At 45.0% G+C, this 41,247-nt stretch carries 38 protein-coding genes; 18 read left to right on the top strand and 20 right to left on the bottom strand.

The window, feature by feature from the left end; genetic code table 11:
* Window positions 1-520: 520 nt before the first annotated feature.
* From Q4519_RS17150 to Q4519_RS17140, 3 genes are read right to left on the bottom strand one after another with little or no spacing between them, the layout of a single operon-like run.
* Window positions 521-1,111: an ACP phosphodiesterase gene (locus tag Q4519_RS17150; RefSeq protein ID WP_303514368.1), complete on the bottom strand. Its 591-nt coding sequence runs from the start codon at window positions 1,109-1,111 to the stop codon at window positions 521-523.
* Window positions 1,108-1,368 carry a hypothetical protein gene (locus Q4519_RS17145; protein WP_303514365.1) on the bottom strand — a complete coding sequence of 87 codons (261 nt, stop codon included), beginning with the start codon at window positions 1,366-1,368 and terminating at the stop codon, window positions 1,108-1,110. Before Q4519_RS17145 ends, Q4519_RS17150 begins: the two co-directional genes overlap by 4 nt.
* Before the next feature lie 3 nt (window positions 1,369-1,371).
* Complete coding sequence (locus Q4519_RS17140; RefSeq protein ID WP_303514362.1) at window positions 1,372-1,581, bottom strand: hypothetical protein; 210 nt, start codon at window positions 1,579-1,581, stop codon at window positions 1,372-1,374.
* Window positions 1,582-1,881: 300 nt separating this feature from the next.
* On the opposite strand from Q4519_RS17140, the gene Q4519_RS17135 reads away from it, so the two are divergent.
* Genes Q4519_RS17135 through Q4519_RS17120 form a run of 4 tightly spaced genes read left to right on the top strand, consistent with a single transcriptional unit; the run spans window position 1,882 to window position 8,084 of the window.
* Window positions 1,882-2,760 (top strand): ABC transporter six-transmembrane domain-containing protein, encoded by an 879-nt coding sequence (locus tag Q4519_RS17135; RefSeq protein WP_303514360.1) that lies wholly within the window; start codon window positions 1,882-1,884, stop codon window positions 2,758-2,760.
* A complete protein-coding gene (locus tag Q4519_RS17130) occupies window positions 2,757-3,932 on the top strand; it encodes an efflux RND transporter periplasmic adaptor subunit (protein ID WP_303514358.1) in 1,176 nt (391 codons plus the stop codon). Before Q4519_RS17135 ends, Q4519_RS17130 begins: the two co-directional genes overlap by 4 nt.
* Window positions 3,929-7,033, top strand: a complete 3,105-nt coding sequence (locus Q4519_RS17125; protein ID WP_303514355.1) for an efflux RND transporter permease subunit — start codon at window positions 3,929-3,931, stop codon at window positions 7,031-7,033. Before Q4519_RS17130 ends, Q4519_RS17125 begins: the two co-directional genes overlap by 4 nt.
* Window position 7,034: 1 nt before the next feature.
* Window positions 7,035-8,084, top strand: a complete 1,050-nt coding sequence (locus tag Q4519_RS17120) for an AraC family transcriptional regulator (RefSeq protein ID WP_303514352.1) — start codon at window positions 7,035-7,037, stop codon at window positions 8,082-8,084.
* 53 nt (window positions 8,085-8,137) lie between these two features.
* On the opposite strand, the gene Q4519_RS17115 is transcribed toward Q4519_RS17120, so the two are convergent.
* Window positions 8,138-10,309 carry an exonuclease domain-containing protein gene (locus tag Q4519_RS17115; protein WP_303514350.1) on the bottom strand — a complete coding sequence of 724 codons (2,172 nt, stop codon included), beginning with the start codon at window positions 10,307-10,309 and terminating at the stop codon, window positions 8,138-8,140.
* 175 nt (window positions 10,310-10,484) lie between these two features.
* Here Q4519_RS17115 and Q4519_RS17110 point away from each other — a divergent pair, with 175 nt between their 5' ends.
* From Q4519_RS17110 to Q4519_RS17065, 10 genes are all read left to right on the top strand, one after another.
* On the top strand, window positions 10,485-10,694 hold the full coding sequence (locus tag Q4519_RS17110) for a hypothetical protein (RefSeq protein ID WP_232803764.1): 210 nt from the start codon (window positions 10,485-10,487) through the stop codon (window positions 10,692-10,694).
* Window positions 10,695-10,884: 190 nt separating this feature from the next.
* Window positions 10,885-12,270 carry an esterase-like activity of phytase family protein gene (locus tag Q4519_RS17105; RefSeq protein WP_303514346.1) on the top strand — a complete coding sequence of 462 codons (1,386 nt, stop codon included), beginning with the start codon at window positions 10,885-10,887 and terminating at the stop codon, window positions 12,268-12,270.
* Window positions 12,271-12,531: 261 nt separating this feature from the next.
* Window positions 12,532-13,887 (top strand): DEAD/DEAH box helicase, encoded by a 1,356-nt coding sequence (locus Q4519_RS17100; RefSeq protein ID WP_303514344.1) that lies wholly within the window; start codon window positions 12,532-12,534, stop codon window positions 13,885-13,887.
* 12 nt (window positions 13,888-13,899) lie between these two features.
* Window positions 13,900-14,403: a peptidylprolyl isomerase gene (locus tag Q4519_RS17095; protein WP_303514343.1), complete on the top strand. Its 504-nt coding sequence runs from the start codon at window positions 13,900-13,902 to the stop codon at window positions 14,401-14,403.
* 247 nt (window positions 14,404-14,650) lie between these two features.
* Window positions 14,651-15,316: a cupin domain-containing protein gene (locus Q4519_RS17090; RefSeq protein ID WP_303514341.1), complete on the top strand. Its 666-nt coding sequence runs from the start codon at window positions 14,651-14,653 to the stop codon at window positions 15,314-15,316.
* A gap of 238 nt (window positions 15,317-15,554) precedes the next feature.
* On the top strand, window positions 15,555-17,111 hold the full coding sequence (locus tag Q4519_RS17085; RefSeq protein WP_303514338.1) for an SWIM zinc finger domain-containing protein: 1,557 nt from the start codon (window positions 15,555-15,557) through the stop codon (window positions 17,109-17,111).
* Entirely contained in the window at window positions 17,102-18,637 is a 1,536-nt protein-coding gene (locus Q4519_RS17080; RefSeq protein ID WP_303514336.1) for a DUF5691 domain-containing protein, read from the top strand. The genes Q4519_RS17085 and Q4519_RS17080 overlap by 10 nt, the downstream gene beginning before the upstream one ends.
* A complete protein-coding gene (locus Q4519_RS17075) occupies window positions 18,634-19,713 on the top strand; it encodes an AAA family ATPase (RefSeq protein WP_232803770.1) in 1,080 nt (359 codons plus the stop codon). The genes Q4519_RS17080 and Q4519_RS17075 overlap by 4 nt, the downstream gene beginning before the upstream one ends.
* A gap of 9 nt (window positions 19,714-19,722) precedes the next feature.
* Complete coding sequence (locus Q4519_RS17070) at window positions 19,723-22,041, top strand: DUF5682 family protein (RefSeq protein WP_303514333.1); 2,319 nt, start codon at window positions 19,723-19,725, stop codon at window positions 22,039-22,041.
* Window positions 22,038-23,261: a VWA domain-containing protein gene (locus Q4519_RS17065; RefSeq protein ID WP_232803772.1), complete on the top strand. Its 1,224-nt coding sequence runs from the start codon at window positions 22,038-22,040 to the stop codon at window positions 23,259-23,261. The genes Q4519_RS17070 and Q4519_RS17065 overlap by 4 nt, the downstream gene beginning before the upstream one ends.
* 65 nt (window positions 23,262-23,326) lie before the next feature.
* Here Q4519_RS17065 and Q4519_RS17060 read toward each other — a convergent pair whose 3' ends face one another.
* Window positions 23,327-23,521, bottom strand: coding sequence for a YwbE family protein (locus Q4519_RS17060; protein WP_303514328.1), 195 nt, complete (start codon window positions 23,519-23,521; stop codon window positions 23,327-23,329).
* A gap of 229 nt (window positions 23,522-23,750) precedes the next feature.
* Between Q4519_RS17060 and Q4519_RS17055 the strand changes: the two genes are divergently transcribed.
* The 3 genes from Q4519_RS17055 to Q4519_RS17045 all read left to right on the top strand — a co-directional run bounded on the left by Q4519_RS17055 (window position 23,751) and on the right by Q4519_RS17045 (window position 25,173).
* Window positions 23,751-24,026, top strand: coding sequence for a PepSY domain-containing protein (locus tag Q4519_RS17055; protein WP_232803774.1), 276 nt, complete (start codon window positions 23,751-23,753; stop codon window positions 24,024-24,026).
* Entirely contained in the window at window positions 24,026-24,544 is a 519-nt protein-coding gene (locus tag Q4519_RS17050) for a cytochrome b/b6 domain-containing protein (protein ID WP_303514326.1), read from the top strand. The genes Q4519_RS17055 and Q4519_RS17050 overlap by 1 nt, the downstream gene beginning before the upstream one ends.
* A 215-nt stretch (window positions 24,545-24,759) precedes the next feature.
* The gene (locus Q4519_RS17045) at window positions 24,760-25,173 is read left to right on the top strand and encodes a BLUF domain-containing protein (protein ID WP_303514325.1); all 414 of its coding nucleotides are present in this window, start codon (window positions 24,760-24,762) and stop codon (window positions 25,171-25,173) included.
* 21 nt (window positions 25,174-25,194) lie between these two features.
* On the opposite strand, the gene Q4519_RS17040 is transcribed toward Q4519_RS17045, so the two are convergent.
* From Q4519_RS17040 to Q4519_RS17025, 4 genes are all read right to left on the bottom strand, one after another.
* Window positions 25,195-25,806 (bottom strand): fumarylacetoacetate hydrolase family protein, encoded by a 612-nt coding sequence (locus Q4519_RS17040; protein ID WP_303514322.1) that lies wholly within the window; start codon window positions 25,804-25,806, stop codon window positions 25,195-25,197.
* A 220-nt stretch (window positions 25,807-26,026) separates the two neighbouring features.
* Window positions 26,027-28,207 carry a catalase/peroxidase HPI gene (gene katG, locus Q4519_RS17035; protein ID WP_303514319.1) on the bottom strand — a complete coding sequence of 727 codons (2,181 nt, stop codon included), beginning with the start codon at window positions 28,205-28,207 and terminating at the stop codon, window positions 26,027-26,029.
* Between the two features lie 189 nt (window positions 28,208-28,396).
* Window positions 28,397-28,987 (bottom strand): alpha/beta hydrolase, encoded by a 591-nt coding sequence (locus Q4519_RS17030; RefSeq protein ID WP_232803779.1) that lies wholly within the window; start codon window positions 28,985-28,987, stop codon window positions 28,397-28,399.
* A 122-nt stretch (window positions 28,988-29,109) separates the two neighbouring features.
* Window positions 29,110-30,639, bottom strand: coding sequence for a bifunctional GNAT family N-acetyltransferase/carbon-nitrogen hydrolase family protein (locus Q4519_RS17025; RefSeq protein WP_232803780.1), 1,530 nt, complete (start codon window positions 30,637-30,639; stop codon window positions 29,110-29,112).
* A gap of 194 nt (window positions 30,640-30,833) precedes the next feature.
* Here Q4519_RS17025 and Q4519_RS17020 point away from each other — a divergent pair, with 194 nt between their 5' ends.
* Window positions 30,834-31,700, top strand: a complete 867-nt coding sequence (locus Q4519_RS17020) for a mechanosensitive ion channel family protein (RefSeq protein WP_232803781.1) — start codon at window positions 30,834-30,836, stop codon at window positions 31,698-31,700.
* A gap of 67 nt (window positions 31,701-31,767) precedes the next feature.
* Here the strand turns inward: Q4519_RS17020 and Q4519_RS17015 are convergent, their stop codons facing one another.
* The 11 genes from Q4519_RS17015 to Q4519_RS16965 all read right to left on the bottom strand — a co-directional run bounded on the left by Q4519_RS17015 (window position 31,768) and on the right by Q4519_RS16965 (window position 41,041).
* The gene (locus tag Q4519_RS17015; RefSeq protein WP_232803782.1) at window positions 31,768-32,799 is read right to left on the bottom strand and encodes an extracellular solute-binding protein; all 1,032 of its coding nucleotides are present in this window, start codon (window positions 32,797-32,799) and stop codon (window positions 31,768-31,770) included.
* 50 nt (window positions 32,800-32,849) lie between these two features.
* Complete coding sequence (potC, locus tag Q4519_RS17010) at window positions 32,850-33,620, bottom strand: spermidine/putrescine ABC transporter permease PotC (RefSeq protein ID WP_303514313.1); 771 nt, start codon at window positions 33,618-33,620, stop codon at window positions 32,850-32,852.
* Entirely contained in the window at window positions 33,604-34,476 is an 873-nt protein-coding gene (gene potB, locus Q4519_RS17005; RefSeq protein WP_232803784.1) for a spermidine/putrescine ABC transporter permease PotB, read from the bottom strand. The genes potC and potB overlap by 17 nt, the downstream gene beginning before the upstream one ends.
* Complete coding sequence (gene potA / locus Q4519_RS17000; RefSeq protein ID WP_303514311.1) at window positions 34,460-35,566, bottom strand: spermidine/putrescine ABC transporter ATP-binding protein PotA; 1,107 nt, start codon at window positions 35,564-35,566, stop codon at window positions 34,460-34,462. The genes potB and potA overlap by 17 nt, the downstream gene beginning before the upstream one ends.
* A gap of 847 nt (window positions 35,567-36,413) precedes the next feature.
* Window positions 36,414-37,154 (bottom strand): Mor transcription activator family protein, encoded by a 741-nt coding sequence (locus tag Q4519_RS16995; RefSeq protein WP_303514308.1) that lies wholly within the window; start codon window positions 37,152-37,154, stop codon window positions 36,414-36,416.
* Complete coding sequence (locus Q4519_RS16990) at window positions 37,154-37,714, bottom strand: hypothetical protein (protein WP_303514306.1); 561 nt, start codon at window positions 37,712-37,714, stop codon at window positions 37,154-37,156. The genes Q4519_RS16995 and Q4519_RS16990 overlap by 1 nt, the downstream gene beginning before the upstream one ends.
* On the bottom strand, window positions 37,701-37,844 hold the full coding sequence (locus tag Q4519_RS16985; protein WP_303514304.1) for a hypothetical protein: 144 nt from the start codon (window positions 37,842-37,844) through the stop codon (window positions 37,701-37,703). Before Q4519_RS16985 ends, Q4519_RS16990 begins: the two co-directional genes overlap by 14 nt.
* Window positions 37,834-37,968, bottom strand: coding sequence for a hypothetical protein (locus Q4519_RS16980; protein WP_303514302.1), 135 nt, complete (start codon window positions 37,966-37,968; stop codon window positions 37,834-37,836). The genes Q4519_RS16985 and Q4519_RS16980 overlap by 11 nt, the downstream gene beginning before the upstream one ends.
* A 78-nt stretch (window positions 37,969-38,046) precedes the next feature.
* On the bottom strand, window positions 38,047-38,955 hold the full coding sequence (locus Q4519_RS16975; RefSeq protein WP_303514300.1) for a Mu-like prophage major head subunit gpT family protein: 909 nt from the start codon (window positions 38,953-38,955) through the stop codon (window positions 38,047-38,049).
* A 630-nt stretch (window positions 38,956-39,585) separates the two neighbouring features.
* Window positions 39,586-39,930 (bottom strand): hypothetical protein, encoded by a 345-nt coding sequence (locus Q4519_RS16970; RefSeq protein WP_303514298.1) that lies wholly within the window; start codon window positions 39,928-39,930, stop codon window positions 39,586-39,588.
* Window positions 39,931-40,039: 109 nt separating this feature from the next.
* Window positions 40,040-41,041, bottom strand: coding sequence for a hypothetical protein (locus tag Q4519_RS16965; RefSeq protein ID WP_303514296.1), 1,002 nt, complete (start codon window positions 41,039-41,041; stop codon window positions 40,040-40,042).
* Window positions 41,042-41,247: the final 206 nt, after the last annotated feature.

The raw sequence follows: 41,247 nt of genomic DNA, 5'->3' as shown, positions 1-41,247 counted from the left end.
GCCAGATATCGATGCGCTCCTGCCTTGGAACTTCAAACATTAGCAACATCAGCCCGTGGGATCATGGGGCGTTTACGTTATTGACAGCAATCCACGAGCTAGAAACCTGTATGAATCAAAAGGGTTTATCGCATTGAAGGATGAAAGTTTCATTCATGTAAAGTGGTTAGTGGGTTTTTCAAGTGCTACAACGATGGTATTGGATCTAACAAAAATTTCTTAAGAATGATGGCGTTAGGGAAGCCCTCAGCTCGGACGGCAAGCAGCACGATCAGGGTCAGGTCCGAATCACTAGAACCACTAGGGTCAGGTCTTGCGTTTTGCTACTATGCGACTAACTCGGGAAAAAACTAGACATCTCTGGGCAATAGAGCAAAAAGCAAGGCCTGGCCCCTTTGTTTTGTAAAAACAACAGAAAGAGGACACATTGGCCTTGTTAAAACCGAGGTGACCATATATGTCCTATTATTCCTGCTCTAGCCTAAAGCGGCTAATTGTGGCAACTACCTGAAAAGCACCGCTATTGATTAATTAATATTCTCTTTTGATCAACGGCATAAATAGATAAGTCACTATAAAAAGGAACAAATGAACTTTTTAATTCTTCATCAGAATGCATCGAATTCAGAAGATGCTCTAAACCCACATCTCTTCCTAAGCGTTTTTCTATACGTTGAACAGCAGAGCATATACCATCGATGGATGAATAAGAACTTAACCAATCATCCTCGACTAGAGTGTTCAATATTAACTGATATTTATCAGGTACCCGCCAGCTGTGCTCTAAAATACCCCGATATAATTTGGCAATAAAGCCATCAACACTTTCATCACAAAATGAGCCCCAGTTCTGTATCAGTAAATAATCACAATAAATATCTAATACGATTCCACAATAACGACGATATCTCTTATCAACACGGCCTTTATAACTCACTACAAAATCATGTTGATCAGTATATACATCTATTAATCGATGATGCTTCACTCCAGAGCCGAATAACAAAGGTAAATTGGAGGTAGCGCTACCCTTAACGTACTCACCAACAACGCTACCAACTGTGAATTCTTTAGGCCCACCCGCAAGGTGGGCATGGGCTAAAAAATTCAACCTAAATCTTCCTCGTCGAATCCCATATCAGCTCGTAACTTCAAATAGCTAGGGGGTAAATATTTGTCATCAGGCTCCATATCCATAGGCAAACAGTCATCCCACCCCGTTGAAATTAAATAATCTATTAGTCCTGAGTATTCACATCCGGCAGCTGCTTCAGCTGAAACATCCTTATTTTCTTCTGCGACGATCCTTCTTTGATGAATTCTACACAAAGCTGAATAAATACTGATGAGCTCATTATTTTCTAACATTCTTTATCTCCCCATACTTTCAACAAGCATTGACACAGATCCTGATTGATTCAAGCTTGGAATCTCACAAACTGCATACTGAGCGCAGTTAAACATATTTAACTCTTTCATATCAAAAGAAGAGTTTTGTTCAGGAAAACGATAACGAAGATTTTGAGTTCCTGTACCATTTAAAACCGCCCCCTTTAAGCGTTCTAAAGCTCCTTGAGACACCTTATACCTCCCACTAACTAAGTTTAACGACCGATTAGTATCGTTATACATACCAGTCGGCCAAACTGAACCGACCCCATACAATTTCAGGCGTGCGTTTCTTTTTAAAAGATAAGACTGCATCAATCCATGTGGGCCTTCAGTTATACTTTCACGCGTGTAATTTACCACGAAACTGGCAATAAACACTCTCTATAGGTGATGCCGCTAAGCTTAAACATACAGCAATTTGGGACACTTTTTCTCGTTGCAATCCTGTCACCATGCTCTGAATTCGCTAATTATTAATAAGCAAACCTGATGCATGAAGTTAAACCTTTTACGATTAAAGCATTACTTGGCGCTAATAAGCTTTTAATAGGCTTCACTTGGGCTTTGGTGTTACTCGAAAATGCGTTGATCGTGTTGATCCCCTTGTTCATCGGCTACGCCATCGATGGCTTATTACAAGGCGACTTTCATGACTTTTATGTTCTGAGCGCCATCTTGGTACTGATTGTCGCGTTGGTGGTAGCCAGGCGTATTTACGATACCCGAGCCTTTGGCACGATCCGCGTTAATCTTGGTTTGTCCGTTGCCGAAAAATTAGCACACTTGCCCATTAGTACTCGCAATGCACGACTTGATATGTCACGAGAGTTAGTGGATTTTTTAGAAAACGATATCCCACCGCTGATGACCGCAATTATCCAACTGGTCGCCGCATTCGTTATCTTAACGAGCGCTCATGTTGACTTAGGGCTTTCTGCCATCGTTGCAGGCGTATTAATCATTGCCGTTTACAGCGCCGCCCATAGCCAATTTGTTACCACAAATGCGGCGCTCAATAATTGCAAAGAGCAACAAGTTGATGTGCTAGAGCAAGGGGTCAGTCGCTCTATTCACGCTTATTTGCAAAAGATAAATCTGAAAGAGATCAAACTATCTGATACTGAAGCCATCGTATTTGGTTTGATTTTCTTACTGCTCTTTATCTTTGTCTTGTTCAACCTTTGGCTCGCTACTCACAGCCTAACCCTGACGCCGGGCAGTATTTTCACCATTGTGAGCTACTCGCTGGAGTTCCTAGATGCCGCGATTTTGCTGCCCATTACCTTACAAACTTGGTCGCGCTTAAGCGAAATAATACAACGCCTTAACACCCCTGCCCCAATCAAAGTAAACGGAGAGATACAATGAAAAAAAGCAAACTAATGCCCTTGATTGGATCTGTGCTGCTGTTGTGTGCTGCTATCTCAGCCGTCGTATTGCTTGAACCGGTCTCGGCTGAGTCTCGCGCCAGTGTTGAGTCAGATTTACCAGTCTCGGTGATCCAAGTAACGCCGACACCTCACCAGCCCAAACTCTCATTAACTGGTCATACTTCGGCGCGCTGGCAAACCCAATTAAAAACGCAAACCAGTGCGCAAGTAATACGCTTAGATGCCGCTCTTGAGCCTGGTACATTAGTCAAAAAAGGGCAAATTCTGGCTGAGCTTGACACCTTGCAACTTGAGTCTGAACGCGCCAATGCCCTAAGTGAAATCAAACAAGCTGAGTTACTGCTGCAACAACAGCAACATGAACAAACTGTTGCGCTGAAAATGCTAGCCGGTAAACGCAGCTCTGAGTTTGCCCGAAAAATACCGCAAATTGCCGCGGCCAAAGCTCAATTAACGCAGGCGAAACAACTTCTTAATACAATTGAAAAAAAAATACGTGACAGCCAAATTCGCGCCCCTTTTGATGCCATCATCCTGCATCGATTTATTAGTCCAAAGCAGTTTGTAGAAATGGGGGAGCCGTTATTTGAACTCGCCGCCAGTGATAGCTTAGATGTTGTGTTGCCCGTGGCCGAGCAACATTGGCAACTAATTCATGCCAGTTTAGAGCAACCTAAAATTGAGGTGTTCGACCGTCAGAATCAACAGTGGCCAGCCAAAGTACGATTTATCGCGCCACAAGTTGACCAAACCACCAAGCAGCGGCAAGTGGTATTAGCGATTAATAAACCTTTTCAGCAATCATCGCGTTTACTGCCAAATCAACCTGTCACCATTGAAGTTACCTTACCTGCTTTCCCGCTGGCTACCAAGCTACCTATCAGTGCGCTGACACCAGATGGATTGATCTGGCAGATTAATAAACACAATACTTTACAACAAACTGACGTGCGAATTTTGGAAACAACCCCTGATCATGTTTGGGTAACTTTTCCGTCAAATGACCAACAGCAAAATGCGAAAATGATCGCCGTATACCCACTTACGTCAATGCTAGAGGGGGTAAAAGTAAAGCCTATTCCTTTTGCTGAGCCAACAACAACCGCCGCTAAAGTTCATTTTCTGACAACACTGGGAGCACAACGATGAAATGGTTAACCCATTGGTTTATTCACAACCCTGTTGCGGCAAATTTACTGATGCTAGCCATGATCGCCAGCGGATTGCTCAGCTTATCGCAACTGCGGGTGGAATCCTTTCCACAAATCGCGCCCTCAAGTTTAACCATTACCATTGCCTACCCCGGCGGCACCGCACAACAGATTGATGCCAGTGTAACCCAGCGAATTGAAGACGCCCTTGGCGATGTAGCAGGGATCAAACGATTAGTTAGCCAATCTTCAGCGGGTATGGCGCAAATTCGCGTGCAAAAAAAATCCAACGCTGACTTAGGGAAGTTACTTGAGGATGTACGTAACCGCGTTAACAGCATTGTCGGATTGCCCACTCAGGCCGAACGACCTCAGATAACACGTGAAGACTTCACCAATTTAGCCGCCTTTGTCATTATTTCATCCAAGCAAACCGCTCAAAATTTGCAACCCATTGCACGCCAAGTGGCTCTGGCATTGAAACAACATCCCGACATTACCAAGGTGACTAATTTAGGTGAGCGTGCTCCGCTAATCGTCATTGAGCCCAATATTACGCAGCTTCAAATGGTGGGCCTTAACATTGAATCTTTAGCCCAGCGCATTGAGCAAATGTCTATCGAAACCCGCAGTGGTGAGTTAAAAAGTGCGCAAGGCCGGATCACCTTACGGGGCGACGGCTACGCCGATAATCTCACCCTATTAAAGCAACTTGATATTATCGCGGAGCCTTCAGGCATCATCAAACTAGATGATATCGCCACTATCTACCGCGACTATGAAGCGACCGGAGCCATCGTACGCAATAATGGCGAAAGTGCCATTGCGCTGCAAATTAATACCAGTCAAAACGATAACTTACTTCACATTAGTCAAGCCATCAGTTCTGTGCTCAAAGAGCAACAAGCCTTGTTACCCGCTGATATTTCCCTAGCGGTAATGGCGGATATGGCACCTTATATTGAAGACCAACTCAACCGACTAACGAACAATGCTTGGCAGGGGCTATTAATAGTATTGGTGATTTTAGGCCTGTTTTTACGCCTTAGATTGGCCATGTGGGTAGCTTTAGGGATCCCAATTGCCCTTTGTGGCACCTTAGGAATGATGAACGTACTTAACTACAGCATTAACGACATCACTTTATTTGGCATTATTTTAGTGTTGGGTATTTTGGTCGACGATGCCGTGGTAGTTGGCGAAAGCATTCATGAAACCCGTTTAACCAACCCCGATCCAAAACAAGCAGCATTTAAGGGGGTGGAATCAGTAGCGGTCGCCACTGTGTTCGGAGTGCTCACCACCGTGGCCGCCTTTTCTCCAATGCTCTGGATCAATAATGAGTTAGCCAAATTATTGGCCAGCTTTTCAGCGGTGGTGATTATCGCACTGTTATTTTCACTCATTGAAAGTAAATTTATCCTGCCATCACATCTTGCCGCCATGCCCGCTCAAAGTAAGCCATGGCCAATTGTGGCTAAGCTACAAGCATCGGCGCAATCTGCCCTGCAGCGCTTTAACAATCAATGTTATGCACCCTTACTGCGCTATGCTATCCGCCATAAAGCCGCTTGTTTAATCAGCTTTTTTGCTTGCGTGCTGCTAGCGTATGGTCTGTGGTCGACCGGCTTTATTCGCAGCTCTGCGTTTCCCGAGATCCCCGGCCGCTATCTCAGCGCAACCGTCACACTAACGCCCGGCGCGCCACTGCCATTGCAGCAACAAGCCCAAATGCAATTAGAACAAGGGGCCAATAGACTCAATCAACAGCTGCAACATGACTACCCATTGAGTGCTCCACCCATCACTAACTTATTGGTATGGTCAACCGGTTATGGCGAAATAGACGCCACGGTTGAACTCACTAACGAAGCCTTAACCGTGTTGCCCAACAACCTGGCACTGAATCAATGGCAACAATACAGCGGCCAATTTGAAGGTGCATATGCGGTCTCATTTTCGGCAGCTGACGCCCCTGCGGGCGGCACTTTTATCAGTATTTCTTCAGCAGATCATGCCCTTGCGATGCAAGCAAGCAACCAACTGGCCAAACATTTAAGCACTTTATCCGGTGTACATGATGTGTATGATGACGGCCAAGGCGGCCAACAACAAATACGCATTACCCTTAATGAATTTGGTCATCAACTGGGATTAACACAACAGCAAATTGCGCTGATGATTGGCGGCGCTTATGGTGAACGTGAAATTCATCGCTTATTGCAACAGGGCCAAGAAACCAAAGTGATATTACGCTATCAGGCCAAGCAGAAAGCCACTCAACAACAACTACTGCAAACCCCTATCTTCTTATCTAGCGGCAAGACGGTAATGCTAGGAGATGTGGCTAATTTAAGCTTCGAGCAAAAGCCAGAGGTAATTTATCGACGCGACCGCCAGCAAGTGGTGAACTTATACTGGCGACAAGATCGCACGGTGCAATCGCCAGAACAAACGCTGCAACAGCTCAAGCCGCTGATGGAAGATCTAGCCACGCGCTACCCCGGCGTTCAGATTCAATCAGGGGGTGAGTTTGAAGAATTAGGCGAAATTCAAGCAGGATTTAAAACAGCGATGCTCTTAACCTTATTGCTTATCTACGCCTTGCTTGCTGTGCCGCTCAAATCTTACTGGCAGCCGTTAATTATTATGGCAGTGATCCCTTTTGGTTTTGCTGGGGCTATTTTTGGTCATGGCATAATGGGCTTACCTGTCAGCATTTTATCTCTGTTCGGCATGATGGCAATGACAGGTATCGTCATCAACGACTCGCTGGTACTGATGACACGGTTTAACCAATTTTATCGCGCCGGCATGCCATTGAATAAAGCCTTAATAAAAGCAGGGACGAGCCGTCTTAGGGCTATCTTTTTAACCACCATGACCACGGTATGTGGTTTATTGCCGCTGTTATTTGAAAGCGCGGAGCAAGCGCAATATTTAAAGCCTGCAGCCGTATCCTTGGTATTTGGCGAACTATTTGCCACCAGTATTACCTTGATTATTATTCCTGTGTTGCTCGGCCTTTTTACATCTTCAAAGCAGCCTGCAATAGCAACTGAATCGATGAATCTCTTACTTAAACAAGTAGATAGTTAAAATGCAAATAACATCAGCTATGATTGAACCATGGCAATCGACAAAATTAAACCTGATGACAACTGACTTGAATAATACCGCGCGCCCGGAATCTGTGGCTAGCAAGCCTTTTATTCTTGTGCCTGAAATGGCGCTATTAGAGCAGCTTCCTCCTCATTTACAGGCGCGGTTTGAAAAAGCCTTACAACTAATGCATCACGCCTTGAGTGAAGGGCTAACCTGGCAACAAGTGGCCGAACGGTGCGCCATTTCCCCTTCACATTTTCATCGCCAATTCACCCAAATTTGGCATGAAACACCGGGGCAATACCTTAACCGTATTCGGCTGCAAATAGCCGTGTACGAACTATTTGAATTACACCAGTACAGCATTACTGACATCGCCCATCGCTGTGGTTTTTCCTCTTCGCAAGCACTGGCTAAAGCCCTAAAACGAGAACTTAATATGAGCGCCAAGGCGCTGCGAGAAATGGCGCGTAGCGCAACGCCTGAACAAACGGCTCAGATGTTGGAAAAAATTGCCCATCCCACTTGTCCCGAGACTAATACCAAGCATGCAGCGAGTATCCAACTCATTTCTCAAGCCAATCATGCGCAAAAAGGCAACAGTAAAAACCTAGAGCAGCACCTTGCACGTAACTTACCTTGCCAACTTATTTGGTATCCCGACCGCTGGCTTAATGCAAGCCTGCAAGATAACTTCAGTTGGGATCGAGAGTTTGTTACTAAAGGAAAGCAAACCAAAGGCTTATTCGCGCTATCGCCAGTCAACCAACTAACACGGCCATGGCATGAAATGGATGTTTGGCTCGGCACTGAAAATACGAATAGCGAAGCCAACCTATTGCTGCCTGCAGGTAATTATTTATGCACTGAGGTTTACCTGGTGTCGGATATTGGCTACATTGCCGCTTGGCAAGGATTGCTCGATTATGCAGAGCGCCATCAGCATCAAATCGACCAGACAGGCTACAGTGTCGAGCAAATACGTGATCTGGAGCTAACATTAACCGGCGGCGCAACGTTCGCGATGCAGGTTCCAATACTGTGACTGGCTCCCAAGCTTATCAAGTGGAGCAATATTCCCCCTACTGACTTCTTATGCTATTGCGCCGAGTGCGCTAAACGCAAAGCATTAATCTTGATAAACAGCTCTGCCGTGGCGTTAGCATCATTTAATGCACGGTGATGGCCATTAAGGGTGATGCCTACATCTGCGCAAAGTTTACCTAATGAATAAGAGTCGTGACCAGGCAGCCACTTTCTGGCTAACACAACGGTACACAACTTAGCGCGGCGATAACTTAAGCCACAACGCGCAAATTCAGCCTTGATCATGCCCATATCAAAATTCACATTATGGGCGACAAAAATAGCGCCTTGGCTAAAAGCATCAATCTTTTCGGCTAGCTGCGCAAAAACAGGCGCATCGCGCACCATTTGATTATTAATGCCCGTTAGCGCGGTAATTTGCCTTGAAATATGTTTATTCGGGTTCACTAAACTCGACCACTGATCCACCACCTCTCCTGCCACGACTTTAACCAAGGCAATCTCGGTGATCCTGTCATATTCTTTTTGCCCGCCAGTAGTCTCTACATCAACAATTACATACGGCTGGGCGGGATCAAGCTGCCACGCCACTTGCTGAATAGACACATCAAATCCTGCGCTTAGCAACTGATTCATGGTCACCATTTGATTGCGGCGCAAGCTGTCACCGGGCGCTTTAACCTCAACGCAAAACAACTTGCCATCGCGCACGCCAATCAAGTCAGGATAACCATCTTTTAAGCCGCGATAATTTTTACTCATGGCGCGCAGATGCTTGCGCAGCGCATCCATTGGGCTATGGCGAACCAGTAAACTAAGCTGCTCATAGAGATTGTCATACCACGCCATAAAGCAGTTTGGCTCGCCATAATGGGCGGTTATTTGCTGCAACAGCCACGCTAGCATCGCCTGCGCATCAGTAAAGTGTTGCAGCCGCGTTTCTACTTCAGGCGCAAAGGTGTCGTAAAAATTATTTTCTTTAATGGATTTCGGGCGCAGCGCAAATTCGTTACTGAGTTGGTTTTTGTCACTTTGATAAAGCTCAGGCCAAAAGCTCAAACAAAACAGCGCGCGCCAAATGCCATTTTCACTGTGGATAGCCGTGATACCATGGCGCTGGTAATAATCAATCAAACCTTGCTCTGGCGCGCCAACAAACGCTTCGTCCAGTGGAATAGCAGTCCCTGAGTTACGTAGCATCTCGGTCAGTAATGACGTGCGCTGGGAGCCAAACTTTAAACGCGAAAAATCCTGCGCAAACAGCAATAAAGATTCATCTGCCGAAGCCTCAAGAATGGCGTTTAATTTGGCTTGGAAAAGGGTCAATTCGCCCTCGCCGTACAAGGCGCGAATATGCTTTTCCTGCGCTTTAGGGTGATCGCTTTGTGCTAGCAACGTCATTGCTATATCGGGCGCATGGGTCAAGCAGTGATGCGCCAATTTGTAGCTTAATAAGTTATATTTTTCTTGGCCGTATCGCCCAATCGGCTCGACCTTTGCTGATGTTAATAGCGCTTGTGCGAGGGCGGTTTTTTCCTCATCACTCATCACCTTTAACTGGTGCAGCCACTGGCTGTAGTAAAACGCAGTTTGCGCTTCTTCTAATTCATCAAAGTGCGCATTTAATTGGCTAGCGGCTGCGCGGCTACTGTTGCCATTGGTTTTTAATATGCCGAGATCGCGCATCGAAAATTGCGCTAAGGTGCCGCCAAGGTGGGCAAAATACAGATATAAAAAATAGTCAAAGGTGTCTTTAAAAACAGACTGTATATAGGCCTGATAAGTGGGATCGCTAGTAGGTTTAATGGCGCAACTTTGCTTAAGCGCACAGTCAATCCACGCCTGTTTTTTGGCTGAGTTCGCCGGCATATCTACCACGCCCGCTTGAGCGCATACCTCTTGCAGCTGCGCTTTGGTCAGCTCAGGCAATAACTGCTTGGCGGGTAATTGCGCCGCCGACGTGATCAACTGATGTTGCTCAAGCTCCGCCAATGCGGCAGTGATATCCAAAATTTCAGCGTAGTTAAATCGCGCCGGCGCAACAAAGGTACTTTTTCGATTTACAATGCGGATCAACAAGCATAACGCAGCCTCACTCAAGCCCTGCACAAGCGCATACTGGCGCTGCTGCTCTGCGTTAAGTAAGTGCAAGCTAGTGGCATCAATAAACGCCACCAGCTCATAAAAATGGGCTAAATAATACTTTTCTGGAAGTGTTTTCATTACGCTTAAGTACTGTATATAGATACAACCTATAGTATGGCAAGCGAACGTTAGTGTCTAGTGTCTGGAAAGTTCGGCACTTTTTCCTTTGTCACACAGCTAGCTTTATAGATTGTTTTATATTTACAAATCGACTATTTTCTACTTTGCCCCTTGATTAAGTGATTTGCAAAACATGACTTGGATTAATCTGCTCATTACTCAACTTAAAAAGCACGCTTTTCTGTTTATGCTAATGCTCTCCAGCGCGCTGGTTTATATCGAAGTGACAGCGTCTCAAGAACAAATACCAACTAAATTGAGCTACCTCGTTGGCATTAGCGCAGCTTGGATTATCGCGTCTTTACTCTCTACTTTTAGCTGCGACAAGCAAAACAATGATTAGGTATTAGACATACAACAACTTCCTCTATTCAAACCCAGCACCATCCCTTACTGAAGACAAGCCGCTATTCCACATAAACTGGCATAAAACCATCATATAACTGAAACAAAATTAACATCTTGCCGCTATACCCTTTGCCGCTCTCAGACTTCCATTTTGAATCAATTTATAACAAATAAAGGCAATAAAAATGATCGTAAAAAAAGGGCTCCCTACCTTAGCCATGGCGCTATTGTTTAATACTGGTTTAACCTGCGCCGAAGCGCTCAACGTCAGTCATGTTGATTCACAAAATGGCGCGCCGTTGCCCTATCAAGTATTAAGAAACGATATTACTGATCATGCTAAACCCGAACATATGCTGGAGATCCGCAACGGCGGTTTCGGTTCAGATATGACCGCCCATCCAACCAACAAAAATCAGTTCTACGCATTAACCGATCGCGGCCCCAATGCCACTTATAAACAAGGTGAACACGGCAAAGGGAAGATTTTTCCCACCCCAGACTACACCCCTCGTATTGGCTTATTTGAAGTCAATGCCACTGGCAAAGTGACACTGGTTCGCACCATTTTATTAAAGCAACCCGATGGCACACCTATCACGGGGCTGCCAAATCGCTCTGGCTTGGGCGGCACCGGCGAAACGCCCTACGACACAAAGGGCCAGCCTATTACGGTAAATGCTGACAAACCTTTTGATGCGAAAACCAACCCACTCAAGTTGGATGACTTTGGTCTCGACGGCGAAGGACTCGTCGCCTTAAAAGACGGCACTTTTTGGGTTAGCGATGAATACGGCCCACATATAGTGCATTTTGACAGTGATGGCGTTGAGCTTAGCCGTATCAACCCCTTCGCCAAAGACAAACGCACGACTCTCAACCTGCCTGCCGAGTTTGCTAATCGCCGCCCTAACCGCGGTATGGAAGGCTTAGCCATTACGCCCGATGAGTCCACCTTGGTCGGTATTATGCAATCAACCATGCATAACCCAGACAAAAAAGTAAAAGACTTGAACTTAGTTCGGTTGGTCACGGTCAACTTGAAAACAGGCGAGATTGGCCAGTATCTTTACCAACAAGAGAAGGCGCAAAATGCCAACTCAGGTATTGTTGCGCTCTCGGCTAACGAATTTTTAGTGATTGAGCGAGACGGCGCTTTTTTACGTGACGACCCTAACGCCATGAAACATATCTATCGCATCAACCTTGCTAAAGCCACCAACCTAGAAGCCATTAAAAGCGGCGATACATTAGTACAAGATGAAAAACTGGGGTTAACCATAGCAGGAAAAACCCTTGAGCAAGTGGCCATGGCACAAGGTTGGGATGCGCTAGCATCACACCAGATAACACCGGTCAGTAAGTCTCTAGTGGCAGATTTAGTAAAAGAAGTGAAATATCCTCACGATAAATTAGAGGGCATGTGGCTAATCAACCCCACCACCCTTGGCGTGCTCAACGACGATGATTTTGCGACTTGGTCAAGTGACGGCAAGCTAGAGCAAAAATACCTTGATAAAGATAACAAAGTGATTGATGCCAGCACCCTTTACATCATTGATTTAAAATAAATGATTTAACAACTTCGCTGACGAGGTGGAATTCTTTGTCAGCGGGTTTAATCTAACCTTCGCCTACTATTTGAACGCACCTCTGAATGGCTACCAAAGCAACTGAACTAGCACGAGCGTAACGCAAGACTATCTATCCGATTTGCATAAACTGTGGCATGGCTCACTTTTCTGATATACTGCCGCCCTGCTCTGTTGCACCCTGTTCATCAAAAATATCGGCTGCGCAGTTTGCCCCTTTTTATTTATCTGAGACACCCCATGCCATTTTCAACACTTGGATTAAGCGATCCAATCTTAAAAGCCATTAGCGAGCTTGAATACAGCGCGCCTACGCCGATCCAAAAACAGGCTATTCCTGAAATATTGCGTGGCAATGATCTGCTTGCCGCCGCGCAAACCGGTACCGGTAAAACCGCCAGTTTTGTATTACCATTACTGCAACGGTTTCAAGATTTACCCAAAATTCGCCCTAAGCGCATTCGCGCCCTGATCTTAACGCCCACCCGTGAGCTAGCCGTACAAGTGGCCGATAACATTGCTAAATACAGCAAATATTTACCACTGACCTCCATGGCCATGTATGGCGGCGTTGATATTGCGCCGCAAAAGCAGCGCTTAATTGAAGGGATAGATATTCTGGTCGCCACGCCGGGGCGTTTATTGGATATGCACAGCCAGCGCGCGCTGCATTTTGATGAATTGTCGGTATTGGTGCTCGATGAAGCCGACCGCATGCTCGACATGGGCTTTATCGAAGACATTAATAAAATTATTGAACGCCTGCCTACCGAGCGCCAAAATTTATTGTTCTCGGCCACCTTATCAAAACAAGTGCGCTTTTTGGCAAAAACGGCGATTGAAGATCCCGTTGAGATTGAAATTGTTAAAGACAATGCCAGTTCGCCGCAAATTGAGCAGTGGCTAACCACGGTTGATAAAGACAAAAAGTCGGCCTTGATTAGTCATTTGATCACCGAACAAAACTGGCAACAAGCGCTGATTTTTATTCAAACCAAAAAAGGCGCGGCTAAGTTAGTCAGCCAACTAGAAAAACGCGGCATTGCTGCTGAGGCCATTCACAGCGGCCGCAGCCAAGCGATACGTGAACAACTATTGGTTGACTTTAAATTAGGTAAAATTCGCTTTTTAGTCGCCACCGGCATTGCCTCGCGCGGTATCGACATTGACGATCTTGAGCGCGTAGTGAACTACGACTTGCCCGATGAAGCCGATGATTACATTCACCGCATTGGTCGTACTGGCCGTGCTGGCGCCTGTGGTGAGGCGATTTCGTTTGTTTCTAAGGATGACTTTAGAAACCTGTGCGCCATTGAAAGTCGTTTGGGCCAGTTAATTGTGCGCAAAGAAGTTGAAGGCTTTGCGCCAATCAAAGAAGTGCCGATATCTATTTTGAACTTTAAGCCAAAATTTAATCCTGCTGCTAAACCTAAGCAGCGTAAAGAGAATACTGGCCAAGACAAAAAGCGCAGCGCATCCGCAGGCACAGTGAAACCACGTCACGACAAAAGTGGCAGACCAGCAAGTGACAAACCCGCGCAACCAGCGAAAAGCGGCGAGCGTGAAAACCCATGGACCAGCGGCAAGTACCGTTAATAAGGCGATATGATGATTACTTTTACCACCAACGTGGGCGACATTGAGATTGAACTGGATTTTGAAAATGCGCCGCTGAGTGCAAAAAACTTTTTACGTTACTGTGAAGAAGGTTTTTACGATTACACCATTTTTCATCGCACCATCAAGGGCTTTATGATCCAAGGCGGTGGCATGACGGCAAAAATGAAAGAAAAACCAGCCCATGCCCCTATTCGCAATGAAGCCGACAATGGGTTAAAAAACACCTTAGGCACCTTGGCTATGGCGCGCACCGACGAGCCACATTCTGCCACCAGCGAATTTTTTATTAACGTGGCCGATAACGACTTTTTAGATCACACTGGCCGCTCTGCTGATGGCTGGGGTTACGCCGTGTTTGGCAAGGTAACCGCAGGCATGGAGGTGGTGAAAAAAATCGCCCGCGCTAAAACCACCACCGTGGCGGGTTATGATGACGTGCCCGTGGCAACCATTACCATCGAAAAAGTGGTCATCAACCTCAGTTCTGTTTAAGCCTATCGCAGCAAGATAAAGTATGTTTTACGGCAAAATTTCGTTTTCAGGGATGAAAACGCCAAGCGTATAGGGAAATATTTACAGCGTTTTTGCAGTAAAGCATACTATTGTGCTTATCCAAGGTTCAGGTTAATCAATACAGCGCAGTAAATACCATGAGGCAGGCGCAAAGATAAACCGCCTGCGTTCAAGCAACGTAAGGTAGAATACCCACTTCATTACCAACGTAGTTTGAGCAATAACTATGGTGCATATTAATTTAGATTTTACGCAAAAAGTGGTTATCGATACCGCGCAGCAGCCTTGGGTCGACAGCCCACTGGCCGGCGTTACCCGCAAAATATTATCCCGCGAAGGCGCTGAAAGTGGCCACGCAACCAGCATAGTACGATACGCCGCTAACTCCTATTTCAAACCTCATCACCATCCCATGGGCGAAGAAATTTTTGTACTTGAAGGCGTATTCTCCGATGAACATGGCGACTATCCCGCCGGCACCTATCTGCGTAACCCGCCCGGCAGCTCACATCAGCCTTTTAGTAAAGAAGGTTGCGTGATTTTTGTAAAACTAAACCAATTTTTAGCCGACGATTTAACCAGCGTGCGCGTGAATAGCAATGAAACACCTTGGTTAGCTGGGCAAGGTGGCTTGCAAGTAATGCCACTACATCAACACGATGTGGAGCACACCGCGTTAGTAAAATGGCCAGCGGGTGAGCAGTTTGTGCCTCATCGTCACTTTGGCGGCGAAGAGATATTGGTGCTTAGCGGCGAGTTTTGTGATGAATACGCGCGATACCCAAGCGGCACGTGGCTGCGTAGTCCACATATGAGTGAGCATCATCCCTATGTTGAGCAAGAAACCGTTATTTTGGTGAAGATCGAGCATTTGGGCACTGCTACTCAATAACAAAGATTAAGCGCTGTAATATACCCATGCAACCTCCAGATGCTTATCCAGCAAGTATTGCTTTTTGGATAAACCCTATTAAGGCGATCACAATTTAAGTCCCTTTCGAGCTAAATCAGCCTAATCCTCTTTCTAAATGCCAGTAGCTTATTGTATTTAAAATCATTATGCATACACTGGCTAGCATCTTGTTTCATCAAAATAATCTCTTTGCATAAATCAGAGTAGGCTCTATCACGTGGAAGTATCTGAATCTCTCGTACAAGAATTGGCGCCGGATCAAGCCTCAATTAATGCCGCAAAAAAATTACTTAAGCCCGGTAAGTGGCCGGCTTTAGGTCAAGCCGCAGATGTGAATACTATTTGGGGTGAGTGCCAAGGCTCAGGCTCAACGCCTTATTACACCATGGCTGATGTGTCTGATCACGGCTACAAATGCACTTGCCCGTCTCGTAAGTTTCCTTGTAAGCATGTATTAGCTTTGTTTTGGCAGTTTTCTGATTTACCCGACAACTTTACTAAAACCACGCCACCAGAATGGGTGAATGATTGGTTAGGCCGCCGTCGACGCAGTAGCGCTAAAGTGAGTGAGAGTGACGCCGCTGCAAAAAGCAATCACTCAACTGCCGCGACGAACGAGAAAAAATCAACCGCTCAAGTATCACTTAACCAAACAGTAACCGAACCGCCATTAAGTGAAGCAGCACAGGCTAAGCGCGAAGCAGATAAAGTCATGCGCGCGATGAAAAATCGCGAAAAAACGCGTGCCAGCGTGCAACAAGGTTTGGCTGAACTGCAACAATGGATTAATGACCAGCTAAGTAACGGCATTATTCGATTTTTAAAAGACAGCCAAGGTAAATGTCGACAAATTGCCGCACGCTTAGTGGACGCAAAAGCCGCGAATTTGGCCGCGCGCGTTGACGAACTCCCCGCCAGAATACTGGCTCGCCCACTGCAACAACAACCTAATGCAGTATTACAAGAATTGGCTAAGTTGGCGTTGCTCACTGAAGCTTGGCTAACCAACCCTGATGATATTGATGTGCATCGCGCGGTGGTAGCCAGTGAAAGCCGCGAGCAGTTAATCAATGCATTGAGCAATGAAACAAGCGATGAACCTAGCCATGAAGTAAACAGCATTAGTGACGCTGTAACTGGCTTGTTGCCACAAAAAGTAACCGGCACTTGGCAAGTCATCGGCGAAAAGTCTGAAATGCGTCGCAATGGTTTGCTAGCATCCCTGCGTTGGATTGTACGTTTGCCTGAGGAGGCAGAGGGATATCATGTTTCTCAGCCTGAGAATCTTACTTTAGCGTTACTATTAGATTACTTACCCGTATCCAGTGGCAGCAGTCAAATCAAAACTGCCATGGGCAAGCAAATCAAGGGGGATGTGATTTTTTACCCCAGCCGAGTCCCCTATCGTGCCATTTTGGGTGAGCATCAATATCTAACGATCAGTGACACCCCTTTAACAACCGACAATGGCGAGTCTCATCAAAATAAACCAGCCCTTAGCTGGCGCGATCACTTTTTAAGCCAACATCAACAGCAGCCTTGGACGCATGAAGTGCCCTTTATGGCGGCTTCGGGCCGTGTTAGCCAAGACGACACTGGCCAATACTGGTGGCATAGTGATGTCAGTAATGAATCTGTGCTATTGATAAACCCAGATCTTGAACCTTTGGTGTTAGGTAGCCAGCTACGCTCAGCTTTGATGTTACTTGATGGACAATTCGCTGAGCTGATAAGTGTGGACACTGAAAAATGGGGAATGATTGCATGTCTGTAGTAAACAGTAGCGCCTCGCACAACACGAACGAAATAGAGCAAGCACTCCACCAAGGCGAGCAATTAGCAAAAAAATGGTTAGTGGGTCATGGCCAAATTCAGTTAGACGATTTGCCAAGCAGCTGGCATGGGCAATTAGCACAACTAGAGCCAGCACAACTCAATTTGCATGGCTTGATTTTAACCCAGCAGCAGCAATTGGTAATGCAATATCAACAACCGCCCAAGGGCCTAATCGCTGCGCCAGACTTACCCGAACTTGATTTCCCCTGTATTGCCCCTTCATTGCGGCCATTGTTTAAGCGAGTCTTAGCTCAATGTAAGCAGCAGTTAAATGCTGGTCATTTACCAGTATTAAACTTACTTTCTAGTCGGCAAGTGTGCGCGCACCCCAACGACTGGATGCCAACCAAACACTCTAACACCACACCAAGCCTTTATATGCCTTGGTTATATTGGTCTAATAAACAAATCAACAAATGGCAAGAGCAACCCACTAGTGAGCTAGACCCACAGGCTTGGGCCGAGCTATTCCCCGCAGAGAAACGAGAGCGGCTAACGCAACTGCGCCATAGCGACCCCATGTTAGCAGGTCAATTAATTCAGCAAATAGCGCAAACTGAGTTAGCGGAAAAACGCCTGCAACTCTATCAAATACTGAGCGTCAATCTCAGCGCTCATGACCAACCTATTTTGCAAGCTTGCTTAACGGATAAATCAAAAAAAGTAGTGACACTCGCTAAGCAATTACTGGCTCGATTAGGTTGCTACATTGAAGACGAACAAATGCAGCAACAGGCTCAAGAATTAGCGCAGTGGTACCAGATAAAATCCAAAGGCTTGCTAAAGCACACTACCCTAGTGGAGCCTGTGCCATTAAAGAACAAAAAGCAACAGGCCCTACGCACCGAGTTTATTGCTGAAGTATCCTTACCCGCTTTGGCCAGCGCGCTTAACATTTCGTTAGCACAATTGTGCCAGGGTTGGCAATTTGACCAACAACGCGAACAAGACAATCTTGGTTTTATCCGCAACGTATTTGATTCACTGCCCGAGCCCGAGCTGGACATATTTATCACCCGTTGCTGTGATGAGCTAAGTGCCGACGGTGTATTTTGGCATGTGTTAAACGCCATTCAATTACGGTGTTCAACGCACGCCGCTGCCGCCGTGTTATATCAGCTACTCGACAAACGCACCCTGCAGTTAAGCTTTGCCAGCTGGCTTTCGTTAATCGATGCCCCTTTAGCAAAGCTGAACTGGCTACAATTTAGCAGCTGCCATGCATGGGCTGAGCTGCAACAAGAAATCAAACAAGAGCTTAAGGAAAAACATTACCTTGAGCACTATCACAACGAGGCAGAGTTACGTGCTCTTGGATTAGTTTTACCGCCAGAGGTCGCACAGCGTGTCTATGATGAGCTGATCGCGCTGGGCATGATGGCTGCCGATCCTATGTTAGACGCACTTAAACTCAATATTGGGCTTGGCTTAGCACAAACCCAAAATTCAAGGAATTTATCATGAGTGACACCCTTCGCTTACCCGTTGAGCAAACCTACCAACACGAACTTGACGCTTTAAAAGCCGAAGATACAGGCAACAAGCCTTATAACTGGGCATTATCCCCACAAGCAGTGGTGACCTATTTAGTGGGCGGTGAAACGCCATCAGGTGTCGAAATTTCGGCAAAATATATTGGCCAACGCCGCATCATTGAAACTGCTGTTGCTACCTTAGCCACCGATCGCGCTTTGTTACTATTAGGGGTTCCGGGCACTGCAAAGTCGTGGGTGTCGGAGCATTTAAGCGCCGCGATCTGTGGTTGCAGCACACAAGTGATCCAATGTACTGCAGGCACCGATGAAAATCAGATCCGCTACGGCTGGAACTACGCGCAACTGTTAGCTCATGGTCCAAGTAAAGCAGCGCTAGTCGCCACACCACTGTTTCGCGCTATGCAAGCAGGTAACTTATGCCGTTTAGAAGAACTAACCCGAATGGGCTCGGATGTACAAGATACCTTGATCACCGTGTTGTCAGAAAAAATGCTGCCTATTCCTGAGCTTAATGATGCCATCTTCGCGCAACGGGGCTTTAATATTATCGCCACAGCCAACAACCGCGATAAGGGAGTCAATGAGCTTTCATCAGCATTAAAGCGTCGCTTTAACGTGGTTGTGCTGCCCTTACCTGACTCTGTAGAACAAGAAGTCGCCATTATTAACAAACGCGTTGCCGAAATGGGTAAATCCCTTGATTTACCTGTACCGAAAAACACCGCCGCCGAAATAGAAAAAGTCGTCGCTATTTTCCGCGAGCTAAGAGGGGGAGAAACCCTTGATGGTAAACTTACCTTAAAAACCACTTCCGGTAATTTATCGACCGCGGAAGCCATTGCCGTGATGGTCGGCGGGCTTAGTCAAGCAAACTGGTTTAACCAAGGCCAATTAAGTGCGGCAGAGATCAGCCAAAATTTACTCGGCGCGATTGTAAAAGATCCGGTACAAGATCGCGCCGTGTTAGAAGAATACCTTGAAACCGTGCTGAAAAAACGCAAAGGGTTTGAAGACTATTACCATCACTTAAATCAGGTGTTATAAGGTTAGCTGATGGCACTTTCTGATATTCACTATTTTGGTATTCGCCACCATGGCCCAGGCTCAAGTAAACGGTTGTTGGCCGCCTTAGATCAATTGCAACCCACGCGTTTGCTTATTGAAGGGCCAGCGGACTGTGGCCAACTACTTCCTTTGCTTGCCCACCAGCAAATGAAGCCACCGGTAGCATTACTTAGCTACGTGGTAGAGCAAGCCGAAAGCAGTATTTTTTACCCCTTCGCTGAGTATTCTCCTGAATATCAAGCTTGTTTATGGGCGCGGCAACATCAAGTGCCCGTTGAGTTTATTGACTTGCCGATTGCGGTGCGCCTAGCGCAGATGCAAGTTGAGTTAGCGCCACTTCAAGCAGATGAAGCCCTAGGCGAAGCAAACGACAGCACTGATCAACCTGAGCCAAATTCCGAACTCGATGAAGATTTATCGGCTTTGCTGCGCGATCCCATTGCCGCACTCGCCCACATAGGCGGATACCAAGATGCGGAGGCTTGGTGGAACGACTTAATTGAACAAAACCGTGATGACAACTTGGCTATTTTTGCACAAGTCGAACTCGCAATGACGGCACTCCGTGACCCCATTTCCCAAGACTCGCCCGCGCTTGTGCAAGACCATTTGCGTGAAGCATTTATGCGTTTAGAGATCGCCAAAGCAGCAAAAACAGAAGATGGCCAGATAGCAGTCATTTGTGGTGCTTGGCATGTACCCGCTCTAAAAGCCAAACACGCGGCAAAAGATGATCGCGCTTTGGTTAAAACCTTACCCAAAAAACTCGCCGCCAGTAAATATAAATCAACTTGGATCCCATGGACCTCATCTCGATTAGCCAGCCAAACAGGTTATGGTGCGGGCGTGAGTGCGCCGATGTGGTATCAACACCTTTGGCAACATCGCGACAATGAAGATCATATAGCACCTTGGCTGGTGGCCATTGCCGAGCAGTTACGTAAGCAAGGCGCCATCATTTCAACTGCGTCAGTAATTGAGGCGCAGCGACTATGTCTGAGCTTAGCCGCCGTGCGCGAACGACCTCAAGCCAGTTTTGAAGAAATTATCGATGCAGTGATCAGTTGCCTATGTTTCGGCGAGCAGGCTCAGTGGCAACAAGTCAGCGATAGCGTATTACTGGGGCATCAAGTTGGCCAGATCCCTGATGATACTGAGCTGGCGCCGCTGCTGGAAGACTTACAAAGATTACAAAAAAAATACAAACTCAAGCCGGAAGCGCTTGGACGAGAGCATGCCTTAGATTTACGTAGCGAGATTGGCCAGAATAAATCGGTATTACTGCACCGGTTGCAACTGCTTGAAGTACCTTGGGGCAAACTGCTCAGCGCAGGGAGCAGTCGCGGCACCTTTAGGGAAAAGTGGTTATTAGTTTGGCAACCCGAATACGCCATCAAGCTAGTTGAAAATATTGTTCACGGCAGCACCATTGAACAAGCGGCGAATAATAAGGTGATGGCCACTCTCGCCCAAGAGTCTCACTTAGCCAAGCTGGCACAATTAGTACATGGTTGTTTAACGGCAGAGTTAACCACTGCTACAGCGTTTGGTTTAAATCAGTTAACCTTACGCGCAGGCCATGTCAGTGATTGTCACGATTTACTCACCAGTATTGCCCCACTTATCGACATCAGCCGCTACGGTACTGCTCGGACCATGTCACTGGCACAAATTGATGATCTAACAGAACGCTTAGCCGTTCAAGCGGCGCTGGCATTGCCTTATGCTTGTCGTAATTTAAACGATGAAGAAACTTTGCACTATCGCGATAACATCAGTCAGGCTCATCGCGCATTAGTGCTGCATTTAGAGGCTGGGGATACACTCGCACTATGGTGGAAAGCCATTGAAACTATTGTACATAGTGACCAATCAAGCTTGTTATTAGTGGGGTTGTGCGCACGCTTATTGTATCAAGCTGAAAAGTTAAATCGTGAACAACTCAGTTTAATGCTTAATAGAATGCTCTCGCCTGCTTTACCTCCTGCTCAAGCGGCGCGATTTTTCGATGGTTTTTTTAGCGATGCCGTCGATCAACTCTTATATGACTCTGTGTTACTCAACGCAATAAACACTTGGCTACTACAACTGGAGGAAACGAATTTTATTGAGTTTTTACCTTTGTTCCGCCGTGTTTTTTCAAGCCTAGATACGATGGAGCGAAAACGGCTATTCGACACGCTATTTAATTATCGATTGCAAGGTGAAACCCTGCAAACGTTAGACATGACGCAACTCGATCGTTGGCAACATCAGCTACTGCAATTGACGAAACTCGCCCGCCGCGATAAGGATTGGCTTGCATGAACGATAATACAAATACGCCCCATCCAGACGAGTCTGGTAAGCAGCAAATAATTGAGCAGCCTGATGAAAAATCGCGCCGTTGGCGCTTAGCTTTAGGCGTCGATGATGAGCAACAACAGGCGCTGAGTGAACGCGACCAACGCCTGTCTGGCGCATTGTCTGCCTTGTACGGTGAAGACCCGCAAAAAAGTAGTGGCCGAGGTAGCTTAGGACGTTCAGCGCCGAAAGTATCAAAATGGTTAGGCGATATTCGCGAATTCTTCCCTGCACCAGTGGTTCAGGTAGTACAACGGGATGCCTTTGAGCGCTTAGGCCTAAAAGAAATGTTGATGGAGCCTGAGTTTCTTGCCGCCATTGAAGCAGATGTTCACTTGATTGCGGACTTAATCAGCTTACGCTCGGTGATGCCTGAAAAAACCATCGACACTGCGCGCCAAGTGATTGAAAAAGTGGTCAATGAATTGCTGGCTAAATTAGAGCAAAAGACCAGCGAAGCGATTCGAGGCGCGGTCAATAAGTCAAAACGCAGCTTTCGACCTCGCTTTAATGATATCGACTGGCACCGCACCATTCATGCTAATCTGCGCCATTATCAGCGTGAATATAACACTGTAGTACCAGAAAAATTGATTGGATTTATGCGCCAACAGCGTCGTCTCGCCGATTTAGATGAGGTTATTTTGTGCGTTGACCAATCAGGCTCGATGGCAACGTCTGTGGTTTATAGCTCAATTTTTGCCGCGGTAATGGCATCAATACCGGCGGTCAAAACCAAATTGATTTGTTTTGACACCAGCATTGTTGATTTAACCGAAGAGTTAGCCGATCCGGTGAGTGTATTATTTGGCGTACAATTAGGTGGTGGCACCGACATTAACCAAGCCATTGCCTATTGTGAAAATCAGATTGAACAGCCAAGTAAAACCCATTTGCTACTGATCTCCGATTTATATGAAGGCGGCAATGAAACAGAGTTAAAGCAACGTATTGCACAGTTAATAAAGCAAGATGTTAACGTGATAACCCTGCTAGCACTGAGTGACGACGGTCGCCCTGCATACGATGCTGAAATGGCCAGCGAGTTTGCAACATTAGGCAGTCCGGTGTTTGCCTGCACTCCTGATCAGTTTCCTGATTTAATGGCCACAGCCTTAAAGCGTGAAGATGTGCTGGCTTGGGCTGCTGATCAAGATATTAAAGCCATTAGACCGACTGAATAAAAGTGATGATGGATAGCGGTGCGACAGCCAACGTGCCGCTATTGTTAACCAGTTAAGCTTAAGTATTAATCATTGATCTTTTTAACTCGCCCAACATCACCACTTTCTAATCGTACCTTTATGCCCTGAGGGTGATTCGCTGAGTTAGTCAAAATATCTTTAACCACTCCATCGGTCTGCTTGCCGCTGCGTTGATCTTGTTTTAGCACTATCGACACGGACAAATCTTTTTTAATATCAGACCGATTAGTTCCATTCATTTCTTTTTATTCCCATTGTGTATTTTGAAGCGGCAGTGTGCCTGAAGCCCACTACCTGGGTCAACAATGCTGCAAGTCAGTGACAATGCCCCCTTGAGACTATTTGGCGTTTTTAAAAGAGAGGAGAATTTCCCTTTCGGCTTAAGAAATCGTTAAGAAAACAGGGGAATACTAATCTGGCTCAAACCGCTAATGTTTATTTATTAGTTACTTTTATTAGGAGTTACCCATGTTAACGAGATTTAAAAACATCCCCTTTATTGCCCTTGCGTTCGTCGCCAGCGCCAGTTATGCCGATCCACAATGTAGTCAAGCACCAGAATCTGATTGGATCCCATTTGATACCGCCAAACAACAGTTAGTTGACGAAGGTTATACGATCAAAAAATTCAAAAAAACCGATACTGGCTGTTATGAACTTTACGGTAAAGACAGCCAAGGTGAGCGCGTTGAAATTTATTTCGATCCAACCAACATGCAAGTGATTAAAGAGGAGCGTGGCTAATGGAAAATAGTCCTTCACAACCTATTTGGGATATGGTCGTCAGACTCACTCACTGGGGGGTAGCAGGGTTATTTTTTGCTAACTTTTTCTTCACCGAAGAAGGCAGCGACATCCATGAATGGGTTGGTTATAGTTTAGTCGCCTTGGTTGTGGTACGGTTGTGCTGGGGACTCATTACCGACTCTCCGGCTCGTTTATCACGCTTTTTTCCCTCTGTCACAGCAGCCATTGAGCACTTAAAAGAGGTTAAACAAACCAAGCAGGATACCCATCAAGGACATAATCCAGCTGGCGCGCTAATGGTTTGGTTTATTTGGCTCAATCTATTGCTGATAGGCTTATCTGGTTGGGCCATGGGAACAGATGCGTTTTGGGGTGAAGACTGGGTGAAAGAAGTTCATGAATTTTTCGTCAATCTGACTATGCTAGCTGTTTGTGGCCACGTTTTTGCCGTGTTTGCCATGACCAAAATAACCAAAAATAATTACCTTAAAGGGATAATTAAAGGTCATCGCTAACTCATTATCCGCCGCCTGCAGGTAGCAATTTGCTCAGGCGGTGCATCATATTCTCCTATCATCACACAACTAACTTAGGTCGCCTCATTTATCACTTATTGGTCAATGAAATTATTTTTTCCTGCTATGCTCTTTATTATCTTTATAGTATTACGTTTTGTGCATTTAGCTGTCGCGCAACAATTGCAATCCATTAACATAGTTAGGAATTAATTATGAATTTGTATCGTATCGTGTACGCCAGCACCCTCTCTGAATCGTTTAACAGTCAAGATATTGAACATATTCTAGCGTCTTCTCGGCGCAACAATAAAAAGCAGGATGTGTCGGGTATGCTTTTATTTAGCCATCGTTATTTTCTGCAATGTTTAGAAGGATCGAGAGATAACATCAATCAAACATATCAGCGTATTTTAAGTGACGAACGCCATTGTCGAGTAACTATTGTCAGCTATGAAAATGTTACACAGCGTGAGTTTTGCGCTTGGTCAATGGGCTATGTGCCTGAATCTCATTTAACAAGAGAGCTGCTGTTTAAGTTCTCGGCTTCAGCAACCTTTGACCCTTATACTCTATCTAACGTCAGCGCATTGGCGTTATTAAAAAGTTTACATGGAACCGTTATTTAGAATAAAACTTGGCAGTATCGATTAAGTAACCTGCCAAGAATGTTCAACAAGCAAGGTTTTTTGCTGAAAAATTTTACCCACAAACTGGTCGCCTACATTAAGTTTACCTACCCCTTTTGGTGTGCCTGTCATCAATAAATCGCTATCATTAAGGGTCATAAAACTGCTTACTTCTGCGACTATGTCTGCAGGCTTGTGGATCATTAAATCATAAGTGGCTAACTGAATCAGTTGCTCGTTAATATATAGCTCCATACGTAGCTCACTCACATCACCTTTAAACGGGACAAACTGGCTGAATACCGCTGATTTATCAAACGCTTTGGCTCGCTCCCAAGGGAGTCCTTTGGCTTTTAAGGCCGACTGCAGTGCCCTTTTGGTTAGATCTAAACCAAAGCCCACTGCGTTTAATTGCCCCGACTGCACCACAAACGTCATTTCCGCTTCGTAGTGCACCTCATCATGGGCGCAGGTGCATAACACCTTTGCAATCGCTGAGTTAGGCTTAACAAAAATAACTGGTTGCTCTGGCGTTTCATTGCCCAACTCTTGGATATGTGCGACATAATTACGGCCAATACAAACGACTTTCGACGGATAAACTGTTTCGCCATCTACTAATACTCCATTCATGAACAACTCCTATGCTGATATAACTTATACCCAATCAACCTGGAGATGCTTGGGTATAATCGATAAGCTCGCAAGATATCACCTTAAATCGATAACAACAATGTCAAGCTTTAAGAGAATTGAGCACTAAAAACTCAACCTGTCTCAAGCCAGTCTGTAGGAAAAAAGCCCTGCAATCAGTAATGAAAGCAGGGCTATTGAATACTAACATTTAAAACGATTAGGCTAAGTCAAACCGATCGAGATCCATTACTTTAGTCCAGGCTGCGACAAAGTCTTCAACAAAGCGAAGATGTGAATCACTGCAGGCATAGACTTCGGCAATCGCGCGTAGTTGAGAGTTTGAGCCAAACACCAGATCAACTCGGCTACCTTGCCACACTACTTGACCACTATTACGATCATATCCCGTAAAGGTGTTTTCAGCCGCATCCACAGGTTTCCACTCAATGTTCATATCCAGTAAGTTGAGGAAAAAGTCATTACTTAACATGTCTTGCTGATGAGTAAAAACGCCAAGGGACGATTGCTCGGTATTAATATTTAGTACGCGTAAGCCCCCCACTAACACTGTCATTTCTGGTGCCGTTAAGGTAAGGAGCTGGGCCTTGTCAAGTAACAGCTTTTCAGCAGGTACCGAATAGGCTTGTTTTAAATAATTTCTAAAACCATCTGCAATCGGCTCAAGCACAGCAAATGATTCAACATCGGTTTGCTGCTGTGACGCATCGGTACGTCCAGGTGTAAAAGGAACCGTGATGTCAACACCCGCGTTTTTAGCTGCTTGCTCAATGGCAACCGCGCCGCCAAGTACAATTAAATCCGCTAGGGAAACTTGTTTAGCGCTGGTTTGCTTTTGATTAAAGTCAGTTTGTATTGCTGTGAGCGCGGTGAGCACTTTAGTTAATTGCTGAGGTTGATTAACAGGCCAATCTTTTTGTGGCGCAAGACGAATGCGCGCACCGTTGGCACCACCACGCATATCTGATCCGCGAAAGGTTGATGCCGAGGCCCACGCAGTGGTAACAAGCTCAGAAATTGATAATCCAGACGCCAGTATTTTTTTACTCAGTTGCGTAATGTCTTGATCATTAACCAGCGCATAAGTTTGCTCAGGGATCGGGTCTTGCCAGAGCATGGTTTCATCTGGTACTAAAGGCCCTAAAGCGCGAGATTTTGGCCCCATATCACGATGAGTCAGCTTATACCATGCGCGCGCAAATGCATCGGCAAGTTGCTCTGGGTGCTGGTGAAAACGTTTTGATATTTCTCTATAAATCGGGTCTTCGCGCAACGCAATGTCAGACGTTGCCATCATTGGGGCATGACGACGAGTAGGATCGTGAGCATCAGGTACACTACCCGCGCCCGCGCCATCTTTCGGGGCCCATTGCACCGCACCCGCTGGGCTTTTTACTTTTTCCCACTCATAACCGAATAACGTATCAAAATAACCATTATCCCAGACTATTGGATTGGGCGTCCAAGCGCCTTCAAGACCACTGGTTATAGTGTCAACCCCCTTACCCGTGCCTTGACTATTTTTCCATCCAAAGCCTTGCTCGGCTAATCCTGCAGCTTCAGGCTCTGGACCTACTTGTGCAGGATCACCCGCGCCATGGGTTTTACCAAAAGTATGGCCACCAGCGATTAAGGCAACGGTCTCTTCATCATTCATTGCCATGCGAGCAAATGTGTCGCGAATATCACGCGCTGAGCCAAGGGGATCAGGCTCACCATTTGGACCTTCTGGATTAACGTAGATAAGTCCCATTTGTACCGCTGCTAATGGATTTTCTAGCTCACGATCACCGTGATAACGTTTGTCATCTAACCAAGTGCCTTCGGTGCCCCAATAGATATCTTGCTCTGGCTCCCAAACATCTACTCGGCCACCAGCAAAACCAAATGTTTTAAAACCCATGGACTCTAAAGCGCAGTTACCGGCAAAAATCATTAGGTCGGCCCACGAAATTTTATTGCCATATTTTTGCTTAATGGGCCATAGCAAGCGTCGCGCTTTATCTAAATTGCCATTATCTGGCCAGCTGTTTAACGGCGCAAAACGTTGTGAGCCAGAGCCCGCACCGCCACGACCATCTGCCGTGCGATAAGTGCCCGCACTGTGCCAGGCCATACGAATAAAGAATGGGCCATAATGGCCATAATCAGCAGGCCACCATGCTTGGGAATCGGTCATTAATGCATAAAGATCGGCTCGAAGTGCTTCGATATCTAAACTGTTAAATGCTTTGGCATAGTCAAATTTAGGATCCATCGGATTGGATAAAGAAGAATGCTGATGAAGAATGTTGAGATTAAGCTGGTTTGGCCACCAATCTTTATTTTGCGTACCGCCACCCGCGGCATGATTAAATGGACATTTACCTGATTCTGTCATTTACTGTCTCCCTATCATAATATTGATTGTTCAGTCAGTTGCTTCGGTCTTCGTCGCATTTTACGTTGCGATAACAGCACCACATGCTAACGATGCAGTCTTCAACCAATTTCAAGTTAAGTACATGCTACGCTTACAAGTTTAGAATAGATCATTAATTATCTTTTAGTATTAAGCTGGCCGTCTCTGCTATCTCGGGATCAGCACATCAGCTCCTGCCAGCTTATTTATCATGGCCTCACCCGCAAGCCATTCTCCAAAACCTGCTTCAGTATGAAAATGACTGGCGCCTTTAAATAACACGCCCTGACTACCCCACTGGTCAACCATCCATAAGCTGCGCTCAAGTGCCGTATGATCGTCATTGTCGCTGTAGGCTAAAATAGTCGAAAATGGTAGCTGTTCTTTCGGCAACGGACGCTGTACTTGAATAGGCTTAATGGCAGAGTCTGCGTCAATATCCGCTGGCGCAACCAGTAAAGCGCCAATCACCTTACTGCCGTTTACATTGCTACCTTCATAAACGTTCGTTTTCGCATATTGTAAAGCCCATTGGGCGATGGCAACCGCACCGCAACTGTGCCCTACCAGAATGACATTACCTTCTATCTGGCTGACGGTGTTATTGACTCCCATGATCCATTGCTCTCGGACGGGGTTTTCCCAATTGTCTTGCTGCACCCGCACCACATTGCGGTATTTGTTTTCGATGATGGTTTGCCAATGTTGCGGCCCAGCATTGGTGTAGCCAGGTACATTTACAATAGTGGTTGTTGTCATTTTTTATTCAACTCAAGTGGTTTCCTTAATAATCTATTGCACCATGCCACGGCTTACTAAGTAAACAAGCCAGCCAAAAAAGACTGGCTGCAAGTAACACAAGACTAAATGCCTTAAATAAATTAGGTTACTTTTTTGTTTAAGGTCAGTGAATACAAATCATGACGGCGATCTTTCATGGTGGTTACGCTGCCATGACTGTGTAAGGCTTTAAGCAAATCGAGATTGACATCCACAATGACGCTCATTTCTGAATTGGGTGTCGCTTCGGCTTTGATCCCGGTATTTGGGAACGCAAAGTCCGATGGTGTAAACAAAGCAGATTGTGCATATTGAATATCCATGTTGTTAACCTTAGCCAAGTTACCCACCGCACCAGCAATAGCCACATAACACTCATTTTCAATCGCCCTAGCCATCGCGCAATGTCGCACACGGGTATAGCCATTTTGCGTGTCAGTCAAAAAGGGCACGAATAATATATTCATACCCTGATCTGCCAGTAGCCTTGCGTACTCTGGAAATTCAACATCGTAACAAATCATGATGCCAATTTTGCCGCAGTCGGTATCAAACACTCGGATATTTTGTCCACCCGTCATGATCCAGTTTCGGTCTTCTGACGGTGTGATATGTATTTTATCGTAGCGCTCCCATGTACCATCTCGGCGACATAAAAAGCCCGAGTTATAGAGCTCAGTGCCATTTAGAAATGGCATACTGCCAGTAATAATATTGATGTTGTACTTAATCGCAAATTCAACAAACTTGTCACGAATGGCTTCAGTAAACTCAGCCAATTTACGAATGGTTTCAGGAATACTTAAGTGATGAAACTGCGCCATTAATGGTGCATTAAACAACTCGGGGAATAGGATAAAATCACTTTCATAATCGGATACAGCGTCGACAAAGAATTCGGCTTGTTCAAATAAGTCTTCCAAGCCAGACATTTGTCGCATTTGCCATTGCACCAAGCCTAAACGCACCTCCGACTTTGGCGCATTAATCAGTTTAACCGAGCGGGTGTAGTAAATGTTTGGCCACTCGATAAGCGTGGCGTATTCATGGGATTCAACGTCGCCGGCAAGGTAGTTTTGTAATAATTTCCGAACATGAAAATCATTTGCCAACTGAAAGCTTAAAACCGGATCGTGTATTTCTTTTACCTTAACTTTTTCAATGTATTCCTTAGCCGTCATTTTATCTGCAACTTTGCTGTAACCTGGCATCCGACCGCCAGCCACAATCGCTCGTAAATTGAGGTTTTCGCATAATTCTTTACGTGCGCCATACAACCGCCGAGCTAAACGCATGCCTCGGTATTCTGGGTGAATAAAAACTTCAATGCCATATAACACATCGCCATCGGGGTCGTGGTGGGTAAACGTCATCTTTGAGGTAATTTCATCATAAGTATGATCATCACCAAATTTGCTGTAATTAATTATCAGTGAAAATGCGCACCCAACCACTTTACCGTCCACGCAAATACATATTTGACCTTTAGGGAAACGGGTGAGCAATGCATCTAAGGCTTTTTCATCCCATGCATTTAGCTCTTCTACAGGGTAAACGTCCGCGCATGCATTTCTTAGTTCTTCCATGTCAGCTTTGCTTAGATGACGCACTTCTATATGATTCGAACCCATGTTATTCCTTGACTTAAATAAAATAAATTGTCAGCTATAACCATATACTATTAAATTGAACAATAAAGTGAGTGATTGGTGATTATTTGCCCTTTCATGGATCTGACAATAAAAGCAGCTAAAGCTGAATAGGCATCTTCAAGTTGATTGGGTATATACAACTTAGTCGATTATGTCATCGAGAGAGAATCAATATGGACTTAGAACTGGTCAAAAACGCACTGTCTTTTGTGCTATTTAACTATAGCGGTAGCCCTATCACAGTGGCTCAGTTAATGCTTGTACCTTGTTTACTCGTGTTGACTTGGTACTTAGTTAGCCGCTTAGGCAGACTGATCCGAAAAGCACTTCAAGCACGTAATGTTAGCCCTGATGCAGTGCATTTGTTTTCTCGGATTTATCTCGTGCTCACCATTACTATTTTAGTGATCACCAGTTTAGAGGTGCTCAATATTCCCCTCACAGCCTTTGCTTTCGTTTCGGGTGCGATTGCCATTGGCGTTGGCTTTGGCGCACAAAACATCATTAATAACTTCATCAGTGGCTGGATTTTAATGTGGGAGCGCCCCATTCGCATTGGTGATTTTCTCGAAGTGGGTGAAGCGCGCGGTGTGGTTGAGAGTATTAATACTCGCTCGACCCTGATCCGCCGTAATGATGGTGTGCATATGTTAGTGCCTAACAGCCAATTGCTTGAAAATACAGTGACAAACTGGACCTTGATTGATAATAACGCGCGCTCAACCGTTCGTGTCGGCGTCGCCTATGGCGAAGATGTGGTGTTAGTCGCCAAGCTGATACAACAAGTTTTGAACGAAAGAAAAGAAATTCTCAAGCAACCAGTCGCTTCGGTTATTTTTGAGGACTTTGGTGATAATGCTTTAATTTTTGACGCCGTGTTTTGGATTTGTGCCCATTCAGAAACCGATTTAAGGATGATTCGCAGTAATATCCGCTTTCGAATTTATGAGCTATTTAATGAACATAATATTGTCATTGCCTTCCCGCAACGTGATGTGCATTTAGATGGTCAATTAACCCTAAAGCAAGAAAAAGATTAGTTTTCGCTTTTTCGCCCACACAAAAAAACCGGCCGTATTTGGCCGGTTTGCATTGATAACTCATTAGTTAGGATTGCTTTTGTTTCAGCATTTGCCAGTATTTCTCATAAATCGCGTTAGCATCGCCAAGGTCGTTATGGAAGCTGCCTTTTTCAAGTACTTCAGCCGGTGGCACCACCATCGGATTATTACGTAGCTCTTCACTTAACAGCGGCACCGTTGCTTTGTTTGGTGTTGAGTAACCAATTTCTTCGATAATGATTTTGCCTATTTCTGGGCGCAGTACAAAGTCGATAAACTTATGGGCACCTTCGACATTGGCTGCGCCTTTTGGAATAACAAAGCTATCAACCCACAGCGTTGCGCCTTCTTCTGGGTAGATATATGCAACGGTATCCATTTCAACTTGTGCCATATAAGCTTCACCGTTCCACATCACGCCCATGGGCACATTGCCTTGGATCAGTGGACCTTTTGGTGAATCAGACAAGAATAGTTTTACATTTGGCAGTAAATCAACCAACAGCTCGTATGCTTGACGAATTTCATCTTCGTTACGGGTATTGTTTTCAAAACCTTTCACTTTTAATGCCATTAAAAAGATGTCACGGACATCGTCTAGCAATAAAATTTGACCTTTGTACTCAGGCTTCCATAAATCGGCCCACTTAGTAATAGTTTTGGGGTCAATTTCGTCAGTGTTAACGGTGATCGCCGTGCTGCCCCAAAGGTATGGCACACTGTATTGGTTATTAGGGTCGTATGATTGATTAAGTAAGTTTGGCTCTAAGTTACCAAAATTTGTTAATTTAGACTTATCAATGGGCTGGATCAGATCGGCACGTTTCATACGCTCGATAAAAAACGTGGTCGGAATTGTAAGATCGTAACCTTTCCCTTTTAATAACTGTAACTTAGCAAACATTGACTCATTACTGTCAAACGTCGCCACTTCCACTTCAATGCCCGTTTCTTTAGTAAATTGCTTTAAAACGGTATCGGGAATGTAATCAGCCCAGTTGTATAACACTACTTTTTCAGCTGCTACTGCAGAAAAACTCATCAGCGTTGCCGCTGCAAGTGTTAACCATTTATTCATTTGTTTGTTCCTTTATACGCAAATGATTGCAAAAGTATATTTAAGCATCACTATTTACGCTTGTAGCGCAGTAATAGCTGTGAAATAACGATTAAGACTACCGAGCCAACAAACAGCAAGGTAGAAATGGCATTGACCTCTGGCGACACACCGACCCGCACCATGGAATACACTTTTAACGGTAATATTTCATAGCCCGGCCCGGTGACAAAGGCGCTAACAATCACATCATCAATTGATAAGGTGAAACTGAGTAACCAACCCGATGCCACTGCTGGCAAAATCATAGGCAGGATAATTTTGCTAAACACTTGCCACTCATTAGCGCCCAAATCTAGCGCGGCTTCGGTGACCGACATGTCTAAACCCTTAAGCCTTGAGAACACACTAATGATCACAAACGGTAAGCAGAAAGTAATGTGCGCTATCAATAGGGAAATATAGCCAAGCTCTATCCCTAAGGTGACAAATAAGATCAGCAGCGCAATGGCCATCACGATATCAGGCGTTAACATGCTGACAAACACTAAAGACGATACTGCGCCTTTGCCGTAAAAACGATACCGCTGCAATGCCACCGCTGCTAACGTACCAATTACGGTGGCCGCAGTGGCACTGGTGATACCAACAACCAATGAGTGCCAAGCAGCTTGCATCAAGGCATCGTTTTCAAATAACTTTTCGTACCATTTAAAGGTAAACCCTTGCCATTTATTGCCATATCGAGAGCCATTTACCGAGTTCACCATTAAGACAAAAATCGGGCTGTAAACATAAAACAGCACTAAGCCAATAAAGCTTAATTTAAAAATCCGAGTCATTAATGCCCCCTTGACGGTTAGACAACTTAGTGGCTCGGTAATACAGCCAAAGCATAAATGAAAGCAGTAATATCATTAGTACACTTAGGGCTGCGCCAAACGGCCAATCTCGGGTTTGAATAAATTGATTTTTTATCACGTTACCCAGTAATGCGTGTTTCGAGCCACCCAATAAATCGGCGACAAAAAACATGCCCATGGCCGGTAAAATCACCATCAAACTGCCCGCAACAATGCCTGGCAAGGTGAGCGGCAAGGTGATCCGCCATAGCCGTTGCGCGGCGTTGGCACCTAAATCTTTGGCCGCATCCAATAAACGTAAGTCTAGTTTTTCCATCGCCGAATAAATCGGTAAGATCATAAACGGCAGTAAGATGTAACTCAGACCAAAGATCACCGCAAACGGGGTGTACAATAAGTCTAACGGTTTATCAATCAGCCCTATCCCTAACATGGCATCGTTAATCAAACCTTTCTTACCCAGCAGGTATTGAATGGCATAGATACGCACTAACGAGTTAGTCCAAAAGGGTACGATTAATAAGAATAAGATGATCGGACGCCATTTACTTGGCAAGCTCATCAGACACATTACAAACGGATAAGCAATGGCCAAACAAATACTTGCCGTGATCAGCGCCATCGACAATGAGTCCCACAGCAAACTTATAAAGCTTGGGTCAAACACGCTGCGCCAGCCATCAAGACTGAATTCAAAACGAATTAAAAAATCTGGGTCGCGGGTTAAAAAGCTGGTGACTAATACCATTAAACTCGGCACTAATACGAACAGAGCCAACCAGCTAGTGGCAAGGCCTATCGCCCAGAACCGAAATTGATTAATTTGCATCTTCATACGGCAACACCACTTCCCAGCCTGTCGTCCATTGCAACGCTACTTTTTGTTCTAAGCGATAGTCAAAATCCGGATCATCTTCATCAAAAAATTCACTGGCGATCACTTTCGTCCCCGACGCTAAACGAATGTAAGAATCCAAGGTTTTACCTTTGTAGTTACATTCATAAATTTGCCCTTCAACGTGCACCGTATTCAGGGCTAAATCAGGCTTAGTTAAACGCACATCTTCGGGGCGAAGTAGCACATGAACTTTGTCATTCGCGGCAAACGGATAATCGGTTTTCACTACCCAATCAGCGCCTTCGGCGATCACTTCTACGTGGTCGTTATCAATGCGACGCACCACATGGCCATCAAATTGATTAATTTCACCAATAAAACGGGCGACAAACAAATTGGCGGGATTCTCGTAGATTTCACGCGGTGTTCCTATTTGTTGCACTTTGCCTTTGTTAAGCACCACAATGCGATCTGACATAGACAAGGCTTCTTCTTGATCGTGCGTGACATAAACAAAAGTGATGTTCAATTGGCGTTGTAAGCGTTTTAGCTCAATTTGCATTTCTTGACGAAGTTTGTAGTCAAGGGCACTAAGGGACTCATCCAATAACAATAAACGTGGACGGTTAACCACCGCGCGAGCAATGGCAACACGCTGCTGTTGGCCGCCAGATAATTGATGCGGTTTACGCTGGGCAAAACTGTCAAGGCGCACCATGCGTAGGGCTTCATCGACACGAGTGTTGATTTCAGCTTTCGCTACCTTGTGCATTTTTAAGCCAAACGCAACATTTTCATATACCGTCATATGAGGAAATAAAGCATAGCTTTGAAACACAGTATTAACCGGACGCTGCTCAGCTTTAAGTACTGCAAGGTTTTGCTGATCGAGCATGACCGAGCCACAATCTTCTTGTTCAAAACCTGCAATAATGCGCAGTACCGTGGTTTTACCACAGCCTGAGGGGCCTAATAAGGTGAGGAACTCACCATCATAAATAGTGAGATCTAACGCGTCGAGCACCGTGTTGTCGGCAAACGTTTTACTGATCCCAGAGAGTTGCAAAAGAGGTTGATACTCAGTCACAGTCTATATTCCAAATGGGTAGCCATGTCGGTTATTCATTTCAAGATGAATAATGCCAATGGGCTGTCAAAATAACCTTGGCATGCACCCACACCAAGAATGATAAATCGTGTCATTTTTATTTACACTTCAAACGGGATAGCGTTGAAGTGTTAGCCTAGCTTGCGCTATTGCTGGCTATTTTATTACGTTATTTTGCCCTGAGATTTGGCCTCAGTGTGGCATCAAGCAAGACGTAGGCACGCTGCTGATTTTTCGGCATTTTAACTTGAAAAGCGCTAAACACAACAATTATATACCGCTTCAGAAAAAATAATTTAAACCAATTAAATTCAACAACTTAAACACAGTAATTTTTCCTCTTTACAGCAACTGTAGGGCACAAAGGGCAATCAACAGCGAATGGTAATCATAAATTACCTGCTTACTCATCACCTAAAGAATCGTCATTCATGCAACAAATTGATCTAAAGCGCGAAAAATAAAGATTAAGGACACGATAATTCAAGTTATAACCATTCCATATAATGGTTGACCCATCCCATCAAAACACCTATTCAGATAGCTTCTTTCTCTTGCTGTATTAATCGCTGTACCTCATCCATTTAAAACAGGCGCAGTTCGCGGTCAATTACTTGATAAAACGTGTGCAGGGTCTTAGGTCATCGAAACATAGCCAATTGCTTATATTTGTCGCTTAAGTTGCCTGACCTTGCCATTGGCTGTGCCACTTTGCGGAGTGTTCACCGGGTTTCTATCGGTGTTAATCAGACTGTGCCCTAATGGATAATAAAAAAGGCTAACCACAATAGATTAGCCTTTGTTTTTAACACTCCGGGAAACGGTATTAGGTAAGCTGGATAGCGCTACGGATTTGCTTTTGTTTTTTGACTATTTGGTGAATGGACGCATCACTTAACCCAAATTTTTCGCCAATATTAGCAATAGGCAGTTCAAGTGATAGCCGATAAATTAGGTCATCTCGCAATGCTTTCTCTATCTTTTCACCTGTGGGTAAATAGAACGTACGGCCTCCAAAATAAGCCGACAGGGCTAGGATCGTAGTGTTAGCAATTTGTTCTATTTGTTTTTCTGGTAACGCTAATTGTCGACGACATGCATCGTAGAGCACGTCTGACATTTCAACTAACGATGATGGCCAAAAATGCTTTTCTACGCTCGCAGCAGCTTTTAAATCACTAATATTATCCAACGTTAAACTCCTTACATTTGTTAGCAAAACAGCTGATTGATAGCGCTCTGGCGTCGCAACAACCTTGTATACCGTTGCTTCACACACGTTATATTTTTTACCAATGAGTTTCTTAGGGTGTGTCTTGGCCTCTTCAATAACCATGCTGTTTCGCAATGCAGCCTTTATCTTCAAAAGTGAAGCGAATACATTGATACGCTTTGATGCCACTTCACTGAGCGACTTCAGCACAATGTCAGAAAAAGCAGCGCTGATTTGCGGTGATAATCCAAAGTGATGATGAGTGATTTGATAGCACTGATGTAACACTAAGGCTCCCACTTTTTCACCCTTGGATACGTCATATTGTTGTTGAAGAGGCAAATACACCGACATTAGTTAGCAATCCCCATATCAACGCGCAGTTGAGCATCAATTGCGGCAATTTGGCTTTGCTCCGGCTTGCCAAATTTGTCCGTGATGGCTTGGCCTGCGTCCATTATTGTGGTGGTGTACGGGTCAACATTCAGTTTGATCGCGGCAAGTTGCTCAATGGCTAATTGAATGTCATTGGGTAGCGCGGGTAATGCAGCAAAGATGTCATCGTATTTTGCTTGCCACATGCTCTTTTTGGCTTGCTCTAGGGCGGCAGTGAGTTGCGGTATCACCACTCCTTGTAAGCTCTTAAGTCGCGTATTGACGTTATTCAGCATTAACTGCGCATCACGTTCGCTGGCTTTTGCGTCTTCAAGTGCTGCTTTGGCCTGCGCAAAGGCGGCATCATCATACGTGCTTGCCAGTGTTTGCTCAGCCATATTCACCGTGTGGCGGGTTTGCTGGGCGCGCACTTCTAATTCTGGCGCTCGGGTATCACGTAGCAAAACATATTCGGCACTGGCGGCGTTTTTTTCGGCTAATGCCGCTTTATAGGCATTAATGCGTTCAACTGTAGTCATGATTGGCTCTCTTTTTGTTAAAAAACACTTCAAAACACGCAGCGGCTCTCACGCTGCTTGATACAATCCGCTTGGTGCGGTTTAAGCGCTTGGCGCGACATCGCGCCGCTTGTTCAGATTTAATCGTCATCTAATGGCTCCATGTCCTCTCGTTGCTGGATATACTCGGCATAAGTTAGCCCCAGCGCCCGCGCTACCTTTTTCTCATCTTGGGTTAAGCGCTCGGCGGCTTGGTGCTCAAGGTTCGATGGCATGGTTGTACTCCTCTAAAAGACCTTTAAAACCCGTGTTAAATGCGCCTTTAACCGTATTTTAAAGGCGTTATTTTTGGGTTAGAGGTGATCAGCAACCAGCAATTCAATCCGCCCATTTAGCTCGTTCGAGCTACTGGCATCCTGTTTACGCATGAGTAAGCGGGTAGCTTCTTTTTCAAGCGAAGCAGGCACCACTAAGGTGGTGGCTTTCATGCCTAGCTTCTTATCGCCATCGCCTTTAATGGCGCGCATCGCCTCAATGGCTTCCCAAAGCGAGTCTGCGTTCAGTGGTTTTTGCATCGCGAAAGCCATTTGCCAAAAACCAAACCCGACCGCACAGCGTTTGTCCACGCCGTAACGAAACTCTTTTTTCATGAACACGGCTTCATCTTCAGCGCTGTCCATTTTGACCAATTGCGGGGCCGTGCGCTCTTGGTAAATAATGGGTTTGATGACCCGTGACGTATCCAGCAAAAACCAAGGCAAACCAAAATAATTAGGATCCACTATCATATTGGCGGTATCGATGATCGCCCCCGTACCATCCACGTTTTCAGCCACGGGATGAGCAAGGTCAAAGAAGGGTTTGCCATCGTAACAGGGTGTATGAAATCCCGCTGACAATAGACCAAACACCAACTCGTCAGGGTGGTTCGCGGCGGAATGCCCCATTTCTTGAAACAAAGGCTCGTAAATGCCAAGTTCGTCATCTTCAATATCATTACGATCTACGCCCACCGTCGCTTCGTAGTCTTCATTGGTAATTTGATAGCTATGCGCGGTCATTGATAGTATTTGGCGCTCACCTAGCCATTTTTTCAGTGATGGAAATTTGCCTAGCCAGCCATAACTGTTACTTTTAGACGTTGATTTGATGACGGTGGCAATCTTGGTATATTGCGGCGCAGCGGCGCTTAACCCGCGTGTAAAATGAACCTGAAAGCCCGTAAAAAGGGAGGAAAGTTGTGGTGCGGTAACCATGGTCATTATTGCATACCTCTAGAATTGGATTTAATTAGACGGCAACCCTTCAATGATGTCACCGCAGTCAATGTTGTTAATTTGCCTTATTAGGCCGTTGGCTCGTTGGTTAAACCGAGCGTTTTTGGTTTGCTCCTCAGCGTTCGCTGACGACCTTAAACTTGGTTCAGCAAAAGAGTAGAGCTCCCGTAACGCTACTGTTAATGGGAGAAGGACATAAATGCAGGCATTACGCTAACCCAGTTCCCTCACACGATCTGAGTACCGTCAGATAATTAATGCCTCAATGCATTTGCACTAAAACACGTTACACATAATGTCAGAATGGGGATTTTGTTGAGACTAGCGCATTTTGGTGCGTTCAATTCGGTAAGTTATTAGCTGGTGATATTGTAAGGCTTAAACATTGAGGGGCTGGTTATGCTATTTTCAATCTCTTAGAGGAGGTTATTCAAGCGGGTAAATATTGAACAGAAAACAGACTAATGGTTCATATTAGCTGGGATATATTTGACGCGACTAAATCACAGTAAAAAACTGGCGGTTATATAACCATCCAGTTTTTTAACCTTGCCGAACCAAAACTGTAATCAGTCAAGGTTTCGGTTAACTCTTATTTAGTTAGAGGATTAAATTCTACTCAAGCCACCCCATCAAGGCCATGCAAGAAAGAGCTATATCAACGGTTTCTCCTGAAAGATCCTCTGCTGCTGTTGCTGTGTCTATACAGGTAACAAGCTCCCTTGCAAAAGTCTTATTTGTATCCATTGTTCCACTTTTTTCAATAATATTCTTAATTCTAGGGCTAACAATCGCCCAATCTGCCGAGGTAGCAAGTTTATTTTCATAAGAAGCATTTTTCCAAGCCACAATGCTTGATTTATGCAAGTTTCCCCCTTCATACCACGGTGCTTGCGCAAAAACATATCCCGTATTCAAAAGTAAGGTAATAAGTATTAAGAAATGGCTTGGTTTTATCATAAATATCTCTCCAAAAATAGCGCTCAAAACAAGGGTGTCAATCGTCAATGTAGTACTTAAAAGGGATCAAAAAGTCACTACTATTAATAATGAATTTACTAATTTGTATCTATTCCATTGAGCTTTTATCCATTGCCTTTATAAATGCTTGCATGTTTGAGTTTGGCGCTTCAATCTTAAAGTCTCCATATTCATCTTTCAGATCAGACCATAGACGTTTCAAAAAGCCTCGGCGTCGATAGAATGGGTGTATCCAAACGGTAGACAGAGATGGATTTTCACCTTCTAAGCATTTCATAGTTACAAGTCCCACTAAGCAGTCTCTATATCCACTGCCGTCCAAAGTAGGTAAGCTTTCAACAAATGGGTGTGCAGTTACATCGTTCCAACCTTCATCGGATATATCCCAACCCATTCCATCACTGCATTCCTTTGATTGATATCGACGAATAGCAATACAAGCAAGCTTTTGCCAATCAGGTGAGCATATTGTGATTTTTTCATCGTACTTCGCTCCCGCTGGAGCAGGGATGGCCCTGATCAAACCTGCATGACATTCATCGTATAATTTATTATAAGCAACCTTTATATCCTTTGTTCCCTCTAGGTTGGAATGAGTAATGTTTACAAACATTTCAGGCAAAAGAAGGTCATCAGTGTACTCCCTTACTTGAATCTCATTTCGTATTTTTTGGTTATTCAACCCTCGAGTCGCCTTCTGAGAATTTAACTCAATGACATGAAACAATCCCGTAGGGAGGCTAGAAAACCAATTTGAACTATCAGCCCAATACAGCATGCCCGAATCACGCCTTAATTGGCGAATTAAGTCTAAACATGCATCTTCGCTTGTACGGCCATTAATGTTTAAAAGGCTGGGCTCAAAATAGTTGTCAGGTGAATGAGGATATTGATCGTTGCAAAATGCTCTAACTGCATTTAGCACACATTTCAGTGAATAGCCATCGAAGCTAGTTACAACTAGTGGAGTATCTTCATCTTGTAATTCATTTTCAATTAAGCAATCTATTGCGAGGCTAACAGCCTTGTGTTGAATTTCTGTGAGTTTCAATGTTTCCAAAAATTGTTTTTTTCTTGCCCGAATATCCACGCGTGGACTCCACTGATATTGTTCATAGCCACAACATGCTGTGGCAACAAAGTGATAATGATTTATCAGGTACTATGTAGCCATAAAAAAATAAGGTCAATAGAAGTTGATCACATCAAAGAGCTAACCCTGTTCTGGTCAACCAAAACTGGACACCTTTAGTTGAGAATTTTCAAACTCCACTGGTGACAGATCACCATTGGCTG

The organism is Motilimonas sp. 1_MG-2023, assembly GCF_030547455.1.
GTDB lineage: Bacteria > Pseudomonadota > Gammaproteobacteria > Enterobacterales > CBDFNC01 > Motilimonas.
This window is presented reverse-complemented; position numbering and strand designations above follow the sequence as displayed.

Bases quoted from the DNA above. Each gene is read 5' to 3' on its own strand.
- Q4519_RS17040 (WP_303514322.1), bottom strand. From the start codon at position 25,806: ATGAATGGAGTATTAGTAGATGGCGAAACAGTTTATCCGTCGAAAGTC.
- Q4519_RS17145 (WP_303514365.1), bottom strand. From the start codon at position 1,368: ATGTTAGAAAATAATGAGCTCATCAGTATTTATTCAGCTTTGTGTAGA.
- Q4519_RS17075 (WP_232803770.1), top strand. From the start codon at position 18,634: ATGAGTGACACCCTTCGCTTACCCGTTGAGCAAACCTACCAACACGAA.
- Q4519_RS16995 (WP_303514308.1), bottom strand. From the start codon at position 37,154: ATGTCGGTGTATTTGCCTCTTCAACAACAATATGACGTATCCAAGGGT.
- Q4519_RS17100 (WP_303514344.1), top strand. From the start codon at position 12,532: ATGCCATTTTCAACACTTGGATTAAGCGATCCAATCTTAAAAGCCATT.
- Q4519_RS17050 (WP_303514326.1), top strand. From the start codon at position 24,026: ATGGAAAATAGTCCTTCACAACCTATTTGGGATATGGTCGTCAGACTC.
- Q4519_RS16990 (WP_303514306.1), bottom strand. From the start codon at position 37,714: ATGACTACAGTTGAACGCATTAATGCCTATAAAGCGGCATTAGCCGAA.
- Q4519_RS17020 (WP_232803781.1), top strand. From the start codon at position 30,834: ATGGACTTAGAACTGGTCAAAAACGCACTGTCTTTTGTGCTATTTAAC.
- Q4519_RS17095 (WP_303514343.1), top strand. From the start codon at position 13,900: ATGATTACTTTTACCACCAACGTGGGCGACATTGAGATTGAACTGGAT.
- Q4519_RS17130 (WP_303514358.1), top strand. From the start codon at position 2,757: ATGAAAAAAAGCAAACTAATGCCCTTGATTGGATCTGTGCTGCTGTTG.
- Q4519_RS17070 (WP_303514333.1), top strand. From the start codon at position 19,723: ATGGCACTTTCTGATATTCACTATTTTGGTATTCGCCACCATGGCCCA.
- potC (WP_303514313.1), bottom strand. From the start codon at position 33,620: ATGACTCGGATTTTTAAATTAAGCTTTATTGGCTTAGTGCTGTTTTAT.
- Q4519_RS17015 (WP_232803782.1), bottom strand. From the start codon at position 32,799: ATGAATAAATGGTTAACACTTGCAGCGGCAACGCTGATGAGTTTTTCT.
- Q4519_RS17120 (WP_303514352.1), top strand. From the start codon at position 7,035: ATGCAAATAACATCAGCTATGATTGAACCATGGCAATCGACAAAATTA.
- Q4519_RS17135 (WP_303514360.1), top strand. From the start codon at position 1,882: ATGCATGAAGTTAAACCTTTTACGATTAAAGCATTACTTGGCGCTAAT.
- katG (WP_303514319.1), bottom strand. From the start codon at position 28,207: ATGACAGAATCAGGTAAATGTCCATTTAATCATGCCGCGGGTGGCGGT.
- Q4519_RS17065 (WP_232803772.1), top strand. From the start codon at position 22,038: ATGAACGATAATACAAATACGCCCCATCCAGACGAGTCTGGTAAGCAG.
- Q4519_RS16970 (WP_303514298.1), bottom strand. From the start codon at position 39,930: ATGATAAAACCAAGCCATTTCTTAATACTTATTACCTTACTTTTGAAT.
- Q4519_RS17080 (WP_303514336.1), top strand. From the start codon at position 17,102: ATGTCTGTAGTAAACAGTAGCGCCTCGCACAACACGAACGAAATAGAG.
- Q4519_RS17110 (WP_232803764.1), top strand. From the start codon at position 10,485: ATGACTTGGATTAATCTGCTCATTACTCAACTTAAAAAGCACGCTTTT.
- Q4519_RS17060 (WP_303514328.1), bottom strand. From the start codon at position 23,521: ATGAATGGAACTAATCGGTCTGATATTAAAAAAGATTTGTCCGTGTCG.
- Q4519_RS16985 (WP_303514304.1), bottom strand. From the start codon at position 37,844: ATGACGATTAAATCTGAACAAGCGGCGCGATGTCGCGCCAAGCGCTTA.
- Q4519_RS17030 (WP_232803779.1), bottom strand. From the start codon at position 28,987: ATGACAACAACCACTATTGTAAATGTACCTGGCTACACCAATGCTGGG.
- Q4519_RS16980 (WP_303514302.1), bottom strand. From the start codon at position 37,968: ATGCCATCGAACCTTGAGCACCAAGCCGCCGAGCGCTTAACCCAAGAT.
- Q4519_RS16975 (WP_303514300.1), bottom strand. From the start codon at position 38,955: ATGACCATGGTTACCGCACCACAACTTTCCTCCCTTTTTACGGGCTTT.
- Q4519_RS17115 (WP_303514350.1), bottom strand. From the start codon at position 10,309: ATGAAAACACTTCCAGAAAAGTATTATTTAGCCCATTTTTATGAGCTG.
- Q4519_RS17105 (WP_303514346.1), top strand. From the start codon at position 10,885: ATGATCGTAAAAAAAGGGCTCCCTACCTTAGCCATGGCGCTATTGTTT.
- Q4519_RS17055 (WP_232803774.1), top strand. From the start codon at position 23,751: ATGTTAACGAGATTTAAAAACATCCCCTTTATTGCCCTTGCGTTCGTC.
- Q4519_RS17025 (WP_232803780.1), bottom strand. From the start codon at position 30,639: ATGGGTTCGAATCATATAGAAGTGCGTCATCTAAGCAAAGCTGACATG.
- Q4519_RS17125 (WP_303514355.1), top strand. From the start codon at position 3,929: ATGAAATGGTTAACCCATTGGTTTATTCACAACCCTGTTGCGGCAAAT.
- potB (WP_232803784.1), bottom strand. From the start codon at position 34,476: ATGAAGATGCAAATTAATCAATTTCGGTTCTGGGCGATAGGCCTTGCC.
- Q4519_RS17090 (WP_303514341.1), top strand. From the start codon at position 14,651: ATGGTGCATATTAATTTAGATTTTACGCAAAAAGTGGTTATCGATACC.
- Q4519_RS17045 (WP_303514325.1), top strand. From the start codon at position 24,760: ATGAATTTGTATCGTATCGTGTACGCCAGCACCCTCTCTGAATCGTTT.